This window comes from Acinetobacter sp. 102, from assembly GCF_037028485.1.
Taxonomy (GTDB): Bacteria; Pseudomonadota; Gammaproteobacteria; order Pseudomonadales; family Moraxellaceae; genus Acinetobacter; species Acinetobacter higginsii.
Map to the genome: position 1 here is coordinate 1 of NZ_JAZEZK010000018.1, position 55662 is coordinate 55662.

A 55662-nucleotide genomic window follows, 5' to 3' on the forward strand; every position below is an offset into this window, starting at 1 on the left:
CCTTTGGATGTCGAGTCGTGAAGGGCTTTTTTGTAAGGGTTGAATAAAGCATACTTAACAATTGTTCACATGTAAAGCAAGATTAACAAATAAAATGTAAAATATATTTAACTAAAATAAAGTTTGTTATTTAATAGACAAAAGAAAACCCACACTGGGTGGGTTGGTTGGAGTTTGTTATGAATCAAACAATGATTTTTATATCTATTATTTTAAACACGTTTTTCATATCTCATTTTTTACTATCTGCTTTTGAGGATTCAACATGGTTTAAAAAGAAATGTTTATCTAGAGCAAGGCAAAGAGTAAAAAAGCATGTTGAAGAGAGAAAGGAGCTAGTAAGGCAGCTACGAAAAAGACAGACCCTAACAAAAGATAAAAAACAAATATATGGTTTCCCATGGTGGCCTTGGTTCAGATAATTACCATTTCCAAGGTCTTGCCAAAACCACAGAAGCTATCACGGTAATGACTGTAGGGATGATCCAGATTTGATGTTTAATAAAATACCTGACGATTGAGTGCGCAACCTTAGAGGTCCAATGTCGATCAAGCCCAATACCAAACTCATAACTTACCCACTCACCGTTCCACCATTTTTTTATTTTTTCGAACATAATTCCCTCTTAAACTCTGTCAGGTTCACAGTTTTATTATTCAATACACATGTCAAACGTTTGAATATTTTTCCAAAAATTCATCTATCCATCCTTGCGCTACATCAAGATTGGTTATGTCAGTAAGTTTTAGATTGGTTTCTTCTGCCTCATTAAATCCTTCAATGATAGCCTCAAAGATATTTGCCTCAACTATGATCTCGCGTGCTATTTCCGCAGCATCATAGCTTTGCTTGGCCTTCTTTAGTGATGCTATCTGCTTATCAATACCATCGCCAATTTTACCTAATGCCAATTTGAACTCTTGGCGATTGATCGTTAGCGCAGTTTTAGATTTATTAAGTGTTGCGATCATTACATTTCCTCAAATCTCACCATCATAACTATGAGATACGTATTTTCCGATAATGCTTATATGTTCCAGCTGATCCACTTCAACTATTTCACGGTTATAATCAGGGTTGTCACTATCAATAATTAATGCTCCATCAAATCTTTTTGATAAGCGCTTGATTTTTAGCTCATTACCATATCGAATTGCATAAACTTTACCACTTTGTACTTGGTCTAGAGTGTTAATAGATTTATCTAAAGTAACAACACTTCCATTTGGAATTTTTGGTTCCATGCTGTCGCCATCAATATCAACAGTAATTAAATGTTTAGGTGAAACTTTCTTTTTTTGAATCCATTGCCATGTTTGAGCGGTACATTTGCTATTTTGAACTGGATCATATTCAACAATACGGCCATCACCTGCGGAAAATTTCACATCGACATGAGGAATGATGACATAAGCATTAGGGTCTAAATCTTCAGGAGCCTCCCATGCAATCACAGGCATGTATTTACTACCTAGCGAATCATCTTTCTTATCAACCGCGCCATCATCAAGCATTAATTGACTTAATCCATTTAACCAGCGGTGATTAACTCCTAAAAATCTAGCTGCTTTTTCTGCATGCTCTTGTTCTAGAGTTTGTACATTGTCATCTATCCATCCAGAAACAGCTGGTCTACTTACACCGCAATATTCAGCCAATCGAGCTTTTACGAACTTTTTCCCAGTGCTTTCTTCGTAGTGCCTTATAGCTGTTTTAAATCGATCCTGAAGAGTTCCCATGTTTATACCACCTAACAATGTAAAGCTAGCTTAACTATAAAATAGTTAAGTGAGCTTGATAATTAAAATAAAGTATGGTTAACTGTGATTAACATTTTTCATTTGAGTTTTAGATATGGAAGTAATTATTAAAACAGTTGATGCCATAACTGCTTATAAAGATGCGGCAAACCTTGCTAGATCACTTGGTGTATCAAGATCCGCCATTAGCCAATGGGGGGAATATGTGCCAGAGATATCAGCAAGAGGCTTATTAATCCTTAACCCACATATCCCTCATGCAATTAAGAAACCGAATGCGTGATTTTTTATTAGGAGACAACATGACTAAGCGCAAGCCAAGTGCAAAGAAAACGGTATGTATGCCAGCACACTTGTCTGAACGTGTAGCGGAGCATATTGCCAGAGAGGCATACGAACGAGGTTGGTCAAACAGCCAGTATTTAAGATGGTTAGCCATATTAGATATGAAGCGTTGTGAAGATGACAAGAATCTTATGTCACAGGTATCAGGAATACCTAGAGAACGCTTTGATTTGTATGAACAAGACAAACATTCCGTACGGAACGAAGGCAATAAAAAAGCCTGATGTACAAGATCAGGCTTCGCATTCAATCAGGAGTAAACCAAGTGAACTATCAAATATTAGCAGACATTGAACTAAATCGAAAGATTAGTTTGTTTCAGAAAGCGGTTGAGGCTTACACGCTTGATCGGACACTCGAAAATTCAGTTGCTTTGGCAAAAGCTAAGGCTGAGCTGGCTAGTTATGCGTGGGGTGTTTGATGAATGCATTAAAACAAGCTGAGATCATCCCAATCTCAAAAGGTAAGAGCAATATGACAGATAAGTTTGAGGAAGGTCATGTCCGCTCAAGTTGGCAGTACAGACGTGATGTATATCCATTCTTATCTGATGCAGCTCGACATGTCTATTTCATGCTTGAGGGCTATATCAACGGGTTTAATAAAGAATCTGACTATGTTAGCTACTCACAGCTTCAGGAAGAGAAGCGCCACAAAGACAATCCTAAAGCTAGAAAATCAAGCTCAAAAACCGTTAGTAAAGGGCTTGAGGAATTAATTTCATTAGGTGTTATCAGTGTTATTTCTACACATCCGAAATTAGGAAATCAGTACAAAATTAACGAAGTTTCGCTGTCTGACCACTTTACTAAGGAAAGTACTTCACCTAGTACAGCACTTTACCTAGTAAAGCACGACCACTTTACTAAGGAAAGTACGAGCACTTTACCTAGTAAAGACACAATAGATAATACTTATAGAAATATTTATAGAGAGAGTGACGCTCAACAAAACCAAGTCGATGAAGTTTTAAAAATTTGGCAACCTGATTTACATCAACTCAATTCTTGGATGCAAAGATCAGGCTTACCAAAAATCAATCAAGCTCAAGTTGAAGAATTACTTCTTGAAATCAATCCTCACTACGAAAGCAAAATTCACACTGGTGCTGTGACTACCACTCAGATGTATTCAAACTTCGTGAAGTGGGTAAAACGTGATTTCAAACTTGCTGAAAAACTTTTCAAGCAAGCAGAACAAAACAACACTCAAACAATCAATCCTCAAAACTATCAAGCTGACATGGGGGATTGGTAATGAGTCATATCCATAATATCCCGATGGAACAAGCTGTACTTACAGCACTCATGACAGTTGCGAACTCTTTTGATGTGGTGAGCAATGATCTTGATGAAGATTGCTTCTTCCCAGAGCGTCACAAGCAAATTTTCAAAGCAATTGCAGAATTAGCGAATGAAAACAAACCTTATGATTTCGTAATGGTTGAGCAACAGCTTAAACAAAAAAATGTAATTCACTTGATGGGTGGCTCTGAATACTTGCTTCAAATGAGCAGCGAAGCACCTTCGAGCTTTTACAACCTTGAGTCATACACCGCTGAACTGTCGAAGCTCAAAGCACATCGTGAAGTTGAGAAAATGGGTGAGAGTATTGCTCAAATCTCACAAGACCTAACCATTCCAGATATTCACATTGCAGCCGAAGCGATTCTTGACGGCAAGAAAACAAACACCGATGTTGAGAAATCAAGTTTTACGTTTGAAGAAGCATTAGTTCGTGCATCAGATCGATTAATTCAGAAAGCAGAAGCGAAAGCAGCCAATAAATTCACTGGTGTGCAATTTAATCTCAAGCACTTGGATAACTTGGTAGGAACAATTCAGAAAGGTCATTTTTGTGTAGTTGGTGGTAGACCAGGTTCTGGTAAATCTACTTTAGCTCAAATGCTGACAACACAAACGGCTTTGCGGTTTGATGAAGCGGTATTGGTAATTTCGGCTGAAATGGATGTAGAGACATTCACAAACCGTTGTATCTCAGCATTAGCGCAAATCCCTTACGACAACATTCATAATGCTGAGCTTTATGATGGGATGCTTCAAGAATTTGTTTACGCTCAAGAGAAATTCAAGAGATTGCAGATTCACATTGAGGACAAGCAAAAACCAACGATTGCCGAAATCCATTCTTATGCGCGTAAAGCAAAACGCAAATATAAGCGCCTTGGCTGCATTGTTGTTGATTACTTGCAGTTAGTACGCGATCCAAGCAAGAAAGACCGCTATCAAGAAGTCAGCTCAATTAGCCGTGACTTAAAAGCATTGGCTAAAGAGTTTAATTGCCCAGTGATTGCATTAGCTCAGTTAAACCGTGAATCAGAGAAGGGTAAACGCCCTAAAGCTTCTGACCTCAAAGAATCAGGGCAGATCGAGCAAGATGCAGATCAAATCATTTTGGCTCATCCAATTCTCAATTCAGATGATGAGCTACCAAGCGGAATTACAGAAATCATTGTTGCGAAAAACCGTCATGGCAAGCGCGGTGTAGTGCGTGTTTTAGATCGCTTAGACATTTGTCGCTTCGCAAGCATTAGAGATGAAGTGGGAGGTGCAGCGTGAGTAAAAACATTGAAATATTCAACAGAACTATGCGCTTGCTTGAGCAATTCTCAAAATCAAATAAAGCGTTAAACACCGAAGAAATAAAAAAACTTACCAACCAAACATTACGATCAGCTCAGAGAACAGCTCGCCAACTTCATGAAAGTGGATGGCTTGAATGCAAAGTTTATAACAATTGCGCTTTGTACAGAGCTAGCGATAAGACTAAGAAGCTATTTGGAGAAGCGGTATGAACCAAATCCCAACAATCACTCAAGTGAAGCAAGCACTTCACAAATTAGCTGAACAGAAGAATAGACCAAGCTATGAGGTTTGTACTGCTAAGGAAGTGAAGTACGCATTAGAGAATGGGTTAGAGCATCCACTCATTGAAGAGTTGAGACCTTTGATTCAGGAAAGAACGATTCCTCAAGACATCACTTATGACAAGAAAGTTTCACATGCAAGATTAACCAAAAAACGTGTGTACCCAACAAGAGCGCAGGAAATTGGAATTATTAGCTGGCTGAACAATTGCGGTTATTCATTGTCAAAGATTTCGAGAGTAGCTGATTGTGGTGGCTCAACTCTGTCATTGATTAGACGTGGCAAGCAGAAGTTCACGATGGATGTTTATAACAAAATCATCTATGCGCAGAAAGAATTGGGAGAGTTGGTATGAGATACGAAAAGAAATTGATCTATGGCGTAGGTATCAATGATTGGGATATTCCAGTTCGGCAAGATGGGAAAATCATAAAAGAATATTACTTATGGCGCGGTGTTTTAGAGCGTTGCTATTCAGAGTGCTTTCAAAACCGCCAACCCTCTTATAAGGGTGTGACCTGCTCAGAAGAATGGCTGACCTTATCAGCTTTTGCGAACGACATTAGACAAATGCCTAACTTTGATAAATGCCTTACCGAAGGGTGGCAGTTAGATAAGGATATTTTGTTTAAAGGGAGAAAGCACTACTCAAAGGAAACTACCTGTTTTGTACCGCCTGCAATTAACAATGTGATTTTAAAGAGTGATAGAGCAAGAGGAAATCTTTGTATAGGTGTTAGTGCAGTGAAAGGTAAGTTCCAAGCTCAATTGCGTAGAGAAAATCGAAAGAACATCACTGCTTATTTTGATACTGAGGTGAAAGCCTTTCTGTTCTACAAGAAAGAGAAAGAAAATCAAATTAAAAGATTGGCTGATCTATTTAAAGATCAATTAGATAGTAAGGTTTATCAAGCCTTGATCAACTACCAAGTCGAAATCACTGATTAGGAGATAGCCATGACGAAACATGACGCAATTAATCAGGTAAGACGTGAGGAGCAAAGCCAATGAACGCGATCCAATTCATAAAAGACCACGGTGTTGAAAAGGCGAGGGAGATTGTTGAAGCTGCCCCAAGTAACGCTGAAAGCTTTCAGGATGGCTATTATTTCCGTACTAAGCCCGAATTTCAGTTTCACAATGGCTTTCATCCAATTTGGAATTTAACTGATAACGATGGTGAATATTTTAAAAAACGTTGTTTTGATCCAGTCAATCTTCCTGAACTTAGAGGTTTAGTTGCACGTCTCCAGCTCATTGAACGAATAGGTGGACCAGCAAAATCCAGATTTGAATATGAATCTTTATTGAAATTAAGAAAATTTAACCATGTTGAGCTGAAACAAGCGCTTGAAGAATTCGATTTAATTTTTGGAGAAGGGAAATGATCAGAGTTGGTATCGATTGTGGCGTTAAGACAGGTTTTGCAGTAGCAGAAAAAGGGGTTTTGAATCGTGTTGAGACTTTAACCATCACCAAGGCCATGGAAGAAGTCAAAGAGCTACATGGTCAGCATCCTGATTTAATCGTCCGTATTGAAGATGCACGTTTGCGCACATGGTTCGGATCGACAGATGCGCGACAAGCTAAGTCGGGCGCTGGTGTACGTGAGGGTGTCGGATCTGTTAAACGTGACTGCAGTATATGGGAGCAATTCTGTATAGAGCAAAACATTAAATATGAATTGGTTCACCCAGCAGCAAACATGACAAAAACAAAGAGTGAATACTTCAATCGAATAACTGGCTGGGTTGGTAGAACAAGCGAGCACAGCCGTGATGCAGCAATGCTTGTTTATGGACGGTTGAAATGAGACAGAAAAATAACGATTGGTTGTTAATTATTGCATTCATTGTATTTGTCATTTTTGCAGTGGCGATTAATACATGGAATACGGTTCAAGTATGTAAAGGTCAGGATGTGTATTGGGTTAATGGAACTCAGCACACATGCAAGTTTTTTAAGTAATAGGAGCGCAAAGTATGTTGATTGAAAAGTTTGATTTTTTAGAATTATTGCGACTAGCTATTGCTCAAAGTGAGGGTAAGGGAAAGATCACTAAAAGTATTGTTTTAGGCGAAATGGCATTATTATCACCTGGTGCAAAGTTGTGGGCTGAACTACTTATTGAACGTGTTGATTTTGAGAGGATTGCAATAGTTACAGAAGCTAAAAAGATTTATGAAACAAATATCATAAACGGCGTTGAAGTAAAAAAACGTATTGATGAGATACCAGGCACAGTGGAAATTAAGAAAGGAAATATTAACTCTGCAGATTTTTTCCGTGTCCGAAATTTACTTGCTGGTAAGATTCACAAGGAAATGATTAAGAAGAATTTTAAACCGAATAATTGCCAAGGTGATTTAACCAATGTGGCCAAAGGTATCGCAGAGGTCGTTTTACGTGGTCATTTATTTGTTAAAAGTATGTGTGGTGGGTGTCAAGGACTAGGCAAGTTAGAAATATACGATTCAAAAGGATATCCATGCGGTGCGAAACCATGCAATAAATGTAATGCGACTGGAAAGAGACCTTACACACTTTTTGAAAAAATAACGATTGCTAAGTTGGATGTTTCTAAATCGGGATATTCGGAACGTTATGAGCGATTTGAACTTATTGCTGAATCCCAAATCACAATTTGGGAGCACATAATACGAGATCAATTAAAGCGATCATTTCACTATGAAGAAAGTGATTATGACATTACTTTAGAGCAAACCAATTATATTGCAGTGACTTGACATAAACAGAACGGTTCAGTATAAGTGTTTCTATAATGGGCGTTTTATTAATTAGATGCCCTCTAAGGTTTCCAAAGCTCGCTTATGCGGGCTTTTTACGTTTCTGGTCCTACCTATTAGGGATCTTTAAGTTAATAGGCATCTTATCTGGTCAATGGGGTGAGAGAGGGGTGCGGAGTTTTGATAGATAAAACACTACCCTTGGATTGACCACCTAAAGAGGTGAGTATTTACTTGCGGATTGGCGACCCCTTAACACATCAGTCAGCCTTAAACTACGGTACCACTCAGCCCAGTTGTTCATTTTGGATAGCTGGGCTGTTTTATGTTTGGCTTTTTATTTCTGTCATATCATTATGCTATCTTGTGGAAAAACACAGGAATAACAATTATGGCAAAGTTACCAAGTCTTAAAGATCTTTCTAGGGAAGAGTTAGAGGAATTATATAAGTCTCTATATATAGATTATTTAGACCTAGAAGAAGAAAACGAGAAATTAACTTTTGTTGCGGTTGATGCTGTTAAGCAAATGAAAGATAGCAACACTCAGTTAGAAAATAATCAGCGAATTATTGACGAACTTCTTAAGTTAGTACATAAGCATATTGATCAGAGCTTTTCCCTAGACGATATTCCTAAGTTTTTAAACTAAACCCTCACTCGCATTAGCGCAATGCGAGTCAACTAGCCGAGCGTATTTCGGCACATGAAAGCCCCGCTAACATACTAGTTATTGCGGGGCTTTTTACTTTATGTGTTAAGCTGAGATTCATAATTTTATGGATTGTTAAGATGCTTATTTGTATTGGTGGTGATTTGGATGGTGAAGTAGTTGCTAATCGTGAAGATACATATTTCCGAGCAAGTGAAATCGATCCTAGCAAAGCATCAACTTATAATCGTCAGACATACATTGTTGGTGAAAATACTTATTATTTTTGGCTTTGTGCGGAGTTGCCGTATGCTGAGACAACAGTAATTGCAAATAAACATCTAGCCCAAAAATATACTTACCTTTCCTAATTACTATTTAAAAAAAGAAGCCCGCCAATTTGGTGGGTTTTTTTATTTTTGTTTGGAGAAGCCATGGATCGAAATATTGAGAAAGAGATTCGGGAAACCGAGCAAGAATTAAAGCATGTAGGTAGTTGCACAACTAAAGGCCTGACAGCCGAACAGATCGCCCACTTAGATGAGCGATTTTTTTTGGCTATTGAAAAATTAGCCTGGCTGAAAGGTCGCCGTGATATCCGAGTTTGACTATGAAAAATGAAATTGGTTTCGTGGTTAAGGCAAGGCCATATCCTCCCGAACATATTTTTTTGATGGATACACCAGACTTTGTGCCTGCACCAGAACTATGGGGATGGATTAAAGCCAATTTTTTAAATCCAGAAAGCCAGTTGTTTAATCCAGATCACAGCCATTTAGGTTTATTCCGCTATCCACAGATTGCAGTTATGTGGGCAAGAGCTGGATATAAAAAGCAGGGTAGAAATGTTGCGGGGACGGCTGAGAAGATCATGATCAATGCAAGTGGATGGAAGAAGGAACGCCAGGAAGAACAGTTTTATCAATGGTTCAGTGATCTGCCAGATTATCTAATAACAATAGATGCTACATACGCTCAACAGGCAAATGATGTTGATTTTTGCGCCCTGATCGAACATGAGCTTTATCACATCGCGCATAAGAAAGATGAATGGGGCATCCCATCCTATAACCGTGAAACGGGTAAGCCGAAGTTGACGATACAAGGGCATGATGTGGAGGAGTTTACAGGCGTTGTTCGCCGTTATGGAGCAAATAAGGAGGTTCAGGAAATGGTGAATGCTGCAAATCAACGGCCAACTGTGGCGAAGGCTGATATCTATCATGCCTGTGGAACTTGCTTTCTAAGAGTGGTTTAAATTTTTTTTGCCATTCTACCTTGATGTACCTTGATGGAATGGTCGAAATGGCACGTATTACAAAAAAGGTGAAACTGTTCATCGTGAGGATGCTTGCTGAGTTTGAAACCCCGACAAGTACGTCCAAATCAGTTAAAGATGTTTTTAATGTTGAAGTCAGCCCACAGCAGTGTGAGTTATATGACCCCACAAAAAGAATGGGGCAGGACTTAGGCCAAGAGCTTAGAGACAAATTTTTTGAATATCGCCGTATTGCAAACCAAGAACTCGAAGCGATTCCAATTGCTAACAAACGTTACCGTCTGCAGCTATTACAACAGCTCGTAGAGAAATACCCTGATAACCCCGTATTGATTCCCAAATGGGCAGAACAAGCCGCAAAAGAGATGGGTGGGTTGTTTACCAATCGTCAAGAGGTTACTGGAGCAAACGGTGGACCTGTAGAAACAGTTAATTCAAATACAAATGTGAATAGCTATCTAGAGGCAAGGAAAAAGGCATTAGATGATTACTGAAGCTGATTACAAGTTAGCAATCCAAATCGAAGCTCAAGAAGATCTCTATTTCTTTTCAAGGTATATGTTTAAGCAGCGCCGTAAATATAAATGGCTTCATAACTGGCACCATCGTGTTGTATGTGATGCGCTGATGAGAGTGTTTAACGGCGAAACAAAGCGCTTAATCATTAACATCCCGCCGCGTTACTCTAAAACAGAGCTTGCCGTGATCAATTTTATGGCTTGGTGCTTCGGAAAAGTGCCAGATAGCGAGTTCATCCACATTAGTTATTCGGCAACCTTAGCTGCTAACAATGCTTTTCAAACACGAAATTTAGTGCAGGAAATGGCATTTAAGAATGTATTTCCTGACTTTGTGCTTCGTGATGATAGCAAGGCAAAGGATGACTGGCGCACCAAAGCAGGTGGTGTATGTTATGCACAAGGTACAGGAGGGACAATTACAGGTTTCGGTGCCGGCAAGATCCGAGATAGCTTTGGTGGGGCAATTATTATTGATGATCCACACAAGGCAAGTGAAGCTAAATCAAAAACTATCCGTGATGGGGTGATTGATTGGTTCCAAAATACGCTTGAGTCCCGTACCAATTCACCTGATACGCCGATCATTGTCATTATGCAAAGGTTGCATGAAGAAGATCTAGCAGGATGGCTATTAGACGGCGGAAATGGTGAAGAATGGGAGCATTTGTGTCTTGCAGCAATTCAAGATGATGGCACAGCATTATGGCCTGCAAAGCATACCATTCAACGATTAAGAGTTATGGAAGAGACTTCGCCGTATGTCTTTTCTGGTCAATATCTGCAACGTCCTGCACCGCCTGCAGGTGGATTTTTTAAGCCGGATAGAATCGAGATTGTTGATGCAATTCCAACGGATATCATCAAAGAGTGTCGAGCTTGGGATTTGGCTGCAACAGAGAATGAAGGTGATTATACGGCGGGTCCTAAATTGGCCAAAGCACCAGATAACACAATTTACATCATTGATATGGTACGAGGTCGTTGGGGTCCTGATGGCGTGGAAAACACTATTACTCAAACGGCGCAGATGGATGGCAAAGGCGTTTACATACGATTGCCACAAGATCCTGGGCAGGCTGGTAAATCACAAGCAAAAAACTTTGTTGCAAAATTATCAGGTTTTAAGGTTAAAGCTGAACCTGTCTCAGGTGACAAAATCACAAGGGCACAACCTTTTGCAGCACAAGTAAACGTCGGAAATGTGAAAATGCTTCGAGGTGAATGGAATAAGGCACTGATTGAAGAATTAAGAAACTTTCCAAACGCAAAACATGATGATCAGGTCGATGGATGTAGTGATGCATTCAATGATTTGAATGAATCTCGTCAAGCTAAGAAACCTGCAACTGCGGGAAGTCGAACATTTTAATAGGTAAAAAAATGGCAAAGTCTAAGAAAGAAGACAAAGCTTCTAAAAAGGCTTTGTCTAATGGGTCTTTATATTCTCAAGAAGCGGTCAGTCAATTTTATAAATTAAGCAAACAACTTGATTTAGATGAGACTTTACGCAAAGCAGGGATTCAACGCCATCGTTTAGCCATTCTTCTTGATGATGATGAAATTGGGCAAGCAGTTGAGACACGTATTGATGCATTGCTTGCAACTCCATTTCGTATCGAGCCAAGTGATACACCAGAAGCCATTTTATTAATGCAAGAGATTAAGAAATGGTTTGCAGAGATTGCAACAGGTTCAATTAACGCTTTGCTATTCGGCTATTCCGTTTTGGAAGCTGTCTATGATCAGACTGATGACGGACAAATAGGTTTAAACTGGATCGGTGAAAAGCCAATGGAATGGTTTGAGCCTAAAAATGATGGCCGTTTGATCTATCGTCAGGATGGATCAGGTAAAGAATCGGAAGTTGACCAGATATTTAAATTCTTTTTGACACAGCGAAAAGCAACCTATAAGCAGCCTTATGGCAAAGCATTACTTACCGTTGTGTATTGGTTGGATTTCTTTCGTAAGAATGGCTTCAAGTTCTGGGCGAAGTTCTTAGAGCGTTTTGGTACACCAATTCTATTGGGTAAATGCAAAAACTCAGAAACAAATGATATGAATCAGGCATTGCTTAATGCACATGCTCAAAGTGTGATGTCGATCGATGCAGATGATGATGTGCAAGTTTTAACTGCAGGTTCAAATGGGACCGCAGGTGCATCGTTTGAGACTTTCAATAATGTATTAATTCGCCAGATCCAGAAAGTGATTCTAGGCCAAACACTGACAAGTGGAACCGATGGCACAGGGAGTCGTGCACTGGGTGAAGTGCATGAAAATGTGCGTAAAGATAAACTCAATGCGGATATTCGATTAGTCACACCCACATTTCAGGCTATTGTTGATGCGCTTTGTGCCTTAAATAGTTGGGGCGAGCATGAAATTATCTTGGGTGAAAAGTCTAAGCAGCTGAATAAAGATCAAGCTGAGCGTGATGTTAAGCTCAAAGATGCAGGTGCAGTATTTACCAATCAATATTTTATCCGTGAGTATGGATTGCAAGATGGTGATTTGGCAGAGCCTTTACCAAGTCAGACACCACAACCGCAATTTAAAGCAATTCCAAGCAAGCCTTTCAGTTTTGCTGCAAGTGTTAAGGGTCTTACACAAGAGCAACAAGAGCTTGATGAACTGGCGGATCAAAACTTCAAGATATTATCAAATAGCGACCTGAAAGATTTGATTCTGAATAGTGAAAGCATTGAAGAATTGCAAACGAGTCTATTTGCCATCGCTAAGACTGCTGATAAATCACAGTTTAATGAAGTGTTAGATCGGGCTTTGTTCGCTGCTGATGTTTTGGGATATATGCATTCAAAAGAGGGGCGTTAAATGGACAATATGACGCTCTTACAAGCTATTGCATTTGCTCGATCAAGAGGTGTTTTACTGCCTGCCGACTACTATGCACTTGATTTAAATTCACGCCAATATGCTTCTACTGTGAGCTATTTGGCGGGTCTTGATCAGATTCAATCTGTATTGGATTCAGCTTATAAGGTTTTGGAGAGTGGCGGTACTTTTAGAGACTTTCAAAAACTGGTTGAGGAAAGCGGTATTGAGTTGTCAGAAGCGCATTTAGACAATGTGTTTAGAACCAATATTCAAAATGCTTATGCTCATGGTAGGTGGTTACATCAGCAACAGAATAAAGATAAACGCCCTTATCTTGAATATTTTGCAATCAACGACAAAAGAACTCGTCCAAGCCATTTAGCACTGGATGGTGTTATTCGACACATTGACGACCCATTTTGGCAGAAATGGTATCCGCCAAATGGGTATCGGTGTCGATGCACGATTAATGCAATCACTGAAAAGCAAGCGATCCGAAAAGGAATAACATCCAATGAGGATTTGCCAAATATTGAGCCTGACGCTGGTTGGGCTTTTCAGCCGTCTAACTATGATAAGCAGCCAAACGAGATACTTAAGTCGAAAGAAGCAAGTAAAACGATTACGCCTGAAGCTAAAACAGAAGTCATTGATCTGCGCAAAAAAACAGTAGTTGATACTGAAGCCGACCAGATTATCAAGACAAGCCTTTCAGATTTAACAGATGAGAAGCAAGTAATTATTGATGGAATGGTCGATAAAGCAGTTCGATTGGATCAGAATATCAGACCGAGTGACTTGCGTATCACTTTAGATTTAGCTGATGAAAAAGAAAATGCTTTGACGACAATTCTGAAGCAAGCTGAACTTCAAAAAGATCAGGATGGAACAGCGGGCAAAAGCATTTGGGACAAAGTTATAGGTGCTTTTAATCGGCTGTTCACATTAGCAAAGAATACGGCAAGCAAGCTCACGGGTAATTCAATTCGCGGCTTAGATGATTTGAATCTAACCGTGGGGAGTGTAATTGGTATTCAAACGCCAACATTGTTCAAACAAGCGCAAAAGGTTGGCAAACAGATCGTCATTCTTGATGCAAAGGGTGTGGCGCTAGACTTGAGCAAGATTAGCGGCATGAATGGCTCACTATTGGCTCCTGATTTGAATTTAGAGGTCGTTAGTAATACGGATGAGCAACTCATACTGAAACGAACTAAAGAGCAAGCTACGCGCTATTTCGTAGCGAATCAGACAGTATTTAGTCTTTACTAAACCTTTCAACAGATACAGCGACCTTTAAGGTCGTTTTTTTATGGGTGAAATATGCCAAAAACCGAAGAAAAGCAAAATCAATATTGCTTTCAACTTGGGCAGCTAAATGTAGATGCTCAGGAAGATGGCAAGAAAAAGCGGACGTTCTCAGGTGTTGCATACAGCGGCGAAGTGATTACCGACCACTGGTACTGGAAGCAAGTCATTTTTGATCTTGATTCAATGCAGATTAAAGGTCGTATTCCTGCACTACTTGAACATTCGTCTTATCAGCGTGCAGGCGCAATTGAGAGCCATGCAATCAGCTATGAATCAGGTCTAACTGTTAGCGGAATCTTACTTAGTAATGAGTTTGGCGCACAGGTAGCAAGTGATTCAGATGACGGCTTTCCGTGGCAAATGTCAGTACGCATTGAACCATCAAGCATTGATGAGATTCAGGCAGGCAACACCGTCACAGTAAACGGCAAGTTATTACATGGACCAATCACAGTGTTCCGTGGTGGTCGTATCAGAGAAGTTTCGTTTTGTGCCTTGGGTGCAGATGAAAACACAATGGCAGTGGCAGCAAGTCACAATCCAAACAATCCACAAGAGGACACAGACGTGACCGAACTAGAACAAGCAAAAGCCGCTTTGCAACAGGCGGAAACCGAGCGTGACAATGCTTTAAATGAACTAAAGCAGTTTAAGGCTGATAAGCGCAATGATGATATTTCAGCACTAGAAAAAGAATTGAAAACTCAATTCAGCGCTGAAGATAAAACGGCATATACAGCAATGGATGATGCAAGTTTTTCATTCACAGTTAAACAATTGCGCCAGTTTTCAGGGAAAAACAGTCCTGCAAATAACAGCCCAAGCAATCTATTCACTCATCAAGCGAAATCTGATGGAAATGAAAAACAAACTTTTGGTGCTGGTTCTCTCGTAGATCAAGCAAAACAACGCAAATAAGGGGAAGCAGAAATGGTTCAAACAGTAACAGATAATCACTCAGCAGTAAGTGATGTAATTGCTTGGGAATTGGAAGGCAATCATCGTCCAAGTCGTGAAAATGCAGTAATTGCAGCAAGTCAAGATTTATCAAATGGCACAGTCATTTCATATAACGCTAACAATCAGGTTCAAATCTTTGGTGGCGCAACTGATGAGGTTGCAGCTGGAATCTTTATTGGTGAGCGTATTGTGACAGGTGCAGGGCAAACTGCAAACGGTGTGGTTATGGCGCGAGACGCTCGATTTGTAGATGGCTCATTGATTTATAAATCAGGGCTTAGCAACACCAAAAAAACAGAAGCTTTAGCAAGCCTAAAAGCTTTACACATCACACCAGTTCGTGCAGCTTAAAGGGGCTAAAACATGGAATTAGATCAATCAGTATTTAGTACAGAAGAGTTATCTTTAGCAATTACAAATTTACCGACTCGAATCGGTAATCCGTCAGACATTGAATTGTTTCGCCCGATTCCTGGCACAACAAACAGCTTTGCTGCTGAGTTTATGACAGAAAGCAATATTCTTGTACCAACAACCGCTTGGGGGGGTGTTGCACCTAAAAACAGTTCAGGTACTCGCATTGCGAAGTCTTGGACAATTCCACACATGCCGCTTGAAGATGTGGTTTTAGCATCGGATGTGATGGGCGTGCGTGCGTTCGGTAGCACTGCTGCTGAAACCGTAAGCGGAAAAGTTCTTGACCGTTTACAAGCAATGAAAAACAAGATTGATACAACACTTGCGTTTCGTCGCTTAAAAGCAAAACAAGGAATTATTGTTGATGCTGATGGATCAACGATTATTAATTACTTCACAGACTTTGGTGTTGCACAAACCGAGGTTGATTTTGATCTTGGTACAGCAACAACAAACGTTGCTGCTAAGTGCCAAGACGTTATTGACAATATCGAAGATGCTTTAGGTCAAGAGATTTACACATCAATCGAAGTTGAAGTGGATCGTGCTTTTTATGATGCTTTGGTGGCTCATAAGAACGTCCGTGAAGTGTTCTTGGGTTGGTCTGCTGCTGAACAAAAGCTAGGGCGTTCTAACACGTCAGGTTTTGAATTTGGCGGATTGAAGTTCATTGTGAATCGTCAATCGGTTGGTGGTACGCCAATTTATGCGAACAAAACAGGTTCAGCATATCCACGTGGTACTCAGGACGTGTTTGTCACTGCATTAGCGCCTGCTGATTTCAACGAAACAGTGAATACTTCAGCATTGCCGTACTATGCTAAACAGCGCACTAAAGACTTTGATCGCGGTTTTGATTTGCATGTTCAAGCAAACCAATTGCCTACTGTATTGAAGCCAAAAGCATTGGTAAAAGTTAAATCAACAACATAAGGTGGCTGTCATGTACGCAACACGTGATGACATGGTGAAGCGTTACAGCCTGACCGAAGTATCACAGTTAGAGCGTTATTTGGCGGGGGGTGAGTCTGTTGAAGCTGCAATAGCAGATGCAGGCTCAATTATTGACGGTTGGATTGGTGCTAAGTATGCCGTTCCTCTTGAATACCCGCCCGACAATATAAAAATCTTTGTCTGTGATATTGCCCGCTATTTACTTTGGAAAAGCAAAGCATCTGAAGAAGTCCGTAGACGTTATGACGATGCGATGAGCTATCTAAAGGGCGTATCAAAAGGCACAAACGTTTTACTTGTTAAAAATCCAACAACTCAAGAAGTTAAGCCTGCTGCTAAATCACCTACCGCCATGCCAATGGGTACTACATATCGTGGCGGTGTCTTTAGCGATGATGTTTTAAACAAGATGCCAAGCGTCAAGTGAGGTGGTCATGGCAGATAGACAGGGATTTTACTTTCAGGGCGAGGAAAAACTTCGGGATTGGCTGCGTAAAGTAGAAGCGAAAGCAGGGGACCATAAGGCGCTTTATGATGAGTTGGGCGATATTCTACTTGAGGGTGTTCACGACCGCTTTAAGCGTGGTGTAGCACCTGACGGCAGACCGTGGCAAAAATCATGGAGAGCAATCGCTCAGAATGGTCAAACATTAAGGGACACAGGGCGATTATTGAACTCGATCCGTACTCGACTTAATAAAAATGGCGTTTCAATTCTCACTGACGTTCTATATGCAAAGTTGATGCACTATGGCGGAACCATTAGAGCGAAGAATAAGCCTTATCTTGTTTTTAAAACTCCCACTGGTGGCTGGGTAAAACGCAAATCAATCACAGTTCCTGCGCGTCCAATCTTTGGTGTCTCGGAAGATGATGCACAGAATATGTTGACTACGATTGAGAGCTATTTGGAGGATTTATTAAAAGATGCCAAGTAATTATTTTGCGCTTGAGCCAATCATTAAAGCGCATCTGCAAGACATTGAGTCTATTCAAGCTGTATACACGCCTTTTTCTGTTGATGACATGCTTGAGTCTACAGCGGTTGCACCCTCAATCAGCATCATCTATGTGGATGATCGAGTGGGAGATTCAGCAGGCAACGGTTCAGCAAGTGTTGTGTACCAACAATGGCTAGTTGTTTTGTGTGTTGAGGAAGCAGGTTCACAGCTTGAAGATACAACGCTGATTCGTAATGCAGCCAGTCCGATGATCATCGAAATTTTAAAACGTATGCAAGGTTTTAACCCTCAAACAGCAGGGTTCAAACAATTCAAGAGAGCAAATGCTGGTGTGCAGCACATGTCAGCAGCGGGCAAGTTATGGTTGCCGTATTTGTTCGAGTGTCAATTAATTAATAGCTTTTGAGGTCCTTATGTCCAAGCTATATGAAGCGGTAAAGCCTATTGGTCGATTTGTACCAGGTGATTTTGTTGCTGGCTTATCTGATTCAGAGATTCTGGAGCATTTAGGCAAGGGCAATATTAAAGAGCATGTTCCTGAGCCGGTCGAAACAGCAAAAAAACTTACTAAAACGGAGGCCAAAGTAGATGGCTAAAGACTATATTTCATTACAGGGTATGTTCCATTTAGCCCCGATCGTTAATGGTGTTGTTGGTGCACTTCGAGAGTTGGGCAATATGCCAGAATTTGAAGTCGAAATTACAGCTGATGTTCTTGAGCATCAAGAAAGTACATCAGGGCAACGAACAACCGATTTCACCATGGTTCAAACGACTGGTGTGACTTTCTCAGGAACCATTGAAGAAGCCAATGCAGAGAATATTAAATACATTCTTTCTGGTGAAAACTTTGAAATCCCATCTGAAACCGTGATAGGTAAATCATTAGGTACTGTTGTGGCCAATCAAATGATTTTGCTTGATGCATACAACTTGTCAGATGTGGTGGTAAAGGATTCAACGGCAACACCAGTTGAAGTTGCATCCACTAAGTATGTTCTTGATCCAGTATTTGGAACAATCAAGTTCACCGATGTTGCTGGGTTAACAATGCCATTAACGATGGATTTTAAAACTGGTGCCGTAACTCAAACTACAATCGCATCTGATTTAGAGCAGGAATATCTGCTTTACTTTGCTGGGGTGAACACGGCGAATGGCAACAAAGTGGCAATGAAGCTTTGGCGAACTAAGAAATCACCTGAGGTGACTTTCCCGCTTATTCATGAAGAGCTTGGGCAATACCAGATCCAAGGCCAAGCACTTTCTGATATTTCTAAAGCCAATGATTCAAAACTCGGCTTATATGGTCATTTTGTGAATATTCCTGCATCGCCGTAAACCAAACAACTACAGGCACAGGGGCGCATAAGCGTCTTTTTTTGTGCCTGTACCTTTCAGGATTTTTTCTATGAATGACTTTTTTATTGCAAACAATGAATCATTGCCCCACACATTCATTGATCAGAAAATTGAAGTGAAGCAGATCCAAGTGAAAGACTTAGCTCGATTTTCAATTTATGCAATTAAGATCAAAGATGCTTTAGAAAGTTATTCAATAGAAACAATCATGCCGTTAATTGAGCCTCAGATGCTCAATATCATGGGGTTGGTTTCAATAGTGACAACGCTTAACCCCAAAACGTTTATCGAGAATACGGCGCAAACCAAGGCCATTGCCGAGCTCGTGCTCAAGATTATTGAAGTAAATGAAGCATTCTTCAAAAAAGAGAAAAGACAGAATAGGACAAAAAAAGATACAAAAGAGGTCACATGGTTTCATTCATTCGCTTACTTGATCAAGAATGGCCACAGACACGATGACATCATGAACATGACATACAGCGCATTTCTGCATTATTTGAAAGAAGCTCAATCATTGGAAAGACAGCAAATCAAATCGTATGCAATAGCTACTCGAGTTGCGAAAAATGCTAAGCAGCAGGGATGGGAAAAATATATAAAACAGTTAGGTGGGGAGAATTAATTGGAACTTTTTTTTTCAGAAGCAATTTTTTGAAAGTCCTCAATTACATCTACAAGAGTTTTTTGAACCTCCTCCCATGGAATTCCTTTTTCAGACAGAACCTTTGATGTTGCAAGAACCATATGAGCCATACAAGCTGAATAACCAGCTTTAAAGTCATTTTTATTTTGAGAAAAAGATTGCTCTAAACGAACAATAATTTCTTGGTTTATTGATCTGTTATTTTCTTTTGCTGCATTCATAACATCGTTACGTAAATTCTCATTCCAACGTAACTTGTATTGAGGTTCTTTTTGATTCTCACTCATTGAAATAAACCATATACCGCAAAAATAACATACTCATCATAAAGTACCTCTTTGATGTTGACAATGACATAAAAGAGGTACAGTATGTAAACGTACCTAAATGATGTTATGGAGGAAGTATGAGTAACAACCAAAAAGGACAACAGTATAAATTACGGTTCTTGGATGCCAAGGATCATGAAGCTTTAAAGCAAAAAGGCAAAGAGGAGGATAGATCGCTAAATTATTTAATCAATCAAGCAATAAAAGAGTTTTTAAGTAAACCACAAGGTGCGAAAGCATGAATCTAACAGGCACAAAAAAACCTTGCCCGACTACCAATCAATGCAAGGTTAAGTTGCCATCCAAAAGGATGAAGATGTATGAATACATTAACACAAATATCTGTACCATTCCACAATAACGAACTGTATCTTGTGGAACATAACGGACAACCATACACTCCAATGAAACCTATTGTTGAAGGTATGGGTTTAGCTTGGCAGTCGCAATTAGCAAAATTCAATGCCAATGCCGAAAGATGGGGTATAACGAAAATCGTTATACCTACATTTGGCGATCTTCAGGAAATGGTTTGTCTGCCACTACGAAAACTGTTTGCATGGTTAATGTCGATTAGTGCAAATAAAGTTAATCCTGCTTCACGTGATTCAGTCATCATGTATCAAAATGAGTGTGATGATGTTTTGTGGGATTACTGGACAAAAGGCCAAGCAATTAATCCTCGCACCAACAAAGAAGATCGAGTGCCACTCAAAGATGCAGTCAATATGTTGGTGGCTAAATCAAAATCACTCACATATTCTGATGCTTATAAACTTGTCCATCAGAAGTTTGGAATCAAGCATGTAGACGAGCTAACTATGGATCTTGTGCCTGTGGCTGTAGAATATGTTCACAAGCTAATGGGCGAATATCTGCCAAAAGTTGAATATATTGATCCTGAATTAAAAGCATTTGAAATGCTAGCTGCTGACACAACAAATCGAATTCATGACTGGATTTGGAGTTTGCAGGATGAGATCAAACGTCTTAAAGGCAATATTCCTGATTTCCCAATCTTTGACAAAGAAGCTATTACAAGGGCGGTTGTTAGCCGTATGGCTTCAATGAGTCGAATGCTTTTAACAATTGATACCCTGACCAATAAGCCGCACATTCAATTCATCCCAAATGATTCTTGGATTTTGAATGATGGAAATATTGCAAAGATAGTTGGTGATCGAGAAGGACCAAATAAAGAGGTACTTCCAGATATTATCCAAGCAGCAGTCAAAAGATTAAGTAAATAAACAAAGAACCCACTTCGGTGGGTTTTTTAATGACTTCATTTCATCCATTTGATAAATTATGTGCGATAAATAACAATTGGTTGAAAAAATGAAATACTTAATATTAGGGGTTTTATCAGGTTTATTATCTTTCAGCGCATTAGCGTATGACACTAACTCTATGCGCTCAGCTTATGAGCTTGTAAGTGTTGGTGATAGTGAAAGTGAATTACTGCGGAAAATGGGCAAGCCGAGACCGCATTATTTTGTTTATCGAAATGGTGGTTTTTCCTGTGCTGCAACTGAATATATCTATGAGTTTGATATGCAGGTATATACAGTTTTAGTTTGCAACGGCGCAATTTTTAAAATTGATGTGAAAGGTAAGTGAGATAAAAATGGATAAGAAGAATATTGCATTATGGATATTTGGGGTGTTATTTATTTTTGCAGGATTTGGTGCATTTGGTCGTAGTTTTATTGGTGGGGTTTTATACATTCTCGGCGGTATTGCTCTACTTCCTCCAGTGCAAATAAAATCCTCTTCAATTTTTGGTAAAACTATCTCAATAAAGTGGTTCGTAATTTTTACATTCATAATGATGTTAATAGCACCAATAGTTATTAGATCTTCTGAGCAGCGTGCTATACAAAATGGAACAGCAAGTAAAGAACTAATTGAGCGCGAGGAGAGGATGAAAAGCTATAGTGAAGAAAGAGAAAAGCAGGAGAAGCTAAGGGAGGAGCGAATAAAAGCAGAAGATAGGGAGCGTGAATCACGAAAATACAATTCTTCCCCTTCGACCATTATGAGTTTTGATGAGTGCAAACAAAAGGCTCTTTCTGTTCAAGTTGCTGTAGCTGGAACGCAATACAAATCAGCGGTTTTGGTTGATTCAGATATAGCTTATATGGCAAGAATATGCACAAATGATGGCAGTGTTTTGATTACCTGTAGTGCTTTAGATAAAAAAATGATAACTACCAAATCAAACGATTGCCCGATTTAACACCAAATAAACAATACCCTTTAGTATTGTTTATGTTTGATTAAAACCTGCGAAAGCAGGTTTTTTTACACCTATAGGAAAGATTATGGCGACTAATAGCTTAGATTTTTTACTCAACCTAAGAGCAAATTCTGAAGGTTTTAATAAAGGTATTGATGGTGCTAAATTCGCCGTGAATGCCCTTGTCGGTGCAATGGCTGCACTTGGTGTTGGCTTAGGCGCTAAAGAATTAATTGAAACCGCAGATGCATATAATGTATTAGCAGCAAAAATAAAGATTGCCACCCAAGAAGGCGGGAACTTCGCTGAAGCAATGAACGGGGTTCAGAAAGTTGCAATATCCACAAATACCTCATTAGAAGCCACAGCAACTTTATTTACGAAGGTCAATGAGGTTGGCAAACAAATGGGGCTCACCCAACAGCAAACCCTAAGCCTTACTGAAACTATCTCCAAGGCTATGCAGTTGGGCGGTGGGAGTGCTCAGGCCAGTGAAGCAGCAGTAGTTCAATTAACTCAAGCCTTACAATCAGGTGTTTTGCGTGGTGATGAATTTAATAGCATCATGGAGCAAGCACCTGGTATCTCAAAGATTCTTGCTCAAGAATTAGGGGTAACTACCGGTGAACTCCGTAAGTTGGCCGAGAACGGCGAATTAACATCAAGTAGAGTCATTAAAGCATTTCAAAATCAAAGCGATGCGGTTAGTGCAGAATATGCTCAAATGCCGATGACAGTAAGTAATGCTTTGCAAAAAGTTAGCACGGCTTGGACTGTATTGATTGGTGAATTAGATTCCAAGGCAGGTGGTGCGACTGGTGCAATTGCACAAGTGATTTCAGAACTTGCAGATCATATGGGTGTTGTCAAAATTATATTTGATGACGTTATGGCTGGTATAGATGCAATCGGAGAGAGATATAGTAGTCTCGCTGATGATGGAACCATACTGGCTTTTAAAAATGCAATCGGGGCTCTATATGACACCTTTAAAAACCTTGTAAGCACAGCATTTGATTTAGGAAAATCAATCGATGACGTATTTGGAGTAATAATAAAGAATGCAATAGGAACTCTCGGCTCTTTCTTTGGGGTTGTTCAAGATGGAAATACAGATTTAAACCTAGTTAATACAACGCTAAATGGAATCTCAATAGCACTAGGTTTGGTAAGTGATGCGGTTAGTGGGGCTAAAATAGCTATAGAATTTATTAGCGGCGCAATATTGGGTTTTGCTGGTAATGTTCTAAAGGCTCAAGGAGGAATTTTAGATTTTATTCCTTTAATGGGTGGTGTTGCTGAACAAGCGAAAATTAACGGCGAACGCTTACTTGCAGAAGGTGCAAAGCTTATTAGTAAGGCCCATGACGATGCCATGGGGTTCGAAAGTGAGACTAAGAAGCGCCTAGATAGATCCATAGAATCAGAAACTCAAGCAAGTGCTAGAATTTTAGGCGAGAAACGGAAAGCCCTGGATGAAACCTTATCACTTCAATCTGAAGAAGGGCTGGGTAATGCAAAATTACAAGCCCAAAAGCTTGCAGCGGTTGAAGGGTATGTTAATGATGCGGTTAAAGCCAATAACGGTATTTTAGAAAAAGATCTGCAACTTGAGCTTGCAAAAAAAGGCTATTACACAACCGTAAGTGAAGGTGGGAAAGTTGTAGTTAGTACCTTGACTGAGCAGGAACAGGCAACAGTTGATGCAACACTCAAGACAAAACAACAGGAAGAGGCTTTTAGAGGGGCATCAGCTGCAGGCCAAAAGTTTGGTATAGATGTTTCTGCTGAGGTTAATAAGGTTTCAAAAGAATTTATTAACACGAAAGGTTCTTTAACAGAATTTTCTACCCAGCTAAGAGATGCTGGTATTTCAGGTGAACAGTCAGCAGATTTGATTTACCAAGCATGGGTTAAGTGGCTGGGGCAGGCAAAAAATACAGCAGAAATTGATATTGCTAAATCTAAGCTCATGGAAATGGGGGTTGCTGGTCAGGTTTCAGGAGATCAGCTAAATGCTGGTTTTAAGCTTGCCGATTCAGCCGCCAAGGATTTAAACCCAACACTCAATGCTGCAAGAGAAGCTGGTAAGGCATTAGGCGTGGATATCGATAAAACTGCCAATATCATGTCTCAAGGTTTTGGTCAGGGATCTTATGCACTAGACGATCTAAAGCAGAAACTTAAAGAGGCTGGTGTTACAGGTCAAGAAGCGTCAAATACTCTCTATAGGGGCTGGGAAGCATGGTTAGCGAAGGCTGATAGTCAAGTTGAGCTAGATGCAGCCAAAGCTAAACTTAAAGAGTATGAAAGTCAGGGTGTGTTTTCAACGAGACAAGTTGAAATGGGTATGTTTGCAATTAAGCAAGCTACAGCCAAATTACCTGATGACCTTGATGAGGTGGGTAAAGCATTTGAGCGCCTTGGTGTTAAAACTAAGGAACAATTAAAACTTGCTGCAGATTCAGCAATTGCAGACTTCAACACAATGAAAGCCAGTGGACAAGCTACATCAGAAGGCCTAAAGCAGGCTTATGAACGAGTGATGCAAGCGGCTGCAGCATCGGGTGATCAAGCTGTCATTGCAAATGCCAAGGCTCAAGGTGCATCTGTTGGCTTACAAGCTCAGATCGATGCTACGGGTAAATCATCTGTGAAGTCGACTCAAGAGATTGTTGATGAACTTTACAAAGTAGGTGACACGGCGCGTGGATCAGCCTCACAAGGGTTTAGAGATCTTGGCCGTGTTGCCCGTGAAGAGGCGCAAAGCACTGCGGATGAATGGGAAGCGGCAATGAAAAAGGTTGATGCCGAACGCAAAGCACAAGCTGCATCATCAGCCAAAGGTATGGGCCAAGCCATGGATGATATGAATGCCAAAGCAGCAGATTATGAGAAACGCTTAGCTGCAGCGGGAATGGATGCAGGCCAAGCCAAAAAAGCAGGCAAAGACGCTTTAGACAGCATGATGTTTGCTTACTCTCAAGCTTTAAAAATGGGTTCTGTTACAGACTTTAGTACACCATTACTTAAAAAGATGGACGACACCTTGGCGTATTGGGAAGGCAAGAAATCCGGATCGGGTGGTAGCTCGGTTTCAGTTCCAAATATCAAAGCGCCTTCTATTGAGGCGCCTAAGATGCCTAGCGCATCCGATATCAATATCCCTAATCCTAAACCTCAAGTTTATCGATTTGAGTTCGATGGGAAAGTGATTGAGTTAAATGGTGATCCATCACAGCAAGACTTAGTGAATGACTTCTTTAACCAATTGGAACAAGCAAAAAAGAGGATGTGATGAGACTTAAACGTAAATTAACCAATGAAACCGTCCCACTTGAGGACGGTTTTTTATGGTCTGATGAATTTGCTTGGAAGCCAATTGAACAGAATCAAGAGTTCGCCGTAGACGGAACTTTGATTGTGCAAGAAGGTAAAAAGAAATCAGGTCGACCGATCACATTAACCCCACCAGACAACCAAGGATGGATTAAGCGTTCAGTTTTATCAGTGATTCAAGACTGGTCTGCTTTGCAAGATGAGCAATTTACATTGATCTTTGAATATCCCCATGACACGCGCGAATTCAATGTGATTTTCAATCATCAGGAAGGCGCTATTAATGCCGAGCCAGTCAAAGGGATTCCAACAGTTTCAGAGGGTGACTATTACAAAGTCACACTTAAATTTTTAGAGGTGCCAAATGCCGGTTGAAACGAATAATTTAGTTTTATACAAGTCTGAGCGTTTGACTGATACATCAGATGGCGGCGGTAAATATTCTGGCCAAGTTGTAGTAGATGGCGAAAGTAATAACCTTTTTCCTGACGTATCTGAGCTTGACAGAACAATGGGCCGTGTATCGATGCGTAAGATCTACGCAGGATTGAATAACAGTGATACTGAGTCACTGATGGGTTCAACTGTATTTGTCTCGAAGAATCCTAATGATCCAAACGTATCAGCGTTACTGTTCAGCACACGTTCACATACAGATACTCGTGATTCAGCACAAAACCGAGTAGAAAGTTATTTGGCCAAAGGTGCTCAGGCGGTTGGTTCTTTACTCGATACTGCATATGCAGCAATGAAAGCAATACAAGTTGCCATGGCAACCAATGAAGCTGAAAATTCTGTTGGAGATACGATCGTTCTTGTGGTGAATGAAGGTACCGTAAATGAGTTTTCTCAATACGTTCGCTTAACCAGTGTTGAAACTAGAACGGCGTTTGTACGTGTAAACAACTCGAATATTGAGTACAAGATCGCAACTTATGGTTTTAAAGATCCATTAGCACGGGATTTCGTGGGTGTATCTGCTACGCAGTGGTACAACAATGCTAAACCTGCAACAACGATTAGAGACACAGTTGTGGCTGATGCCGGTATCTATTATGCCAGTGTGGATCTAGCAGATGACGTTGGCATTGGTAGTTTTACAATTCCTGCTCAAACCATGTTTTCACAGTTAATCCCATCTTCGCAGACTGAAACGCCGTTGCTCGATCTAAATGCTGTAAGTGAAAACCCGGCGTTGGTGGCGGGAAACTCAGGAACAATCAATGTTCAGTACACAACAAACGTAAACACAGGGCAGGCTTTGTATCTTGGCTCAAGTGTTTTACCTGGTTCTATTTCGTTCACGCTTTTTGGCCAATCCATTTCTGATAACGGCGGAACATTGCGAAATCCAACAGGCACTCAAGTCGGTACCATTGATTATCAGACTGGTCGTATTGTGTGGACCAATGCTATTGGTACAGGCAATGCAATCATTAATGTGGTATTTACTCCAGCATCTGCGCCAGTTCAACCGTTTGAATCATTTGCACTACCTGTTACTGCCGCGAATCAAGGTACTAACTGGACTGGGGTATTAACTCCAATTCCTGCGCCAGGTGCATTAAGTATCTCGTTTATGTCACAGGGTAAATTCTATGTGCTTAAAGACAATGGAACAGGGCGATTAGTTGCGGCAACAGAATCTATTGGCAGTGGATCTATAAGCTATACAACGGGGACGTGGTTATTGACCACAGGTGCCTTGCCTGATGTGGGAACGCCAATTCTATTGCAATGGGGTAGTCCGATAACAACTTTTGCCAGAGCAGATTTGCCGGTATTACCTGCAGGGTTAGATTTTCAGTTATTTCATAATGGGATTTCTAGCGCGACAGTGACATGGATGTTGGACGGCGTTGAGAAAACAGCAACAACAAATAGTTCTGGCCAATTCACTGGTGATGCAATCGGTTCAATGACGTTTAACAATGGTAAAGGTCGGATCATTCCAAAGAAATTACCGCAAAAGAGCACGGTTTTCACAATCTCGTATAACTACGGCGAAGGTAAATCGCAGACTAAGAACTCTTCACCAGATGCCAATAACAAGTTGATGTTTACTATTGGTACTGGTGCTGCAATTCAGCCAAGTTCAGTAGGTTTGGAAATCCCATTGGCAAAAGCAGTCGGTGCAGCAGCTGAAGGGATAGTCAGTTTGCATGATGTACCAATCAACGGAACCACTGGAAATCTAGTCGATGATTTTGGAACGGTTATGGGTACCATCATTTATGCGACCGGCGCTTGTGAAGTCACACCCACAATGCAAAAAACGATTTACACCACAGTGTATACACCTATCATTTTCTATACGGGGTGATCATGAGCTTTTATCTTCCGCAGACATCAGAAGTTGTACCATCACAAATTACTTTAAAAGCATTTGATACAACGACAATTCAAGTCAAATATCGTGACACATCAGGCACGGGAAGCAGTTCAACTACGGTGACGGCAGACAAGCTTAAGTTTGATTTGACACAAGGATTTGATGAGCAAATTTTATCTAATTCGGTGCGATTCAAGCTTGGTGCAGATACGTTTATTGATCGTACCGGCCTGCTGTATCGAAATGTAGATAGCTCAACAGGCAGTGGTACCCAGTCTGGCACAATCCAATATGGTACCGGTATTGCCGAGTTTGATACGTGGACATCAAACGTTGATAACCAATTAACGTTGCAAGCCCTAACAACAACGACAGACATGTTGCCGATTCATCATGTGAGTTTCCGCACGCCAACAATCCCGATTCGACCTGGTTCTTTAACTGTTGTTGTAGCAGCAATGGCGGGCGGCCAATTAACACTTACGGCCAATGAGGCAGGCATAATTGAAACTGATGAGGCACATGGTTCTATTAACTACGAAACAGGCTTTGTAGATATTTATTTCTATAAGAAAACCAAAAAGTCTGATCATCCTGAAATTGTGAATGAGCCTTGGTACGATCCTTTGCTTGATTATACGGATGGTGGCAACACTGTTTGGGTTAATGCGCCGTACTGGATAGATGCTATGAGCATACGCTATAACGCTGTTGCCTATACATACATTCCTCTTGATTCTGAAATTCTGGGATTGTCTGCTACTCGCTTACCTGCAGATGGACGTGTCCCTATTTTTCGGGTGGGTGACATTGGGGTTATTGCCTCATCTAAAAAGCAGGAATTGCCAAGCCATGTTGCTGGCCAAACCTATCAATTAGATGATCAGCGCATCTCGTGGTGTGAGCTTGAAGATAGTAACGGTGTGAAAGTTCCGTTCGATATGTATGTGGTTGATTATGACTATGGTCGAGTGACGTTAAGCGGTGACTTTGCCCTAAATAGTCTTGTTGCCCCAATTTCGGCAGCATATCGTTATCAAGACATGGGTTTGATTAACGATGTACAGATTAATGGCCAGATTACTTTAACCAAGCCTGTGACTCACAACTATGATGCGGACAACTCGATTGTAGGTTCAGCGCTGGTTGTTGGCGATATGTTTAGTCGCTATACAAGCAAATTTGCACAAAGCACTTGGAATAACGCTTGGGCTGACACAGCAATAGGTGCGCCGATGTCAGCAAACTACAACGATGCCTTGTATCCGATTCAGATTACAAACAAGGGTGCGATTCAGGAACGTTGGGCGCTGGTATTCACTGATATTTCAACTTTTAGAATCATCGGTGAAGTATCGGGTCAAATTGGCACAGGCACAACTACAAATGACTGTGCGCCAATCAACCCAGTCACCAGTGAACCGTACTTTCAAGTTAAAAAAGAGGGCTGGGGTGCAGGTTGGGCAAATGGCAATGTTTTACGCTTCAATACCATTGCTGCCATGTACCCGATCTGGTGTATTCGTACAGTGAAGCAATCTGAACCTACAACATTAAGTGACAACTTCCAGATTATGTATCGTGGCGATATTGATCGGGATATTTAAATAATTAACCCAAAGGGCTGCATGCGCAGCCTTTTTTATTGAGTAAATAATCATGGCGACAGATGTAGATGTTCAATACTTTAGCCACTTAAACGGCTTAACTTTGGGAAATAACTGGGGCGACATGATTCGCTTGCTTGACACCTGTCTTGTGAATGGCTTGCCTTTTACAAGTGTAACGAGTGCAAGTATTGATGCACAGGGCGATATTACCCTGAATTTATATGCAGCACATAATGCCTTGTTATTTCAGATCGTTGAATTGACAGGTTTTTCACCATCAGAAATTAACGGTAAATATCGTATCAAAGGCACACCAACGCCCACACAGCTTGTTTTAAAAGCAGAACATGCTGGCAAAACAATTAGCACAGTCGGCACGGCAAAATTAGCAGCACTGGGTTATGAGATTATTTTTCGCGATTTAGGTGATGTTAAGCGTGTTTATCGTGCTAAAAATCCACGCTCAGAGCATCCGTTTATCCGTGTAGATGAAACGATTTCAGATGGCACAAATAGCTATACATCAACATACGCAAAGTATGCAATGGTTGGTTTGCTTGCACATATGGATCATATAGATGATTTTAATAATCCAGATGTTTTGCAACTTCCATTAGATACAAACGATCCTGCAAAAAACTGGAAGATAACAGGTACGGGGACAGGGGTTGTACGTGGATGGAGTCGATGGTATTGGGCGAGAAGCACTCCACCCGATAACTCTAATACGTCAAATGACACGACTGTGAGCAATGGTTCTCGTAAGTTCTCATTAATTGGAGATAGTTCTACATTTTACTTATTAACAGAATTGGTGGTGGGTAACACTGGTAAAATATTAAATGGTATTGGTTGTATTAATAGTGATATTGAACTAATAACAAAAAATTGGTTTTTGATGTGTACGCTATCTGAAAAATCCGCATCACAATTACAAGGAGATCAATATGGTTACTGGGCAAATGCTGTGGGCTATCAGCCATTAATGCGGAATAGTACGACTGGGTGCTTTTATACTACTGCGGACTTAATAGGTCTTAATAATCATGCATACGCATATCCAATACAGCATGATTTCAATAGTGGGTCATCCAATGTCTTTTCGGGCACAGCCACTCCTGCAATTGAAATTCCTTTTTATGATTCTAATAAAAAATTAAGGGGGCAACTACCTCATATTTTATATGCTGGAAAAGTCTTAAATGCTCAAAGTGATACTCAATATTTTCTATCAGAGAAATCTATGTATGTTTCAGATATTGCAATGAGCACTGGTTCGATTGGGGGTTTTTATTTCTACTTAGGAGAGTTAGAGTGAAGCCAGTATCTCGTAAAGTTATGCCGTCATCAAACAACCTACAACCAACAATATTAACTCCAACGTCTGTAATCGGCAGTGTAAAAGGCAGTGTTAAAAAACTTGGTCAAAACTATCAAAATGCAACTGTGGTTTTATACAGTAAGGCTAATTTGCAGCCCATTGCGATTAGAAAACCAAAAGAAAACGGTGATTATAGTTTTATGGGGTTAACTACAGATATGAAAACATTTGTAGTCGCATTTGATGCAAACAAACAATTCAACGCAGTCATTCAAGATAACGTGGTGCCAAAATGAGTAAAACATCAGTCAAAGCTCGGCTTGCCATGATTCAAGCCTTTGCGGAATTTATGGATAGCGGTAGCCAAAGTGCTACCGTTATTTTTTATGAGGGCGTGCAGCCAGCGGACACATCAGTGGCAGCCGATTCAAACAATGTACTGGTCACACTAACTTTTCCTGAGCCATGCGTTAAAGAAACCACGCCAACTTATGTTGAATTTCATCCGACTAACACAGGCTCGGTTATTAAGTCTGGCACAGCTACATGGGCACGGATTTATAACGGTGCAGGTGAAGTCGCCGCTGATCTAACTGTGGGTACAGATATATCTCTAGCTAATACTAATTTGGCTTTGGGCGGTACACTGTCAACCACATCAATAAAACTTAGACCGTAGGTGATGTATGTCAGGTGTACGCTTAGAGTGGGCGCAATTTGGCGATTTTGATTCATTTGATGTGATACGTTCTGATACGTCACTCGCAAGTGTTGCTGATATTGATTTACCTAGCCCAATCGCAACTAATCTTAAAACCATGTATTACGTGGATACGACTGTAGCTGAGGATAGTACTTATTATTACAAAGTCAGAGCATGGCGTGATGGTGTAAGCATGGTGAGTTCCGAGATCAGATGTATTGCCAACATAGATCAATATATTGAATTCGTGGTATCACGGTCAAATATGATAACTTCTCCGATCACTGATTTGAGGGCACATACGTTCGCTAATGTTGGCGCTGTTTCTGTAATTGATGATACTGATGCTATTGATGGTAAAGCAGTTAGTTTAAATAATAGCTATATATCTACAGCTTATTCGGAAGATTTTAGATTTGATTCAGATTTTACAGTTGAAATTCGTTTTAAGTATAGTAGTCATCAAAATTACAGTGGGATTATATGTTGTGGGCAGTCAATAGGAAATTGGCGCGGTTGGAATATTATTTTTAATAATACATCAAATGTGGTTCTTGTTGAAATTAATAAAAAACTTAGCGTAGTTAGTACAACAGCATTATTAACCAATACTTATTATCACATTGCGTTAAGCCGTAGTGGTACAACATTGCGATTATTTGTCAACGGAATATTGGAAGCAACAGCAACTTACTCTGGTGTAATTGATGCAACAGCAACAAACTCAGCATTGTTAATTGGAGTTGAGCGTGAAGGAAATCTTAAAACAACAGGAATTTTCGACTACTTTAGAATCACAAAAGATTTGTGTAGATATACAAGCAATTTTACACCACCCAGTAAAATATAAGCGGGGTGTGTATGAGTTCAAACATTACAAAACCCAATAATTTAACAGCACAATATCAAGAAAACCCTGAATCAAGCACACTCACACAGCCGTATGACTTACAAGCTGTTTATGATGAAAATGCTGGTGGTGAACAGTACGATTACACGATTGATACTGTTTTGGACACTAGTTTTGGCTTTGAAGTTGTTGCTGTATTTAGTGAAAATACCGATGTTGTCGGGCAAATTGATACTGTCTTAGATACGAGCTTTATTTTTGAAATTGAAGCAGTATTTAGTGAAAACCTATGCACGATTGATACTATTTTAGATACCACATTTCAATTTCAAATTGATGCGGTATTCGATATTAATCATATTGTCGGGGTGTCTTATGCATTTGACGCTACTTATCAAGAGGCTTTGCCTGCATTGCTTGAAAGTCACGTCAAATACAGCAAATCAATATTTAAGGCGCAGAACAGCGCCTTTGTTTTTGACCGTGGTTTGACAATATCAAATGCAGTTACTGATCAATTTGAGAAAACACAGGTTTTACATCGTGCGGTTAAAACTGTATTTGAGCAAGCAACAGGTTTAAATCAAGACTATCGTGTCGTTTGGCAAGAGAACGATAAACGTTTTATTGCTCGAACTTTAGTGTTTGAAGAATCGGAAAAGTTGCTGATCAATCGACAAACTGATTGGCAGGAAATGATTCGAAAACGCAAGCAGATTACGTTTAGTCATGAAGTGGCTCATGTATTTGAAAAGCGTTTTACATTTGAATGGGATAAGGGTTTAGAGTTCATCACAACCGATTCAATAGACTGGGATGTTGCAAGACCTGTTTATTATCGAAAGTCTGAAATCAAACCTTTTCCACCTGTGCCAATTCCTGAGTATGTCGGCTCAACAGATTTAAATTTCGTATGTTTATGTCATGACGTTGATGCGCATAACGTCATTTTAAACTTTGGGGTTGATGACTGTATTCCCGCAATTCCAAATCAAAACTGGTGGTATATTGTGAATGAAATTGAAGTATCACGCCTTGATAACGGGCAAAAAATACATGTGTTCAACGGCAGCTATAGAACAGACCGCAGCAGTTGGTGCTGGAGCTATAATCTAACGATTCCAGCACTTGAATTATCAAAGCTTGATCCGATTGCTGGGCAGCCCGTAATTCTTAAAATCGTGGTCAATGGCTATCAGCATCTTATGCTTTTAGAAAATCGCACACGTTCACGCCAGTTTGCGAGTGAGACCTACACGTTGACAGGGCGAAGTGTATCAGCCTTACTTGATGCGCCAAGTTCACCACCACGTGCTTTCTTGCAAGAAAATGAGCGTACATCGGTGCAGTTGGTACAAGCTGAAATTGATCGTTCTGCTTATCCAGATTTAACGCTGAACTGGCAACTGATAGATGCGTTGGGTTGGATCGTACCGACTGAGTCATTTAGTTATAGCGGATCAACCCCAGTCAAGGCGATTCAGGAAATTGCGGCGGCAGGTGGTGGCTTTGTTTATAGTGAAGCGGATAGCCAAGCGATTACAATTAAGCCGCTTTATAAAAAGACATACTGGGACCCAATTGCAGTAGCTGAATACGATATTTTGTTGCCAGAATCTATCGTCACTGAGCAATCCACTGATTATGAAGTTTACCCAGACTATAACGGCATCACACTCACAAACGACAAAACTGGCTTAACTGGTCAAATCAAGCGCACAGGTACTAGCGGCAATGTGCTGTATGAATCAGTGAATAATCGCCTATTTACGAGCGATCAAGTCATGGGGGGTTATGGCAAATCTAAACTTGCAAAAGCTGGACTTGTTGAAAGTCACACTTTCTCAATGCCACTTACAGGTGAAATAGGGCAGTGTAAACCTGCTGATATTCTTGCTTTTAATGCTGAATTTTGGGGTGTGGTCGATAGTGTTAGTGTGTCATTCACATACAGCAAAGTGAGGCAATCTGTGACCGTGGAGCGTGTGAATAATGAGTAATGCACTATCAAGGTTTTTGGATTTACTTCCCAAAACACCTGAATTTATTGCAACAGTACAAAGTGCAAATCATCCAAATTACAAGGTTTTGGTTGTGGACGGGACAGGACTTGTACTCTGTACCAGTTCAACGCCATTTAATATAGGGGATCGAGTTTATATCAGTGGGCAAAATATTGTGAGAAGTGCGCCCACGGGCGCAGTGACACAAATCGAAGTGTAACTTTAAAACAAATGAAGCCGCCTTTTTGGCGGTTTTTTATTATCTGGAGAAAAGTGAATGCAAGAACAAGCAGCAAGCGCGGTTGAAGCTGCTACAAACACAATCGCAGCAGCATCACCAAAAGTATCTTATGCATCAGGGGTGGCATCAGTGGCAGCGTATGCAGCAAATATTGATTGGGCAGTATGGTTCTCTGTCTTTATTGGTGTAATCACTTTTTTTATGACGTTGTACTTTAAGCGGCGTGATGATAGGCGAGCAGAGGAGATCCACGAATTGCGAAAGAAACAATACGAGCAAACTAAAGAACGTATAAAAGGTGATTTAGATGACAAGTGAACAAACACGGGCTTATCTGGCCTTTGCCTTAGTTGCATTAATGTTTGTCCTGGTAATCGCATTATTCATTGTTGATATGCCACGTGAAAACAGTAACTTAATAAACACGGCCTTGGGTTTTATTGCAGGGGCAATGACCACCGCTTGCGGTTTCTACTTCGGTAGTTCAGAGCAAGAAAAGAAAAAAGATAAAGATATTTAGATCACATCATTAAACAGCCGCCTTCGGGCGGCATATGGATATCCTATTGGTATTTGGTGAATAGTAAAATTTTTATAAAAAATGGTGGATATTTCAAACTATTTATTACTTTATGTTTTTATAATATTTTGTTATCTTCCGTAAGCAAAATTACTATTAGGGGAATAAACATTGGACATTTTTTTGTTCGACGAAGAATCATTAAGAACTACATCAAGGAATTGGATTGATTGCGGAATTGCCATAAACTTAGATGATGAATTAATTGAGCTTAATGAGCAATTTTTTGAGCATATACAGGTTAGTAAATCATTTGGTGATTATTTAAAAAGAGAAAGCCTCAATACATTTATTGGTATTTGCGACAAAGATTGTGAGCATCCAAACATCATTGTTGAGGTTGGATATCATCGCCGTGGACGTGAATTGACACTAAAGATTTTCGATATTTATATAAGCCCCCAACTTGATAGTTTGTTAGATTCAGATTATGATGCGAAATATGCAGAATATTTAACCTTCTTGGTTCAAAGATTCTTGCAACATGCAGACAGTTCTGGTAGTGCTACCAAAATTTATGCACGTACTGACATTAGTCAATCATTCTTGCAACTGCTTCATCAAGCTGCAAAATCTGTGCAAACAGAGTTAGACAAGGCAGGTTTATCTGTAGAATTTGAAGGCAAGCGTTGGCTTGCTTTTCGTCGCAAATAACCGTTAACCAGCATAGGTGGAATACCATGAGTATTATTTCATTACAAAAGCATGTTCAATTAACTAATACTAAAAATGAAAAAGTTAATGAATTAATTGCTAATTGCTTCAGCTTGGCTTGCGCTAAGACTGGTAGCTTACGAGATGTTCTTAAAGGGGATATGAAAATTATGGTAAAAAATTCTCGACTACGAAAAGCTTCGTAAAAAGAAACCTCCTTCGGGAGGTTTTTTAATGCCTTAAATTTAACATTCTTAAGCCGACTTGAATTAAGTCGGCTTTTTCACATCAAGAGGAAAGCGAAATGGATAAAAAACCTTTTTTCGATGCTGCACGTGAACTAGCGGGTGGCAAGCTTACGCAGCCACAAGTGAATGAATTAAACAAAGTCGCAGATGCACTTAACCCAAATCAAGCGATGGCTGCCAGTCAAGTCGGCATCAACGTAATTACCAGTTTTGAAGATCTGGTACTTACAGCTTATGACGATGGTGTTGGAGTCTGGACAATTGGCATAGGCACCACAGTTTACCCGAATGGCGTGAAGGTCAAGAAAGGGGATTCATGCACTTTGGATCAAGCCAAGACTTACTTTGCACACGATTTAAAACGATTCGAAGCTTCAGTGAATAACCTTGTGAAAGTTCCGCTTTCTCAGAATCAATTTGATGCTTTGGTTTCCCTTACTTACAACATCGGATCTACTGCATTTAAAAACTCAACATTGCTCAAAAAGCTAAATGCTAAAGACTATGCAGGTGCTGCCGATCAGTTTTTACGTTGGAACAAGGGCGGTGGCAAAGTCTTAAAAGGTTTGGTTCGTCGCAGAGAAGCAGAGCGAGCACTCTTTCTAAAGAAGTGACTATTATGTGCAAACGCTCATGCATTGCTTCAATCGTCACAGTGCTGTGCTTGCTTCTATCAAGCTGCACAGCGAACACAATTAACAGTAACGTTCATGTTGGTATATGTGTAAAAGCCCTCTATTGAGGGCTTTTGTTTGCTGTGTACATAAGTGTGTACATATTAATTTTTATTAGATACTAATTTACACATAAGTTTTTGAATTTAATTAATTTTATAACTAAACTCTTGTATTTTTAGCATAAATATTGGCCTGAATCCATAGGTTACCGCGAATATATTGTCCAATGTTAAAGTTTTTATACAATTCATTCTTGGTTGCAATACGGATCAAGATTGCAGGTAAATCATCTTCTAATACCAGTGTCACATCATAAAGGGTATATTGTTCTTGCATAAACTGCATAGAAGTTTTGCCAACGATATTACCTTGGAACCAAGCTTCATCTTCTTGACCTAATGTTTCACCAAATAAGTAAGCTACCATTTTAGAAAAGTCGACAGTGACAGGTTCTTGATCTTCTGGTGTTTTTGGTTGCCAGTCATTAATCAATTCTTGTAAATTGTCAGGGGCAATTCCATTATGCTCTGTCAAAATCGCATTTAATGCGCGATGATGCTTAATTGAAGCTGGGTCATCAACAATGATTTTCTCATCAGCCGAAACCGTTTCTAATTCATATGCCCAAGCATTAAATTGAACTTGATAGGTTTGATTCTTGTCATATTGACAGCTATTTACACTGAATAAATTATCGAATGCATAAATAACGGTATTTTTATTTAAGTTCAAACGTAATACTGCCTGAGTTGAAGAATCGCAGGTAATAATTCGCTCGATTTGCGCATCATATTTATATGGGCTATCAAAACTTGGAAATGCTGTTTTCAATGCACGAGGTTTTTGATCTTCAACCGCAATAATTTGATTAATCGAAACAGCTTCGCCACTCGGACCTTGAATCAACCAGAATGATTGATCCATTTCATGTTCGTCCTGACACAGGCCCATCGGCATTACCGGTGCATCAAGAGCCAATCCTAACCATTTGGGAACATCCGTTTCGGGAGTATCTGTCAGTAAGTTCCAATGCTCGACATGATTACCGAAATTTTGATCTTGAATTTTAATGATTTCTGGACTGTTTTGATTTTTCATAAAGCGTAATGCTAAAAAGATTGAACTTATTCTATTAAATCGAGGGTAACTGTCATATTTCAAGTCTGAATCTGTAATTCTCTACAATTAATTTACTTTTTAGCTCGAAATATCAATATGCTGCTTAAGTATGTCTTAAACGAACTGTCGATGTGAATAGTAGGATGATCTTCACTCTACTTTTCCAGTAATCTGTTACACTATATTTTTTACTTTCATGAGCTTTTGCCAACGTGCTGCCATTCAAATTGTGGGTAGATGCTGATGCTTTGCCTAAAATTTTACGTGAAGTTATTCTACGTGCTTCTGATCGTTATCAACTTGAAGTTATTTTTGTTGCCAATCAAAATGTGGGTATTACGCCGTCACTGCGGATTAAATCAATTCAAGTGATGAGTGGTGCCGATAAGGCCGACCAGGAAATTGTAGATCGAATGCAAGAAAATGACATTGTCATTACGCAGGATATACCGCTTGCAGCACAAGTGATTGAAAAGGGCGGGATTGCAATCCATCCGCGAGGTGAGATCTATACCACTGCAAATGTGAAAGCGCGTCTGCATTTGCGAGATTTTATGGATACTTTACGTGGTGCAGGAGTTCAAACCGGTGGGCCTCCTCCGATCTCAGAACGAGACAAGCGAGAGTTCTCAAGTTCACTGGATCAGACCATTTTAAAACAGAAACGTAAGACAGCTTCTTGAGTCGGTTATGCCATCACGTATTAACCTCATGCTTACTTATGGGCTATTAGTCTTTATTTGGGCAACTACACCTTTAGCGATTGTATGGAGTGTCTCCGACCTACATCCGATGTGGGCATTGGTGATCCGCTTCTTTATTGCTTTGCCTTTGGCTGTAACGGTGTTATTGCTGTTGAAGGTTAAGTTCCCAGTCCATAAAATTGCAGTATTCAGTTATGCTGCGGGTTCATTAAGCCTGATTGGATCGCAAATCTTTACCTATGCGGCAACAGCTTATTTAAGTTCTGGATTGATTGCGCTGATGTTTGGTTTGGCGCCGATTATGGCCGGTCTAATTGGGCGCTTTGGCTTCCAGCAAAAACTAGCGGGTTTACAGTGGTTAGGGATGGCAACATCGATTGTTGGATTAGCCATGATCTGCCTGAGTGGTAGCCAGCAACATGTGCAGCCGATTGGTATTATTTTAATGCTGATTAGTGTTTTTTCTTATTCATTGTCAATTTTTCTAGTGAAGAAGATTAATGCAGATTTGCCTGTCATGGCACAGGCAACGGGTTCAATTCTGGTTTCAACAATATTCGCAACCATGTTAATCCCGTGGATCTGGCAATATGTTCCAACACATTTCCCATCAGCCAAATCATTATTGGCATTGGCTTATACGGTGATTATGGCATCGTTGATCGCCATGTTCTGCTACTTTAAATTGGTGCAAAATCTAAAAGCAACCACATTGTCATTAACAACGGTGATGACGCCAATGTTGGCGATCTTGATCGGGGCATACCTGAATCACGAACAATTGTCCGCTCAGGTCTTTATTGGGGCGAGTATTATTTTATTTGGACTACTCCTTTATTTCTTTAAAGATTTAAGAGCATATCGCCGTTTAAAAATATAAGAAAATGTGGGGATTAATTACTTTCCGTTTGTTGTGTTTGTTGAATACTGGCCGCTAATTTAGCCCGATCTTGCGGATTTAAAGTAATGAAATACGCGCCGATACGGAACTTACCTTGTTCGTCTGCCGTGCTATGTGCCACTTGTGCTGTTGCTGCAATATGGAAGAAATTTTCTGGGTGGCTCAAGGTAATATGGATATATGTGCCTTCAATAATATCTTGCGAACTATAAAAACTTAAACCATTCTCCGAAAAATTTACTTGTTCAGGAACGGGCAATAAGGATTGCACGATATTGTCGTAAAAAGAGCCTGTAATCAGATTCAATTTTTGGTTAAAAAGGGATAAGATGCGAGCAATTTGTTGATCTTTTTCATTTAATTGTTCTAATTCGTAGCGAAACGCATGATCAAATTGATCTAATTCTGCAAGTAGTAGAAAATAGCGTGGCAAAACGAAATGAGAATCATACGGGTCATTCAACGCAACATCATCTGGAATGATTTGATAGTTGATTCTCAACACAGCATCAATACGAGACATCACTCGACGTTCAGTGTTGTCGTCAACAAGATGATGTTGTGAATTTTCCATAATAAATCACCTCGGACTAGATGGTATGTTTAAGCCAATTTCGCTGTATATAGGGTTGAGATACACTCGTGCTCAGCGGAGTAATCATTTTATTTCTTTTGTCGCTTTAGTTTCCATGATCGGCTTGACGCTTGGTGTCGCTGTTCTCATTACAGTGCTATCTGTTATGAATGGTTTCGATCGTGAATTAAAAAATCGTGTCCTTGGAATGGTTCCACAAGCCACTGTTTCTTCTACTCAAATTCTAACAGATTGGCCTGAGCTTGTAAAAAAAGTTGAGAAGCATCCGCATGTCACTGGTGCTGCACCTTTTACTCAATTGCAAGGGATGTTAACTGGGCAAGGGCAAGTTGCAGGCATTATGGTGACGGGGATTGATCCTGAATATGAAAAGAAGGTTTCGATTATCCAGAACCACATGGTTTCAGGTGATTTAAATGCATTAAAAAAAGGCGAGTTTGGGATTGTCCTCGGCAAGGATATGACCGATGCACTCGGCCTTGGCTTAAATGACAGTGTGACTTTGGTGTTGCCTGAAGCGACACCGTCACCCGCAGGTGTGGTACCTCGTTTTAAACGTTTTAAAATCGTGGGGATTTTTAGTGTCGGTGCAGAAGTGGATTCAATGGTCGGTTATATCGCCTTGAATGATGCTTCTACTTTATTGCGTTTACCTGATGGTGCACAAGGTGTACGCCTTAAAGTGGATGATATTTTTGCTGCTCCCGAAGTAGTTAACCAGATTGTTAAACAATTACCTGATAATTTTTATGCAACAAGCTGGAAGGAAACGCATGGGAGTTTATTCAGCGCAGTAAAAATGGAAAAGAACCTGGTCGGTTTGCTGTTATTTCTGATTATTGTCGTGGCAGCATTTAATATCGTATCTTCATTGGTGATGGTGGTCACCGATAAAAAGGCGGATATCGCAATTCTGCGTACTTTAGGCGCCTCTCCAAGATTTATCACGTCTGTTTTTATTGTACAGGGCACCATCATTGGTGTTGTGGGTACTGTGATCGGGGTGATTTTAGGTAGCAGTTTTGCATTAACCATCAGCGATTTGGTGAGCTGGTTAAATCATACCTTTGGACTGAATTTATTTAGTGGTTATGTGATTGGCTATTTACCTTCCTATTTACGCTGGCAAGATGTACTGATTGTTGTGACAGCATCTTTATCTATCAGTTTTTTAGCAACAATTTACCCCGCTATTCGTGCAGCGAAAACGCAACCAGCTGAGGCATTACGTTATGAGTAAGATCGTTCTAGAATCAAAAAATATCTTTAAGCATTTCGATGATGGCAAAAGTAAAGTTGAAGTGATCAAAGGCTTATCTCTTCAAGTCAATGCGGGCGAGTTTGTTTCAATTGTGGGTTCAAGTGGTTCAGGTAAAAGTACCTTATTGCATGTGTTAGGTGGCTTGGAGCAGCCTTCACAAGGACAAGTATTTTTACAAGGCCAACGCTTTGATAATTTAGGCGAGGCGGAGCGTGGCTACAAGCGTAATCAATACCTTGGTTTCGTTTATCAGTTCCATCATTTACTCCCTGAATTTTCAGCTCTAGAAAATGTGGCTATGCCATTAATGTTGCGCAGAGAAAGCAACTTTAAGGACGTGAAAAAGCAGGCTGAATATTTACTGGATCGAGTAGGTTTATCCCATCGTATGGATCATAAACCAGGCGAATTGTCGGGTGGTGAACGGCAACGTGTGGCGTTGGCCCGTGCATTGGTGACCAAGCCAGCTGTGGTGTTGGCAGATGAACCAACAGGAAATCTGGATCGTAAAACAGCACTCAATATTTTTGAATTGCTCACCGATTTGAAAAAAGAGCTCAACATGGCAATGTTGATCGTGACCCATGATGAACAATTGGCACAGTCAGCAGATTCAATTTTGCATATGCAAGATGGTATATGGGTGGGTGAGCATGTTTAAACCCATTTCATTTTATATTGGGCTGAAATACACACAAGCGAGAAAAAAAAGCCGTCTGGTGTCTTTTATTTCGTTGATGACCATGATTGGTCTCACTTTGGGTGTGGCGGTACTGATTACAGTTTTATCTGTGATTAATGGTTTTGACCGGGAATTAAAAAACCGTATTTTAGGCATTGTGCCGCAAGCGACCATTGCCTCAACACAAATTATGACCAATTGGGATGGTCTGGCGAAAGATATCGCTAAACAGCCTCATGTTGTTGCAGTTGCGCCTTATACCCAGTTACAAGGGATGCTAACTACACATGGTCAAGTGACTGGGATTTCGATCTCGGGGATTGAGCCAGAATATGAAAAACAAGTCTCTATTGTTCATGACTATATGAAAGCAGGCAGTCTAGATGCGCTGAAAAAAGGGAAATATGGAATCGTATTAGGACAAGATTTAGCTGATAGTTTGGGACTTAAACTTAATGATCCTGTAACACTGGTTTTACCAGAAGCGACCAGTTCATCGGCAGGTGTTGTGCCTCGATTTAAACGTTTTGAAGTGGTTGGAATATTCAAAATCGGGACTCAAGTCGATTCGATGGTGGGATATATTGCACTCAATGATGCATCAACTTTATTACGCTTACCAGATGGTGCGCAGGGCATACGTTTAAAGCTGGATGATATTTTTGCCGCACCAGAAATTTCTGAGAGCATTATCAAAAAATTACCAAGTAATTTTTATGCTTCTAATTGGACATATACCCAAGGTAATTTATTTAGCGCCATTCAAATGGCAAAAAATATGGTGGGGTTATTGCTTTTACTGATTATTATCGTGGCTACTTTTAATATCATTTCATCTTTGATGATGTTGGTTACCGACAAAAAGTCAGACATTGCAATCTTACGTACTTTAGGGGCGTCTCCCTTATTGATCACCCAAATTTTCATGGTGCAGGGGACAATTATTGGTGTGATTGGAACGGGTTTAGGGACTGTTTTAGGCATTATTCTATCTTTAAGCATTGGTAATATTGTGTCATGGATCAATACCACCTTTGGCTTGAATCTACTCGATGCGTATTTTGTGCATTATCTGCCTTCCTATTTACGCTGGCAAGATGTCTTACTTGTTGTGAGTGTCTCGCTACTGTTAAGCCTACTCGCAACAATTTATCCAGCATTACGTGCAGCTAAAGTTCAACCTGCGGAAGCATTACGTTATGAATAGTGCATAAATATTGAATTAGACCTCTTGTTAAAGCCCTGAAAAAGGGCTTTAATTTTGTCTTTAGAAAAACTAAATCTAATTTTAAGAAATGTTGAAAATTGTTTTAATCAGCTGGATTGCTGGTATTGCCCTGATGGGACATGATTTTAGCTTTGCCGCACAAACTTGGTGGATTTGGCTAACATTAGCAGCCGTGATATTTGGTCTGGGTCTATATAAAAGAACGTTATATTCTGAATCTGTTGCCTATAGGTTGTTACTCTTATGTAGTGTCAGTTGGGCCTTGTTATGTACAGGTTTTTATTATGCAGATTCAGCCTTGCAGCAACGGCTAAAACTCAAAGAAATTGAAGTACAGCCTTTTGAAGCCATTATATATATCAAAAAGATTGACGAGTTAAGCGACGATGGGCAGAAACAAATCGCAGAAGTACTTAATCGGCACACACAGCCCGTTGATTGGGTACTTTATATAAAACAACAAAATAATCCAATTGTTCAGCAGCAAGAGTTGCAATTAGGTCATTATTATCGTCTATCTGGGAGGATAAAACCTGCACATAGCTATGCTGTCGCAGGTGCATTTGATCAGGAAAAATGGTTTTTACAACAAAATATCATGTCTGCTTATCAGGTCAGCGACATCCAGTCTTTAAGTCAGGATCAGATCTATCGTTTGGGCTACCACCAGCATCTTAAGCAACAACAGACCCTACAAGAAAAATTTTTGCTCAATGTTGAAATACTGCGCTTGTCATTCCGTGAAATGTTACAAGCGAGTACGCTACAGCACAAAGGGTTGTTATTGGCTTTGCTGACTGGTGACGAAAGCTTGTTATCAAATCGTTTAAAGCAACAATTCCAACAATTAGGTCTTTCACATTTATTGGCAATCTCTGGGCCACATGTCTTGGTTTTTGCGCTGATGCTGACTTGGGTATTAAAGTGCATGGTTCAGCGTTATGCGCCAAAATTATATTTATGGCAACCACGACAGGTGTTAGTACTGTTGCCTTTTGGATTCAGTGTACTGTTGTATGTGGCCTTTGTCGGTTTTGAAATTCCTGCATTGCGAACTTTATTAACCGTAATTATTGCAAGCATTTTTCTATGGTTTAGACAGTCGATTCAACCATTTGCATTATTGATTTATAGCGCAAGCTTATTGCTGATCTTTGATCCATTCAGTATTTTGTCTGCTGCATTTTGGTTGTCCTATGGGGCGTGCTTTATTCTGCTGCGCATCTATCAAACGATTAGGGATGTACCTCAAGAACAAGTCATCACAACGACTCAAAAACTACTTCTAGCGGTGAAGCTTCTGATTGAGTCGCAATGGAAAATCTTCATTGCATTACTCCCTTTGGTACTTATTTTCTTTCAGCAGATTTCATGGCTTGCGCCGATCAGTAATTTGATTGCCATCCCATTGCTTAGTGGCGTAGTAGTGCCTTTAGGGATTATCGCAGCATGTATTTGGTTGTTGATTCCTACGCTTGGGCAACTACTATTTCAGTTGAGTGATGGATTACTGGCTATTTTGTTATGGCTACTCAATAGCCTACAGCGCATTTCACCTGAGTTATATGGTGTCAGTTACACTCCCTTGATGATGTTGGGTTTTATTATTGGTATCGTGATTCTATTTCTGCCAAGAGGCACAGTCTCCAAGATCTGGTCGCTGGTGTGCTTTTTACCGATTTTTCTTGGGATAAAAGTCCAATCAACGGTATTTACTATTCTTGATGTTGGACAGGGACAGGCTATATTTTTACAGCATCCAGAACTGAGTCTAATGATTGATACGGGTGGGTCATATGATGAAACTAGGTTTAGTTTGGGCGAGCGCGTCATCATTCCTTTTTTAAGGCAGCAAGGGATACGGGCATTGGATCATGTGATTTTGTCTCATCTGGATCAAGATCATAGTGGTGCATTTACAGCAATTCAAAATGCTTTTGCAATCACTCAAGTGCAGTCCAATGACCGCAATGAAAAAATGCCATTTAAAAATAATTTCTCATTGTGCCAACAAGGTCAGACTTGGTCATATTCAAATCTAAAAATAGAAATTTTATCACCCGATCAAGAGGGCTTGGCTGTTGCCACATACCAGCAAAATGAGCAGTCTTGTGTCGTTTATTTACAATTCCTGAATGCACAACCGTATCAAAATTTTCTGATTATGGGGGATGCGGGGTGGGAAACCGAATATAAGCTATTGCAGCACTATCCTGATTTAAAAGTGGATGTTCTAGTTTTAGGGCATCATGGCAGTAAGTATAGCTCTGCCTATGATTTTTTAGCGACATTAAACCCTAAATTAGCGATTGCCTCAGCTGGGTTCGATAATCGTTACGGCCATCCAAGCCAAGAATTACAAAGTCGTCTTCAATCCTTAAATATTCCTTTGCTGAATACAGCACAGTCAGGCAGTTTAACTTTTTTATTTGAAAATGGTGTTACTGAATTAAAGCAACAAAGACAGCAATGGAAGTGGCTACAGCGAGAATAGTCTAAGCTTCTTTATTTTGCTGCGTTTGTTGACGAACTTCAGCCACTTTTGCCAGTGCTTCTTTTTCATCAATATCGTAGATTTTTTTTAAAGCGGGATTAGCGCGAAAACGTTTGTAGCTCCAGTGATAATGTTCTGGATAACGTCGAATCAGTTGTTCTAAAGTTTGATGGATAATTAACGTGCCATCTTCGGCATTACCTTCATAGATTTGAGGATTGATCGGTTCGACATACATATCAAAGCCATCTTGATCATTTCTTTTTGTATAGATGAGGAGGGCCTTGGCCTTGGTTTTTTGAATCAGTTTGGCACTGAGGCTACTGGAGGCAAGCGGAATACCAAAGTAGTTGATCATGTCCCCGCCATGATCAGGGGTATGGTCAGGTAAAATCGCAGTAGTTCCACCTTGTTTCAAGGCCTTAAAAATCTGTCTAACCCCGCTTTCATCGGTAGGAACCAGATGGGCTAGTTCGCGACTACGTGCATCACGGACAAACTGGTCAGCATCGGGATTTTTAACTGGTTTATAGAGGATCGTCATTTGGGTGTATTGTGATAACCATGCGTTCATGACTTCCCATGTACCAAAATGAGGAACGACTAATACCAACCCTTTCTTTTCTGCAACAGCTTCATGGAAATAATGTTCACCCTGAATGCGATGGATGCTCTTGATATTTTTTTCATTTGTTGAACCCCAAATACTCAAAAACTCGAAATAAGAGGTCAGTTCGTTTTGTATTGCTTGTTTGGTGAGTTTTTGTCTTTGTTGTTGTTCCATTTCAGGAAAAGCAATTTGTATATTCAAGCTGATAATTTTTGAAAGCTTAGACAGCGGGAATGTATTGACTAAGGCTGCAACCAAGCGTGCAAAAAACCGTCCCAATTGGAGTGGCTGATGACTAACAAGCTTGATAAGACGATAACTTGAATTGTTTGATTTGGGCTGGGTCATGTATTCAAAATTAGAAAAATTACAAAGGAAAGTATAAAGCAAAAAATAATTATAAGTTAAGACAAGTTATTTAAACAGTTTTACTCAAATCCGCGTATATAATAAAGTCACTTTTTAAAATATATTGGATTGGAATCTTATGTCCGATTGGCCACCAAAACCACAAAATGAATCTACAAATAGTAATAATGTGACAGGCAAAGAATGGCAAATTTTAGAAAAAGCTGTTCTTGCTTCTGTGGAAGAACAACGTCGTAGCCGCCGTTGGAGCATCTTTTTTAAATGCTTGGGTTTTGCATATTTGCTGATTGTATTATTGGCAATGACCAAGAGCTGTACCTCGTCATCAGATAAAGCAACCACCAGTATCAGCAGCAATCACTTGGCTGTTGTTGATATTGTGGGAACCATCGATTCATCTGCTGGCCAGTCTACTGTGAATAGTGAAGATACCAACAAAGCTTTAAAACGTGCATTTGAAGCGAGTGGCAGTAAAGCAGTTGCATTGAATATCAATTCACCAGGCGGTTCACCAGTGCAGTCGGATGAAATCTGGCAAGAAATTCGTTACTTGAAAAAACAGCACCCAGATAAAAAAGTCTATGCGGTGATTGGGGATATGGGCGCATCGGGTGCATATTATATTGCCTCAGCAGCAGATGAAATCATTGTCAATCCATCTAGCTTAGTGGGTTCGATCGGTGTAATTATGCCGAACTATGGCTTAAGTGGCTTGGCGCAGAAGTTAGGCATTGAAGACCGTACTCTGACTGCGGGTAGTAATAAAGATATTTTAAGTATGACCAAGCCACTTGATCCAGCACAGAAACAACATGTGCAGTCGGTGCTTGATAATGTGCATACTCACTTTATCAATGCAGTGAAAGAAGGGCGTGGTAAACGTTTGAAGTCAAATGACCCAGCTATTTTCTCTGGATTGTTCTGGACAGGTGAACAGGCTGTTGCTTTAGGTGTTGCTGACCGTAGTGGTAGTTTGACCACATTGATGCGTGATCTGAAGATTGAGCAAAAAGTAGATTATACCGTTCAACGTAATCCGTTAGAATCAATTCTAGGACGTATGGGGGCGCAGCTCGGTGCAGGTATTAGTAGTTCGCTTGCTGCACAGCTAGAAACTCAGCAGAACGCGAAAATACAATAATAGATAGGCTTTGATCAAAGCACTATGTTGATTTTAAGGAGGCTGTGTATATCACAGCCTTTTTTATGCTAAAAATAACTGGACAGTTATCCTTTTAATTTGCAATACATATGTAGAGCAGGATAATTGACCAATCAGTGAAAATAAAAGACAAGCTTATGAAACCTTTGATTCATTTTGCCCATGCCAATGGCGTTCCATCTAAAGTTTATCAAAAGCTGTTTGATCAATTAAAAGATCAATACGACATTATCTATGTTGCAGAAATTGGAAATGACAAGCGCTATCCAATTACCCATGGTTGGACGCACTTAGTCGATCAGATTATTGATAGCATTGTGCAGCAAGCACAAGGGCGTAAAGTGATTGGCTTGGGGCATTCATTGGGTTCAGTTTTGACACTGATGGCTGCTTATCGCCGTCCTGAACTATTTTCACAAGTCATCATGCTTGATCCACCACTCATTATTGGTAAAGCATCCTTTGTTTTTCATCTTGCTAAAATCTTTAAACCTAAATTAGTGGATAAAATCACCCCAGCTGGCTTGTCGGTACGTCGTCGTGATCATTGGGAGTCGCGTGAACAAGCTGCGGAGCTGCTAGGTTCGAGAGGTTTTTATCAGTACTTTGATCCAGATTGCTTTCAAGCTTATATCGACTATGCCCTGACAGATGACCCACAAAATGGTGGTGTCACACTGACCATTGCGAAAGAGGATGAAGTGGCAATGTTTAGGACTACGCCATCCATGTGGTGGTTACCGATGCCAAAACCTCCTGTACCTGTACATTTGGTTGTGGGGCAAGACAGTATTTTCTTAAAAGAAAAATTCCCGCAAGTGGCGAAAAAGAAATTGGGTATCCCTTTTTCTGTAATGGAGGGCGGACATATGTTCCCATTAGAGCATCCGATGGAAACAATAGAGAAAATTAAAAGTTTAGTGGTTTAAATCAATAAAAACGCATCCTAGGATGCGTTTTTATTTTTTAGAACTGTGCAAACTGAATTGGCCGTTCTAAAGGTTTCTGATTGAAATAGGCTTGACCATTTTGCCAGGTCAGTTGACCTGTACAGAACCATTGTGCAACTTGAGGATAGATAAAGTGTTCAAGTTCATGCACACGTTGCGCCAAGCTTGTTACCGAATCCTGCAAACCAACTTGAATTGCCGATTGCGCAATACTTTGTCCTGCATCGAGTTCTGCTGTTACAAAATGAACGGTACAGCCATGCAAACGATCTCCGGTATTTAATACACGTTGATGTGTATTCACACCTTTGTAGAAAGGCAGCAGAGAAGGGTGGATATTTAACATTTTGCCTTGCCATTTGCTAACAAAACTTGGTGTTAAAATCCGCATAAAACCAGCAAGGATCACGAGATCAACTTGCCATGCTAATAATTGTTGATGCATGGCGTCATCGAAGCTTTCGCGATTTGGATAATCTTTATGTGAAATAACAGCGGTCGCAATATTGGCATCTTTGGCACGTTGTAATGCATAAGCATCAGCTTTGTTGGATAAGACACCAATGATTTGCCCTGAAAGATTTGCATCGATCAGGGCCTGTAAGTTGCTACCGTTGCCAGAGACAAGGACAGCAATTCTCATTATGCAAAGATCACGCGAATTTTTTCGTCTGCGCCTTCAACTGATTCAGCATTTTCTTGGATATAACCAATTTTCCATGCTTTTTCGCCTTGAGCATTTAAGAGATCGATAGCTTTGTCTGCTTCACTTGCATCAACTGCAATCACCATACCTACGCCACAGTTAAATGTGCGGTACATTTCAAAGCGTTCTACGTTGCCTTCACGTTGTAACAACTGGAATAATTCAGACCATTCCCAGCTTGCTTCATCAATGACAGCTTGAGCACCATTTGGAAGTACACGTGGTAAGTTACCTGGTAAACCACCGCCAGTGATATGTGCCATTGCATGAACATCAACTTGTTTGCAAAGTTCAAGTACTGGTTTTACATAGATGCGTGTTGGTTCCATTGCCACGTCGGCAAGTGGACGACCATCGACGATTTGAGTTAAGTCTACATTCTTAACATCTAAAATTTTACGCAATAATGAGTAACCATTTGAGTGTGCACCACTAGATGCTACACCAAGAAGTACGTCACCAGATTTCACTTTAGTTCCATCGATAATTTTGCTGTGCTCAACCACACCAACAGCAAAACCAGCAAGATCGTAATCTTCACCTTCATACATACCTGGCATTTCAGCAGTTTCACCACCGACCAATGCACAACCAGCAAGTTCGCAACCTTTACCAATACCTGTTACGACATCTGCTGCAACATCAACATTTAAATGACCAGTCGCATAGTAGTCGAGGAAGAATAATGGCTCAGCACCACAAACAAGTAAGTCGTTTACACACATTGCAACGAGATCTTGACCAATCGTGTCATGACGGTTGAGGTTTAGTGCTAAACGTAATTTAGTCCCTACACCATCTGTTCCTGATACTAAAACAGGTTCTTCATAACCTTTTGGAATTTTGCATAGGGCACCGAAACCACCAAGACCGCCCATTACTTCAGGACGAGTGGTGCGTTTAGCGACAGATTTGATACGATCGACCAATGCGTCTCCCGCTTCAATGTCGACGCCAGCATCTTTATAGCTTAAACCAGTATTTGGGGTAGAAGTTGAGTTGCTCATAGTGAAGTCTCCGCAGTGGCGGCAGATTATAACCTGAATATACGAAACTCTTATGTTATTTATGCTCGAAAATGCTATCTTTAATTAAAATTTTTTTCCATTTATAACGATTACACGAAAAAAGGCTAGATTTTATGCAAGATCAGGTACTACGTCGTATCTTTATCCTCGCTGGGCTCGCATTACTCCTTTGGGTGCTCTATCTATTAAAGCCCATTGTGATTCCTTTTGTAGGTGCTTTTTTCATTGCCTACTTGTTTAGCCCGCTTGTGGATGTTCTTGTCAAAATTAAATTGCCCCGTTGGCTCGCAATCAGCATCGTATTTATTGGTATTGGTGTGACTTTGACCATGGTTTTATGGTTCTTAGTACCATTGATCTGGAAGCAATTGATGTATGCGCGGGATAGTATTCCTGCGGGAATTCATTGGATTAATGCAACCTTCTTACCGTGGGTATCACATACTTTTAATGTGGTGCCGATGGAAATTGATACTGAGCAGATTACCAAAGCTTTTATGGATTATATCCAGACCAACTACAGTGCTGACAGTATTCAAACCATGGCATTAAGAGTTGCCCAATCTGGATTGAACTTTATTCAGTTGGGTGGTGTGGTGATTTTAATTCCAATTATCTCATTCTACTTTTTGCTTGATTGGGAAAGAATGCTGCAAAGCTTTAGACGTTTAATTCCACGTCCTTATGAAGCGTCAACGTTAACCATCGTTCGTGAATGTCATAGTGTATTAGGTGCTTTTGTTAAAGGCCAATTCCTTGTCATGCTTCTGTTAGGCATTGTTTATGCTGTTGGTCTACAACTGATTGGTCTTGAGGTTGGCTTGATTATTGGAATGATTGCTGGTTTAGCAAGCATTATTCCTTATTTAGGCTTTGGTGTCGGGATTATTGCTGCCGTAATCGCAACACTGTTTCAGTTTGGTTTGGACTGGACGCAGCTACTTCTGGTTGGTGTTGTGTTTATGATTGGACAGATGGTCGAAGGCTATATTCTTCAGCCATTCTTGTTGGGAGATAAAATTGGTTTATCTCCAGTCGCAGTGGTTTTTGCTGTATTGGCTGGTGCACAACTTGGTGGTTTCCTTGGAATGTTAATTGCCTTACCTGTGGCTGCTGTCATTGTTGTATTATTAAAGCACGCACGTGATAATTATGAAAAAAGTCGCTTATATGGATTACCAACAGAAGTTGTGTTGGTGGAAGGTGAAACTCAACATATAAATATTGAATCAGGTCATGTAGAGCTTGATATTCAAATTAAAAACTCTCAAGATACAGAGACTTCAAACTCGAATGACTTAAAGTAATTGAGGAACAAATTAAGTATATGCGTCAACTACAACTGGATATAGAACCTCAACTCGATGCTCGAATCAGTGATTTTTCGGGACCGGGTTGGGGACCTGTGGTTGATGCAGTTCGACAGCTACATGCTGGGTTGGTGAGCCGCTTTTATGTCTATGGCGGTGCTGGAACAGGTAAGAGTCATTTGCTTTCAGCGATCTGTGATTCATATTTAGAGTTAGGTCGACCTGCAATCAAAGTTTCATTATTAGAATTATTAGATGCACCCATCGAAGCAATCACGTCTTTAGAATTTTATGATTTAGTTGCATTAGATGATATTGATTCGATTAGTGGCGTTCCACATTGGCAGAAAGCCGTTTTTCATTTAATGAATAATCATGAAGGGCAGTTGGTTTTTTCTTCTCGTGTTGCGCCAATTGAGCTAAAGCTTGAATTACCAGATTTACAGTCAAGGTTGACTCAGGCTGTCAGTGTAAAAGTGCCGAATGGTAGTTCCTATATTGATCGGCATGCTTTACTACAATCGGTTATGACTCGACGTGGTATTCATTTTGATCAACAGATCGTAGATTACTTGTTAAGCAATGGTCCGCATCAGGCATCAATTTTATTACAGACACTGGCTCAGTTGGAAAAAATGCTAAAGGGTGAAAAAACTAAGCTTTCAAATACAACACTTAAGCAGATTTATGCTTTGATTGATGAATATCGCCAATAGCATAAAATTTCTTGAGTAATTTCGAGAGCTATGACAAAGTACGCACAAAGGAATGTGGTTGCAAACATTGCGTTTGCAATACAAAGAAAAATGAAAAATAGAAGGAGATCGGTATGCTCAAACGGACGCTTGCCTGCGCTTTATTTGCGATTACTGGACATGCATATTCTGCGGATATTCAAGTTACAACATTGGCTGATGAAGACAAAGATGATGCCGTTTGTTCATTACGAGAAGCTGTTGAGTTTTTAAATAAAAGAAGTCAAAAAGAGTTTGAAAATGGTTATCACGGATGTGGTAATAAAGATGCAACCAGTAACATCATTTTGCAACGAGACCAGACTTATCAAATCAATTCAGCTTTAAATATCAAAGCGGCAGCTACAATTCGGACGGCAGCTAGTGATGGCTTTAATGACAATAAAAAAGGCTTAAATAATGCGACGATTAAAATGGTGGGTTCTGATCGTCTTTTCGTAATTGATGATAATAATGTTGAAAGTGCACTACTTGCAGTCGGTTTGATTGAGCTAAATTTACAAGGAGCTTCCAGTAAGGTTAATGATGGCGGTTTAATTCTCAATCGAGAAAGTTTATCGATTCAATACTCAAGGTTAGTGGGTGGTTCAGCAAATCGGGGCGGTGCAATTTATAATGCTGGTGTCTTATCGGATGCGAAAAACACAGCAGGGTATGTCTATATTAATAATAGTATTTTACAAAATAATAAGGCGGATCAGGGCGCTGTCATTTATAGTGAAATGCCAATGTATCTGATTGCACAATCGGTAATACGGGATAATGAAGGTGTAGCAGGTACCAATGGTGCTTTGCTCTATGTCCAAACTGGTTTTAATAACGATACTATTGGTGGGGCATTGGGAACAGGTATTTCAGGTATTCGCAGTAGCACTATTTTTCATAATAAAGGGGGCTATGTTGCGAATATTCGTGAAGGGATGATCCTGAATAATAATACAATTATTAAAAATGCTGCTGGGTTACATTTACAGTCTTTAAATTTCAAAATAACCACTACAACTGATGAAAATGGCGAGAAAAAAGAAACAGTTAAAGAATACCCTAGTTCTTATGTTTCAAATAGTATTTTAGTTGCGAATGGAAATACGAATTGTACGAACACTTCAGATGATACGACCATTGTTCAAAGTAATTTAACCACATCAGATTGTGATCGTAATGCAGAAAAACGTTTACCAAACTTTATGTGGAATCAGAATGATCCTGAGCAAGCCTTAATTGCGGGGGGTACAAATGATGAAGGAATTTGTGCAGCTCCACCAGCGAAGGGGTTACTGTGCCCTTATTCTATTCCGAAAGATCAAATGCTTGGTTTCTTTAAACCCCGTTTATTGGCTTCTTATAAACAGTTGTCAGATTCACTCATTGTTAATAAAGGGCGCATTTATAGTGATGGTACAACCTTCAGTACAGCAAATTGTGAGCCTACAGATCAACGCGGGAAAAGCCGTACAGGTTTTAATGAATTATGTGATTTGGGCTCAGTTGAGTTAATTGTCAATCGTGGTGAGATTCCAATTGTTGGTCAAGATATTTTATACGGACAAGTGGCTAAGTTTAGTATAGCGGAGAGTTTGTTAGACGGTGAGTTGCTAGATCCTGCAACATGTGAAGCACAACTTGGTAAGCGTTCAGATGGTCAGCCTTGGAAAGTCGGTTGTTTAGAAGTCGTGCAAACACAAACGCCATCTAAAGGCAAGACCAGCATTGATCAGGATGGTAATGTGACTTATGTGCCTGATAGTGATTGGCATGGTGCAGATAAATTTAATTTACGAGTAATGACGACTACGACTCGTTTTAATGATGTATCAAACTATTTTATTGATATTCCAGCAACAATTGTACAAGATCCACCGAATACCTTTAAAAGCAAAACAGTGAGTACGGGTAGCTTTGGAATGGGTGCGATCTTGATGTTACTTGGATTGGTAGGATTGCGCCGCATTAAATCATAATCAGGGATGAGATGAGATGAGACATTATAAAAAAACAATTTTAGCAACCATGGTTCTGGCGACAATGCCACTGTTAGCGGCAACTAGTAGCACACCTATTAAAGTCACTACTTTTGTGGATGAAGATGGTGAAAACCCTTCTGCTTGTTCATTGCGCGAAGCGTTAAAAACAGCCGAAACACGCGTTGCTTATGGTGGGTGTGTGGTCACAGATACGCTTTCAAGTACGCAGAAAGTTATTCAGCTTGAAAAAGGGGTCTATACCCTTAAGAAGGAATTAACGCCAAATGTGAATGTCGCAATTTGGGGTGCTAGTCCAGTTGATTGGCAGGAAAAAAATGTTCTATTAAATGATGTAGTTAATCAATATCCAGCACAAATTCCTTTGCAAACTACGATTAAAGCTGAGAATTCACGTATTTTTAATACAACATTAGGAACGAAAGCTCTCAGTCTCAGTAATGTAATTTTGACTGGTGGTCGGACGGCAGATCGTGGTGGAGCGATTTATGCAGGTGCTGATGTTGTCTTACAAAGTAGTCAAATTTTAGATTCCCACGCAAAAGAGGGGGGGGCTGTTTATTTAGCAGGTCCCTCAACAACACTAACTTTGACGAAAAGCTTGATTCAGGGAAATCAGGCTGATAAAGGTAGTGTCTTGTCTATGAGTTGTTTTAATGATGTGACGTATGCAAAACGTACGATTAATTTAACATCAAACAGCTTTGTTACAAATGGTTCTGGAAACTCAAGCAGTATGATTGAGTTTTGTGGAGAGTCAACTGCAACATTAATAACGAATACGATTGCAAAAAATATTGTTAATTCCTCATCTGGTAATTTAATCAAATTTACAGGTGATACTAAACCAGGAACTGAAGAAAATAATAATTCCAGTATTCTAAGTAATGCAAGTAATATAATTTTAACCAGTAATACCATTGTTGAAAATCAAGCTTTTACAACTCTGCTTTATGATAAAATTGGTGGGAAAGTATTAACCTATAACGTTCTTGCTTATAATGGTGGGGTGAATAGTTATGCATGTCGATATCTAT

70 protein-coding genes (1 of these 70 only partly in view) are annotated in these 55662 nt (G+C 40.0%); 61 read left to right on the forward strand and 9 right to left on the reverse strand.

Annotated elements, in window-relative coordinates; genetic code table 11:
• The first annotated feature begins 179 nt into the window (after positions 1-179).
• Complete coding sequence (locus WA352_RS16495; RefSeq protein ID WP_096910986.1) at positions 180-422, forward strand: hypothetical protein; 243 nt, start codon at positions 180-182, stop codon at positions 420-422.
• Here WA352_RS16495 and WA352_RS16500 read toward each other — a convergent pair whose 3' ends face one another.
• Genes WA352_RS16500 through WA352_RS16510 form a run of 3 tightly spaced genes read right to left on the reverse strand, consistent with a single transcriptional unit; the run spans position 423 to position 1740 of the window.
• Positions 423-617, reverse strand: coding sequence for a hypothetical protein (locus WA352_RS16500; protein ID WP_096910987.1), 195 nt, complete (start codon positions 615-617; stop codon positions 423-425). It lies immediately after the preceding gene.
• Positions 618-669: 52 nt separating this feature from the next.
• Positions 670-972 (reverse strand): hypothetical protein, encoded by a 303-nt coding sequence (locus WA352_RS16505; RefSeq protein ID WP_336143301.1) that lies wholly within the window; start codon positions 970-972, stop codon positions 670-672.
• A 9-nt stretch (positions 973-981) separates the two neighbouring features.
• The gene (locus tag WA352_RS16510; protein WP_336143303.1) at positions 982-1740 is read right to left on the reverse strand and encodes a LexA family transcriptional regulator; all 759 of its coding nucleotides are present in this window, start codon (positions 1738-1740) and stop codon (positions 982-984) included.
• A 115-nt stretch (positions 1741-1855) separates the two neighbouring features.
• Here WA352_RS16510 and WA352_RS16515 point away from each other — a divergent pair, with 115 nt between their 5' ends.
• From WA352_RS16515 to WA352_RS16655, 29 genes are all read left to right on the forward strand, one after another.
• Entirely contained in the window at positions 1856-2044 is a 189-nt protein-coding gene (locus WA352_RS16515; RefSeq protein ID WP_159725045.1) for a Cro/CI family transcriptional regulator, read from the forward strand.
• A 19-nt stretch (positions 2045-2063) separates the two neighbouring features.
• Complete coding sequence (locus WA352_RS16520) at positions 2064-2330, forward strand: hypothetical protein (protein ID WP_159725044.1); 267 nt, start codon at positions 2064-2066, stop codon at positions 2328-2330.
• Between the two features lie 41 nt (positions 2331-2371).
• Entirely contained in the window at positions 2372-2527 is a 156-nt protein-coding gene (locus tag WA352_RS16525; RefSeq protein WP_171503525.1) for a hypothetical protein, read from the forward strand.
• Positions 2527-3363 carry a hypothetical protein gene (locus WA352_RS16530; RefSeq protein ID WP_336143306.1) on the forward strand — a complete coding sequence of 279 codons (837 nt, stop codon included), beginning with the start codon at positions 2527-2529 and terminating at the stop codon, positions 3361-3363. The genes WA352_RS16525 and WA352_RS16530 overlap by 1 nt, the downstream gene beginning before the upstream one ends.
• Complete coding sequence (locus WA352_RS16535; RefSeq protein WP_336143308.1) at positions 3363-4685, forward strand: replicative DNA helicase; 1323 nt, start codon at positions 3363-3365, stop codon at positions 4683-4685. The genes WA352_RS16530 and WA352_RS16535 overlap by 1 nt, the downstream gene beginning before the upstream one ends.
• The gene (locus WA352_RS16540) at positions 4682-4921 is read left to right on the forward strand and encodes a hypothetical protein (RefSeq protein ID WP_033134149.1); all 240 of its coding nucleotides are present in this window, start codon (positions 4682-4684) and stop codon (positions 4919-4921) included. Before WA352_RS16535 ends, WA352_RS16540 begins: the two co-directional genes overlap by 4 nt.
• On the forward strand, positions 4918-5349 hold the full coding sequence (locus WA352_RS16545; RefSeq protein WP_033134150.1) for a hypothetical protein: 432 nt from the start codon (positions 4918-4920) through the stop codon (positions 5347-5349). Before WA352_RS16540 ends, WA352_RS16545 begins: the two co-directional genes overlap by 4 nt.
• The gene (locus tag WA352_RS16550; RefSeq protein ID WP_050511481.1) at positions 5346-5942 is read left to right on the forward strand and encodes a hypothetical protein; all 597 of its coding nucleotides are present in this window, start codon (positions 5346-5348) and stop codon (positions 5940-5942) included. Before WA352_RS16545 ends, WA352_RS16550 begins: the two co-directional genes overlap by 4 nt.
• 59 nt (positions 5943-6001) lie before the next feature.
• Complete coding sequence (locus tag WA352_RS16555) at positions 6002-6382, forward strand: hypothetical protein (RefSeq protein ID WP_336143314.1); 381 nt, start codon at positions 6002-6004, stop codon at positions 6380-6382.
• Entirely contained in the window at positions 6379-6807 is a 429-nt protein-coding gene (locus tag WA352_RS16560; protein WP_336143315.1) for a hypothetical protein, read from the forward strand. Before WA352_RS16555 ends, WA352_RS16560 begins: the two co-directional genes overlap by 4 nt.
• Positions 6804-6962 (forward strand): hypothetical protein, encoded by a 159-nt coding sequence (locus WA352_RS16565; RefSeq protein WP_005144923.1) that lies wholly within the window; start codon positions 6804-6806, stop codon positions 6960-6962. Before WA352_RS16560 ends, WA352_RS16565 begins: the two co-directional genes overlap by 4 nt.
• A gap of 14 nt (positions 6963-6976) precedes the next feature.
• Entirely contained in the window at positions 6977-7741 is a 765-nt protein-coding gene (locus WA352_RS16570) for a hypothetical protein (protein ID WP_241333921.1), read from the forward strand.
• Between the two features lie 391 nt (positions 7742-8132).
• On the forward strand, positions 8133-8393 hold the full coding sequence (locus WA352_RS16575; RefSeq protein WP_005144933.1) for a hypothetical protein: 261 nt from the start codon (positions 8133-8135) through the stop codon (positions 8391-8393).
• 140 nt (positions 8394-8533) lie between these two features.
• Entirely contained in the window at positions 8534-8764 is a 231-nt protein-coding gene (locus WA352_RS16580) for a hypothetical protein (RefSeq protein WP_336143318.1), read from the forward strand.
• 63 nt (positions 8765-8827) lie between these two features.
• Positions 8828-9001 (forward strand): ABC transporter ATP-binding protein, encoded by a 174-nt coding sequence (locus WA352_RS16585; protein ID WP_336143320.1) that lies wholly within the window; start codon positions 8828-8830, stop codon positions 8999-9001.
• Positions 9002-9003: 2 nt separating this feature from the next.
• Positions 9004-9651, forward strand: a complete 648-nt coding sequence (locus WA352_RS16590; RefSeq protein WP_336143324.1) for a putative metallopeptidase — start codon at positions 9004-9006, stop codon at positions 9649-9651.
• A gap of 47 nt (positions 9652-9698) precedes the next feature.
• The gene (locus WA352_RS16595) at positions 9699-10166 is read left to right on the forward strand and encodes a DUF2280 domain-containing protein (protein ID WP_336143325.1); all 468 of its coding nucleotides are present in this window, start codon (positions 9699-9701) and stop codon (positions 10164-10166) included.
• Positions 10156-11562 (forward strand): phage terminase large subunit, encoded by a 1407-nt coding sequence (terL, locus tag WA352_RS16600; protein WP_336143326.1) that lies wholly within the window; start codon positions 10156-10158, stop codon positions 11560-11562. Before WA352_RS16595 ends, terL begins: the two co-directional genes overlap by 11 nt.
• Before the next feature lie 11 nt (positions 11563-11573).
• A complete protein-coding gene (locus tag WA352_RS16605) occupies positions 11574-13028 on the forward strand; it encodes a phage portal protein family protein (protein WP_336143328.1) in 1455 nt (484 codons plus the stop codon).
• Positions 13029-14303: a phage head morphogenesis protein gene (locus tag WA352_RS16610; protein ID WP_291347502.1), complete on the forward strand. Its 1275-nt coding sequence runs from the start codon at positions 13029-13031 to the stop codon at positions 14301-14303. It begins immediately after the preceding gene.
• A 51-nt stretch (positions 14304-14354) separates the two neighbouring features.
• Positions 14355-15260, forward strand: a complete 906-nt coding sequence (locus tag WA352_RS16615; protein ID WP_033134159.1) for a hypothetical protein — start codon at positions 14355-14357, stop codon at positions 15258-15260.
• Between the two features lie 12 nt (positions 15261-15272).
• Complete coding sequence (locus tag WA352_RS16620) at positions 15273-15653, forward strand: head decoration protein (protein WP_033134160.1); 381 nt, start codon at positions 15273-15275, stop codon at positions 15651-15653.
• A gap of 12 nt (positions 15654-15665) precedes the next feature.
• On the forward strand, positions 15666-16652 hold the full coding sequence (locus tag WA352_RS16625) for a major capsid protein (RefSeq protein ID WP_291347500.1): 987 nt from the start codon (positions 15666-15668) through the stop codon (positions 16650-16652).
• 10 nt (positions 16653-16662) lie between these two features.
• Positions 16663-17100, forward strand: a complete 438-nt coding sequence (locus WA352_RS16630) for a gp436 family protein (RefSeq protein ID WP_033134162.1) — start codon at positions 16663-16665, stop codon at positions 17098-17100.
• A gap of 7 nt (positions 17101-17107) precedes the next feature.
• Complete coding sequence (locus WA352_RS16635) at positions 17108-17611, forward strand: phage virion morphogenesis protein (RefSeq protein ID WP_033134163.1); 504 nt, start codon at positions 17108-17110, stop codon at positions 17609-17611.
• Positions 17601-18041, forward strand: coding sequence for a phage tail terminator protein (locus WA352_RS16640; RefSeq protein ID WP_336143332.1), 441 nt, complete (start codon positions 17601-17603; stop codon positions 18039-18041). Before WA352_RS16635 ends, WA352_RS16640 begins: the two co-directional genes overlap by 11 nt.
• Before the next feature lie 7 nt (positions 18042-18048).
• The gene (locus WA352_RS16645; protein WP_005321340.1) at positions 18049-18231 is read left to right on the forward strand and encodes a hypothetical protein; all 183 of its coding nucleotides are present in this window, start codon (positions 18049-18051) and stop codon (positions 18229-18231) included.
• On the forward strand, positions 18224-18976 hold the full coding sequence (locus WA352_RS16650) for a hypothetical protein (protein ID WP_005321342.1): 753 nt from the start codon (positions 18224-18226) through the stop codon (positions 18974-18976). The genes WA352_RS16645 and WA352_RS16650 overlap by 8 nt, the downstream gene beginning before the upstream one ends.
• Positions 18977-19046: 70 nt before the next feature.
• The gene (locus tag WA352_RS16655) at positions 19047-19622 is read left to right on the forward strand and encodes a hypothetical protein (protein ID WP_336143335.1); all 576 of its coding nucleotides are present in this window, start codon (positions 19047-19049) and stop codon (positions 19620-19622) included.
• Here the strand turns inward: WA352_RS16655 and WA352_RS16660 are convergent.
• Entirely contained in the window at positions 19619-19930 is a 312-nt protein-coding gene (locus tag WA352_RS16660) for an Arc family DNA-binding protein (protein ID WP_336143337.1), read from the reverse strand. The two genes, WA352_RS16655 and WA352_RS16660, sit on opposite strands and share 4 nt — an antisense overlap.
• 119 nt (positions 19931-20049) lie before the next feature.
• Between WA352_RS16660 and WA352_RS16665 the strand changes: the two genes are divergently transcribed.
• The 19 genes from WA352_RS16665 (at position 20050) to WA352_RS16755 (ending at position 36706) form a co-directional block, all read left to right on the forward strand.
• Positions 20050-20214, forward strand: coding sequence for a hypothetical protein (locus WA352_RS16665; protein WP_336143339.1), 165 nt, complete (start codon positions 20050-20052; stop codon positions 20212-20214).
• Positions 20215-20292: 78 nt separating this feature from the next.
• A complete protein-coding gene (locus WA352_RS16670; protein WP_336143341.1) occupies positions 20293-21222 on the forward strand; it encodes a phage antirepressor N-terminal domain-containing protein in 930 nt (309 codons plus the stop codon).
• A gap of 88 nt (positions 21223-21310) precedes the next feature.
• A complete protein-coding gene (locus WA352_RS16675; protein WP_336143343.1) occupies positions 21311-21592 on the forward strand; it encodes a hypothetical protein in 282 nt (93 codons plus the stop codon).
• A gap of 7 nt (positions 21593-21599) precedes the next feature.
• Positions 21600-22211 carry a hypothetical protein gene (locus WA352_RS16680; RefSeq protein ID WP_336143345.1) on the forward strand — a complete coding sequence of 204 codons (612 nt, stop codon included), beginning with the start codon at positions 21600-21602 and terminating at the stop codon, positions 22209-22211.
• Positions 22212-22296: 85 nt separating this feature from the next.
• Positions 22297-25509 (forward strand): tape measure protein, encoded by a 3213-nt coding sequence (locus WA352_RS16685; protein ID WP_336143347.1) that lies wholly within the window; start codon positions 22297-22299, stop codon positions 25507-25509.
• Entirely contained in the window at positions 25509-25925 is a 417-nt protein-coding gene (locus tag WA352_RS16690; RefSeq protein ID WP_336143349.1) for a hypothetical protein, read from the forward strand. The genes WA352_RS16685 and WA352_RS16690 overlap by 1 nt, the downstream gene beginning before the upstream one ends.
• Positions 25915-27873: a hypothetical protein gene (locus WA352_RS16695; protein WP_336143351.1), complete on the forward strand. Its 1959-nt coding sequence runs from the start codon at positions 25915-25917 to the stop codon at positions 27871-27873. Before WA352_RS16690 ends, WA352_RS16695 begins: the two co-directional genes overlap by 11 nt.
• 2 nt (positions 27874-27875) lie before the next feature.
• Complete coding sequence (locus WA352_RS16700) at positions 27876-29489, forward strand: hypothetical protein (RefSeq protein ID WP_033134174.1); 1614 nt, start codon at positions 27876-27878, stop codon at positions 29487-29489.
• A gap of 52 nt (positions 29490-29541) precedes the next feature.
• Positions 29542-30810, forward strand: a complete 1269-nt coding sequence (locus tag WA352_RS16705) for a hypothetical protein (RefSeq protein WP_033134175.1) — start codon at positions 29542-29544, stop codon at positions 30808-30810.
• On the forward strand, positions 30807-31109 hold the full coding sequence (locus WA352_RS16710) for a hypothetical protein (protein ID WP_033134176.1): 303 nt from the start codon (positions 30807-30809) through the stop codon (positions 31107-31109). Before WA352_RS16705 ends, WA352_RS16710 begins: the two co-directional genes overlap by 4 nt.
• Complete coding sequence (locus WA352_RS16715) at positions 31106-31492, forward strand: hypothetical protein (RefSeq protein ID WP_033134177.1); 387 nt, start codon at positions 31106-31108, stop codon at positions 31490-31492. The genes WA352_RS16710 and WA352_RS16715 overlap by 4 nt, the downstream gene beginning before the upstream one ends.
• A gap of 7 nt (positions 31493-31499) precedes the next feature.
• Complete coding sequence (locus tag WA352_RS16720; RefSeq protein WP_336143352.1) at positions 31500-32366, forward strand: LamG domain-containing protein; 867 nt, start codon at positions 31500-31502, stop codon at positions 32364-32366.
• 11 nt (positions 32367-32377) lie between these two features.
• Positions 32378-34366 (forward strand): hypothetical protein, encoded by a 1989-nt coding sequence (locus WA352_RS16725; RefSeq protein WP_336143353.1) that lies wholly within the window; start codon positions 32378-32380, stop codon positions 34364-34366.
• Positions 34359-34589, forward strand: a complete 231-nt coding sequence (locus tag WA352_RS16730) for a hypothetical protein (protein WP_336143356.1) — start codon at positions 34359-34361, stop codon at positions 34587-34589. The genes WA352_RS16725 and WA352_RS16730 overlap by 8 nt, the downstream gene beginning before the upstream one ends.
• 57 nt (positions 34590-34646) lie before the next feature.
• Positions 34647-34928: a phage holin gene (locus WA352_RS16735; protein WP_241345336.1), complete on the forward strand. Its 282-nt coding sequence runs from the start codon at positions 34647-34649 to the stop codon at positions 34926-34928.
• Positions 34918-35130 (forward strand): hypothetical protein, encoded by a 213-nt coding sequence (locus WA352_RS16740; RefSeq protein WP_241345337.1) that lies wholly within the window; start codon positions 34918-34920, stop codon positions 35128-35130. Before WA352_RS16735 ends, WA352_RS16740 begins: the two co-directional genes overlap by 11 nt.
• Before the next feature lie 183 nt (positions 35131-35313).
• On the forward strand, positions 35314-35844 hold the full coding sequence (locus WA352_RS16745; RefSeq protein ID WP_241345338.1) for a hypothetical protein: 531 nt from the start codon (positions 35314-35316) through the stop codon (positions 35842-35844).
• 26 nt (positions 35845-35870) lie between these two features.
• Positions 35871-36050, forward strand: a complete 180-nt coding sequence (locus tag WA352_RS16750; protein ID WP_005312839.1) for a hypothetical protein — start codon at positions 35871-35873, stop codon at positions 36048-36050.
• 98 nt (positions 36051-36148) lie between these two features.
• Entirely contained in the window at positions 36149-36706 is a 558-nt protein-coding gene (locus WA352_RS16755; RefSeq protein ID WP_336143358.1) for a lysozyme, read from the forward strand.
• A gap of 222 nt (positions 36707-36928) precedes the next feature.
• Here the strand turns inward: WA352_RS16755 and WA352_RS16760 are convergent, their stop codons facing one another.
• Positions 36929-37867 (reverse strand): hypothetical protein, encoded by a 939-nt coding sequence (locus WA352_RS16760; RefSeq protein WP_033134606.1) that lies wholly within the window; start codon positions 37865-37867, stop codon positions 36929-36931.
• A gap of 233 nt (positions 37868-38100) precedes the next feature.
• Between WA352_RS16760 and WA352_RS16765 the strand changes: the two genes are divergently transcribed.
• Together WA352_RS16765 and WA352_RS16770 are read left to right on the forward strand one after the other, a co-directional pair.
• Positions 38101-38571 carry a YaiI/YqxD family protein gene (locus WA352_RS16765; protein ID WP_005151751.1) on the forward strand — a complete coding sequence of 157 codons (471 nt, stop codon included), beginning with the start codon at positions 38101-38103 and terminating at the stop codon, positions 38569-38571.
• A 7-nt stretch (positions 38572-38578) separates the two neighbouring features.
• Positions 38579-39472: a DMT family transporter gene (locus WA352_RS16770; RefSeq protein WP_033134605.1), complete on the forward strand. Its 894-nt coding sequence runs from the start codon at positions 38579-38581 to the stop codon at positions 39470-39472.
• Positions 39473-39485: 13 nt separating this feature from the next.
• Here the strand turns inward: WA352_RS16770 and WA352_RS16775 are convergent, their stop codons facing one another.
• Positions 39486-40067 (reverse strand): PilZ domain-containing protein, encoded by a 582-nt coding sequence (locus WA352_RS16775; RefSeq protein ID WP_005204919.1) that lies wholly within the window; start codon positions 40065-40067, stop codon positions 39486-39488.
• A 25-nt stretch (positions 40068-40092) separates the two neighbouring features.
• Between WA352_RS16775 and WA352_RS16780 the strand changes: the two genes are divergently transcribed.
• The 4 genes from WA352_RS16780 to WA352_RS16795 all read left to right on the forward strand — a co-directional run bounded on the left by WA352_RS16780 (position 40093) and on the right by WA352_RS16795 (position 45753).
• Positions 40093-41328 carry a lipoprotein-releasing ABC transporter permease subunit gene (locus tag WA352_RS16780; protein WP_004805624.1) on the forward strand — a complete coding sequence of 412 codons (1236 nt, stop codon included), beginning with the start codon at positions 40093-40095 and terminating at the stop codon, positions 41326-41328.
• Positions 41321-42010, forward strand: a complete 690-nt coding sequence (gene lolD, locus WA352_RS16785) for a lipoprotein-releasing ABC transporter ATP-binding protein LolD (RefSeq protein WP_004654642.1) — start codon at positions 41321-41323, stop codon at positions 42008-42010. The genes WA352_RS16780 and lolD overlap by 8 nt, the downstream gene beginning before the upstream one ends.
• Complete coding sequence (locus WA352_RS16790) at positions 42003-43238, forward strand: lipoprotein-releasing ABC transporter permease subunit (RefSeq protein WP_336143362.1); 1236 nt, start codon at positions 42003-42005, stop codon at positions 43236-43238. Before lolD ends, WA352_RS16790 begins: the two co-directional genes overlap by 8 nt.
• Positions 43239-43326: 88 nt before the next feature.
• A complete protein-coding gene (locus WA352_RS16795; RefSeq protein WP_241345136.1) occupies positions 43327-45753 on the forward strand; it encodes a DNA internalization-related competence protein ComEC/Rec2 in 2427 nt (808 codons plus the stop codon).
• 1 nt (position 45754) lies between these two features.
• On the opposite strand, the gene WA352_RS16800 is transcribed toward WA352_RS16795, so the two are convergent.
• A complete protein-coding gene (locus WA352_RS16800) occupies positions 45755-46711 on the reverse strand; it encodes a lysophospholipid acyltransferase family protein (RefSeq protein WP_033134567.1) in 957 nt (318 codons plus the stop codon).
• 139 nt (positions 46712-46850) lie between these two features.
• Here WA352_RS16800 and sppA point away from each other — a divergent pair, with 139 nt between their 5' ends.
• Positions 46851-47873 (forward strand): signal peptide peptidase SppA, encoded by a 1023-nt coding sequence (gene sppA, locus WA352_RS16805; protein WP_033134568.1) that lies wholly within the window; start codon positions 46851-46853, stop codon positions 47871-47873.
• A 158-nt stretch (positions 47874-48031) separates the two neighbouring features.
• On the forward strand, positions 48032-48823 hold the full coding sequence (locus WA352_RS16810; RefSeq protein WP_033134569.1) for an alpha/beta fold hydrolase: 792 nt from the start codon (positions 48032-48034) through the stop codon (positions 48821-48823).
• A gap of 37 nt (positions 48824-48860) precedes the next feature.
• Here the strand turns inward: WA352_RS16810 and purN are convergent, their stop codons facing one another.
• Positions 48861-49490 carry a phosphoribosylglycinamide formyltransferase gene (purN, locus tag WA352_RS16815; RefSeq protein ID WP_171061089.1) on the reverse strand — a complete coding sequence of 210 codons (630 nt, stop codon included), beginning with the start codon at positions 49488-49490 and terminating at the stop codon, positions 48861-48863.
• A complete protein-coding gene (purM, locus tag WA352_RS16820; RefSeq protein WP_033134570.1) occupies positions 49487-50557 on the reverse strand; it encodes a phosphoribosylformylglycinamidine cyclo-ligase in 1071 nt (356 codons plus the stop codon). Before purM ends, purN begins: the two co-directional genes overlap by 4 nt.
• Positions 50558-50691: 134 nt before the next feature.
• Here purM and cxpE point away from each other — a divergent pair, with 134 nt between their 5' ends.
• From cxpE to WA352_RS16840, 4 genes are all read left to right on the forward strand, one after another.
• On the forward strand, positions 50692-51885 hold the full coding sequence (cxpE, locus tag WA352_RS16825) for a chloramphenicol efflux transporter CxpE (protein ID WP_004805641.1): 1194 nt from the start codon (positions 50692-50694) through the stop codon (positions 51883-51885).
• A 20-nt stretch (positions 51886-51905) separates the two neighbouring features.
• Positions 51906-52604 carry a DnaA ATPase domain-containing protein gene (locus WA352_RS16830; RefSeq protein ID WP_004805642.1) on the forward strand — a complete coding sequence of 233 codons (699 nt, stop codon included), beginning with the start codon at positions 51906-51908 and terminating at the stop codon, positions 52602-52604.
• Positions 52605-52717: 113 nt separating this feature from the next.
• Positions 52718-54604 (forward strand): rhombotarget A, encoded by a 1887-nt coding sequence (gene rbtA / locus WA352_RS16835; RefSeq protein WP_033134571.1) that lies wholly within the window; start codon positions 52718-52720, stop codon positions 54602-54604.
• 16 nt (positions 54605-54620) lie between these two features.
• Positions 54621-55662 carry the beginning of a CSLREA domain-containing protein gene (locus WA352_RS16840; protein WP_033134572.1) on the forward strand. It continues 1469 nt past the right edge of the window, so 1042 of the gene's 2511 nt are visible here — the first part of the coding sequence; its start codon is at positions 54621-54623; its stop codon lies beyond the right edge, outside the window.

Excerpts from the sequence above, each read along its gene's own strand:
- WA352_RS16495 (WP_096910986.1), top strand. The coding sequence starts at position 180 with ATGAATCAAACAATGATTTTTATATCTATTATTTTAAACACGTTTTTC.
- WA352_RS16500 (WP_096910987.1), bottom strand. The coding sequence starts at position 617 with ATGTTCGAAAAAATAAAAAAATGGTGGAACGGTGAGTGGGTAAGTTAT.
- WA352_RS16505 (WP_336143301.1), bottom strand. The coding sequence starts at position 972 with ATGATCGCAACACTTAATAAATCTAAAACTGCGCTAACGATCAATCGC.
- WA352_RS16510 (WP_336143303.1), bottom strand. The coding sequence starts at position 1,740 with ATGGGAACTCTTCAGGATCGATTTAAAACAGCTATAAGGCACTACGAA.
- WA352_RS16515 (WP_159725045.1), top strand. The coding sequence starts at position 1,856 with ATGGAAGTAATTATTAAAACAGTTGATGCCATAACTGCTTATAAAGAT.
- WA352_RS16520 (WP_159725044.1), top strand. The coding sequence starts at position 2,064 with ATGACTAAGCGCAAGCCAAGTGCAAAGAAAACGGTATGTATGCCAGCA.
- WA352_RS16530 (WP_336143306.1), top strand. The coding sequence starts at position 2,527 with ATGAATGCATTAAAACAAGCTGAGATCATCCCAATCTCAAAAGGTAAG.
- WA352_RS16535 (WP_336143308.1), top strand. The coding sequence starts at position 3,363 with ATGAGTCATATCCATAATATCCCGATGGAACAAGCTGTACTTACAGCA.
- WA352_RS16545 (WP_033134150.1), top strand. The coding sequence starts at position 4,918 with ATGAACCAAATCCCAACAATCACTCAAGTGAAGCAAGCACTTCACAAA.
- WA352_RS16550 (WP_050511481.1), top strand. The coding sequence starts at position 5,346 with ATGAGATACGAAAAGAAATTGATCTATGGCGTAGGTATCAATGATTGG.
- WA352_RS16555 (WP_336143314.1), top strand. The coding sequence starts at position 6,002 with ATGAACGCGATCCAATTCATAAAAGACCACGGTGTTGAAAAGGCGAGG.
- WA352_RS16560 (WP_336143315.1), top strand. The coding sequence starts at position 6,379 with ATGATCAGAGTTGGTATCGATTGTGGCGTTAAGACAGGTTTTGCAGTA.
- WA352_RS16565 (WP_005144923.1), top strand. The coding sequence starts at position 6,804 with ATGAGACAGAAAAATAACGATTGGTTGTTAATTATTGCATTCATTGTA.
- WA352_RS16570 (WP_241333921.1), top strand. The coding sequence starts at position 6,977 with ATGTTGATTGAAAAGTTTGATTTTTTAGAATTATTGCGACTAGCTATT.
- WA352_RS16575 (WP_005144933.1), top strand. The coding sequence starts at position 8,133 with ATGGCAAAGTTACCAAGTCTTAAAGATCTTTCTAGGGAAGAGTTAGAG.
- WA352_RS16580 (WP_336143318.1), top strand. The coding sequence starts at position 8,534 with ATGCTTATTTGTATTGGTGGTGATTTGGATGGTGAAGTAGTTGCTAAT.
- WA352_RS16585 (WP_336143320.1), top strand. The coding sequence starts at position 8,828 with ATGGATCGAAATATTGAGAAAGAGATTCGGGAAACCGAGCAAGAATTA.
- WA352_RS16590 (WP_336143324.1), top strand. The coding sequence starts at position 9,004 with ATGAAAAATGAAATTGGTTTCGTGGTTAAGGCAAGGCCATATCCTCCC.
- WA352_RS16595 (WP_336143325.1), top strand. The coding sequence starts at position 9,699 with ATGGCACGTATTACAAAAAAGGTGAAACTGTTCATCGTGAGGATGCTT.
- terL (WP_336143326.1), top strand. The coding sequence starts at position 10,156 with ATGATTACTGAAGCTGATTACAAGTTAGCAATCCAAATCGAAGCTCAA.
- WA352_RS16605 (WP_336143328.1), top strand. The coding sequence starts at position 11,574 with ATGGCAAAGTCTAAGAAAGAAGACAAAGCTTCTAAAAAGGCTTTGTCT.
- WA352_RS16610 (WP_291347502.1), top strand. The coding sequence starts at position 13,029 with ATGGACAATATGACGCTCTTACAAGCTATTGCATTTGCTCGATCAAGA.
- WA352_RS16615 (WP_033134159.1), top strand. The coding sequence starts at position 14,355 with ATGCCAAAAACCGAAGAAAAGCAAAATCAATATTGCTTTCAACTTGGG.
- WA352_RS16620 (WP_033134160.1), top strand. The coding sequence starts at position 15,273 with ATGGTTCAAACAGTAACAGATAATCACTCAGCAGTAAGTGATGTAATT.
- WA352_RS16625 (WP_291347500.1), top strand. The coding sequence starts at position 15,666 with ATGGAATTAGATCAATCAGTATTTAGTACAGAAGAGTTATCTTTAGCA.
- WA352_RS16630 (WP_033134162.1), top strand. The coding sequence starts at position 16,663 with ATGTACGCAACACGTGATGACATGGTGAAGCGTTACAGCCTGACCGAA.
- WA352_RS16635 (WP_033134163.1), top strand. The coding sequence starts at position 17,108 with ATGGCAGATAGACAGGGATTTTACTTTCAGGGCGAGGAAAAACTTCGG.
- WA352_RS16640 (WP_336143332.1), top strand. The coding sequence starts at position 17,601 with ATGCCAAGTAATTATTTTGCGCTTGAGCCAATCATTAAAGCGCATCTG.
- WA352_RS16645 (WP_005321340.1), top strand. The coding sequence starts at position 18,049 with ATGTCCAAGCTATATGAAGCGGTAAAGCCTATTGGTCGATTTGTACCA.
- WA352_RS16650 (WP_005321342.1), top strand. The coding sequence starts at position 18,224 with ATGGCTAAAGACTATATTTCATTACAGGGTATGTTCCATTTAGCCCCG.
- WA352_RS16655 (WP_336143335.1), top strand. The coding sequence starts at position 19,047 with ATGAATGACTTTTTTATTGCAAACAATGAATCATTGCCCCACACATTC.
- WA352_RS16660 (WP_336143337.1), bottom strand. The coding sequence starts at position 19,930 with ATGAGTGAGAATCAAAAAGAACCTCAATACAAGTTACGTTGGAATGAG.
- WA352_RS16665 (WP_336143339.1), top strand. The coding sequence starts at position 20,050 with ATGAGTAACAACCAAAAAGGACAACAGTATAAATTACGGTTCTTGGAT.
- WA352_RS16670 (WP_336143341.1), top strand. The coding sequence starts at position 20,293 with ATGAATACATTAACACAAATATCTGTACCATTCCACAATAACGAACTG.
- WA352_RS16675 (WP_336143343.1), top strand. The coding sequence starts at position 21,311 with ATGAAATACTTAATATTAGGGGTTTTATCAGGTTTATTATCTTTCAGC.
- WA352_RS16680 (WP_336143345.1), top strand. The coding sequence starts at position 21,600 with ATGGATAAGAAGAATATTGCATTATGGATATTTGGGGTGTTATTTATT.
- WA352_RS16685 (WP_336143347.1), top strand. The coding sequence starts at position 22,297 with ATGGCGACTAATAGCTTAGATTTTTTACTCAACCTAAGAGCAAATTCT.
- WA352_RS16690 (WP_336143349.1), top strand. The coding sequence starts at position 25,509 with ATGAGACTTAAACGTAAATTAACCAATGAAACCGTCCCACTTGAGGAC.
- WA352_RS16695 (WP_336143351.1), top strand. The coding sequence starts at position 25,915 with ATGCCGGTTGAAACGAATAATTTAGTTTTATACAAGTCTGAGCGTTTG.
- WA352_RS16700 (WP_033134174.1), top strand. The coding sequence starts at position 27,876 with ATGAGCTTTTATCTTCCGCAGACATCAGAAGTTGTACCATCACAAATT.
- WA352_RS16705 (WP_033134175.1), top strand. The coding sequence starts at position 29,542 with ATGGCGACAGATGTAGATGTTCAATACTTTAGCCACTTAAACGGCTTA.
- WA352_RS16715 (WP_033134177.1), top strand. The coding sequence starts at position 31,106 with ATGAGTAAAACATCAGTCAAAGCTCGGCTTGCCATGATTCAAGCCTTT.
- WA352_RS16720 (WP_336143352.1), top strand. The coding sequence starts at position 31,500 with ATGTCAGGTGTACGCTTAGAGTGGGCGCAATTTGGCGATTTTGATTCA.
- WA352_RS16725 (WP_336143353.1), top strand. The coding sequence starts at position 32,378 with ATGAGTTCAAACATTACAAAACCCAATAATTTAACAGCACAATATCAA.
- WA352_RS16730 (WP_336143356.1), top strand. The coding sequence starts at position 34,359 with ATGAGTAATGCACTATCAAGGTTTTTGGATTTACTTCCCAAAACACCT.
- WA352_RS16735 (WP_241345336.1), top strand. The coding sequence starts at position 34,647 with ATGCAAGAACAAGCAGCAAGCGCGGTTGAAGCTGCTACAAACACAATC.
- WA352_RS16740 (WP_241345337.1), top strand. The coding sequence starts at position 34,918 with ATGACAAGTGAACAAACACGGGCTTATCTGGCCTTTGCCTTAGTTGCA.
- WA352_RS16750 (WP_005312839.1), top strand. The coding sequence starts at position 35,871 with ATGAGTATTATTTCATTACAAAAGCATGTTCAATTAACTAATACTAAA.
- WA352_RS16755 (WP_336143358.1), top strand. The coding sequence starts at position 36,149 with ATGGATAAAAAACCTTTTTTCGATGCTGCACGTGAACTAGCGGGTGGC.
- WA352_RS16760 (WP_033134606.1), bottom strand. The coding sequence starts at position 37,867 with ATGAAAAATCAAAACAGTCCAGAAATCATTAAAATTCAAGATCAAAAT.
- WA352_RS16770 (WP_033134605.1), top strand. The coding sequence starts at position 38,579 with ATGCCATCACGTATTAACCTCATGCTTACTTATGGGCTATTAGTCTTT.
- WA352_RS16775 (WP_005204919.1), bottom strand. The coding sequence starts at position 40,067 with ATGGAAAATTCACAACATCATCTTGTTGACGACAACACTGAACGTCGA.
- WA352_RS16780 (WP_004805624.1), top strand. The coding sequence starts at position 40,093 with ATGTTTAAGCCAATTTCGCTGTATATAGGGTTGAGATACACTCGTGCT.
- lolD (WP_004654642.1), top strand. The coding sequence starts at position 41,321 with ATGAGTAAGATCGTTCTAGAATCAAAAAATATCTTTAAGCATTTCGAT.
- WA352_RS16790 (WP_336143362.1), top strand. The coding sequence starts at position 42,003 with ATGTTTAAACCCATTTCATTTTATATTGGGCTGAAATACACACAAGCG.
- WA352_RS16795 (WP_241345136.1), top strand. The coding sequence starts at position 43,327 with ATGTTGAAAATTGTTTTAATCAGCTGGATTGCTGGTATTGCCCTGATG.
- WA352_RS16800 (WP_033134567.1), bottom strand. The coding sequence starts at position 46,711 with ATGACCCAGCCCAAATCAAACAATTCAAGTTATCGTCTTATCAAGCTT.
- sppA (WP_033134568.1), top strand. The coding sequence starts at position 46,851 with ATGTCCGATTGGCCACCAAAACCACAAAATGAATCTACAAATAGTAAT.
- WA352_RS16810 (WP_033134569.1), top strand. The coding sequence starts at position 48,032 with ATGAAACCTTTGATTCATTTTGCCCATGCCAATGGCGTTCCATCTAAA.
- purM (WP_033134570.1), bottom strand. The coding sequence starts at position 50,557 with ATGAGCAACTCAACTTCTACCCCAAATACTGGTTTAAGCTATAAAGAT.
- cxpE (WP_004805641.1), top strand. The coding sequence starts at position 50,692 with ATGCAAGATCAGGTACTACGTCGTATCTTTATCCTCGCTGGGCTCGCA.
- WA352_RS16830 (WP_004805642.1), top strand. The coding sequence starts at position 51,906 with ATGCGTCAACTACAACTGGATATAGAACCTCAACTCGATGCTCGAATC.
- rbtA (WP_033134571.1), top strand. The coding sequence starts at position 52,718 with ATGCTCAAACGGACGCTTGCCTGCGCTTTATTTGCGATTACTGGACAT.